Genomic DNA, 56,863 nt, shown 5'->3' on the forward strand with positions numbered 1-56,863 from the left:
ATTGGCCGGTGTCACCGGGTATCAGCGGCATGGCATTCTATGATTCGCCTCGTTTTCCTGCCTGGAAGCATTCGCTGTTTATTGGCGCACTGGCTCAGGAAGCGCTGATCCGCCTGACGCTGCAGGGGGACAAAGTGGTCTCTGAAGAAAGGCTGCTGGAGGATCGTGGAGAACGCATTCGTGAAGTGCGGGTCGGGCCTGACGGCTACCTTTATCTGTTAACCGATGCAAGCAACGGCAAGCTGCTGCGGGTGGGGCTCTAGGTGAAAATGGCGCCCCAGCGGATGCGGGGCGCAGGAAACTCAGGTTAATTCGCTCATCACGCCGCGCTGATAGGCCGGGCGTTCGCTTAGTTGCTTATACCAGCGCTCCATGTTTGGACGCGGCTGGCGCTTGATCGGCATGGAGAACCAGGCGTAGGCGAAACTGCCCAGTGGGATATCGCCGATGCCGAAGTCTTCACCGGAAAGGTAAGGCTGACGACCCAGGGTGTCTTCCACAATGTCGAAATGCTTTTCCAATGTGGCGATTGCCGCTTCGATCTTCGCCATATCGCGCAGTTCCGGTTTGGTGCGTACCATCCCCCAGAACACCACGCTAAAGTGACTGACAATGGTGGCGGTGGTCCAGTCCATCCATTTTTCGGCACTGGCGCGTGCCTGCAGATCCTGCGGATAGAAAGGTTCAGCGCCAAACTTCGCGGCCAGATAGCGCACTATGGTGTTGGACTCCCACAGCACAAAGTCATCGTCTTGCAGCAGCGGCACCAGGCCATTCGGGTTCAATGAACGGTAGAGCTCATCGTTCACCTTGCCGAATGCGCCTCCGGCGTTGATATGGCTGTAACTCAGCTCCAATTCTGCGGCGCACCACAGCACTTTCCTGACGTTGTTCGAATTTTCACGACCCCAAATGGTCAGCATAGAACGCCTCTTTTACGTGGGTTAATCAACCTAACTAATTATTCCTACTCCACAATTCAGCGCTTGTCACACTGGAAGGCATTTTTTGCCGACGTGGGCGACACATTCAGCGCTCCCAGCGGCAGATCTCCCAACCGTGCTCCAGCGCCAGCGCGTTGAGCTCGCTGTCGGGGTTGATCACCGTGGCGCTATCGACATATTCCAGCATCGCTTTGTCGTTGAGGGAGTCGCTGTAGCCGTGGCTGTGCTCGAAGCTCAGTTCCGGATGTTCAGCCAACCATTTTTTCAGGCGGACAACCTTGCCCTGTTGGTAGGTCATGGTGCCGTAGGTGTTGCCGGTGAAGCGGCCGTCTTGCACTTCGACGCCGATGGCCAGCGCGCCGTCGGCGCCAAGCTGGGCGGCAATCGGCGCCACCAGGTGCTCGCCCGTGGCGGAAATGACCAGAATGCAGTCGCCGCGCTCGCGGTGCCACAGCAGCCGTTCACGGGCGGCAGGGTAGACTCGCGGCAGAATATCGCGGCGAATATAACGCTGCACCCAGCCGGCCACCGTCTCGGTACTCAGGCCGGCCAGCGGTGCCAACGTGGCCTGCATATAGTCCTCCATGGACAGCTTGCCCTGATAATAGTGCTGCATCAGTTGTTGTTCCTGCTGTTCCAGTTCCGCCGGTGCAAACCCTTCAGTAACCAACCAACGCATCCATAGGCTGGCGCTGTCTTCATCAATCAGGGTTTCGTCCAGGTCGAACAAGGCTAAATCCATCAGTATTTCTCCGGCAGGCAGGGAGGGGGAATGGGCTGTTTATAGAATAGCGGATAGCGTTAGTCGCCAGCCAGTGGCGACGACGAAATTGCGCAGAGCATAAGTAACATTGATGACAGTTTTGCGACACTTTGTTGAAGGTTTGCATAACTTAGAACGCAACAATATTGGCTCGGGTCTTTATCCGGGTGGTAACTATAGGGGCAATACGCTGGCCATCCAGGAGTTGAAGATGCTGATAATTCGCCTTTATACCGGCCCGATTTTTGTTGGGGATGAAGAGGAACAGGATGATGACACCACCACTGACGCTGAAGAGGCTGCCGCTGCTGGATCTTTCGCAGCTTGATGGCGACGCCGGGCAGCGGCAGGCGTTTCTTGACGGTTTGCGTATTGCGGCGCGTGACGTCGGCTTTTTTTATTTGCGCGGCCACGGCGTTGATAGTGACCTGAATGCGCAGCTGCAACGGCTGGCGAGGCAGTTTTTCGCCCTGCCGGAAGCCGACAAACTGGCTGTGCAGATGGTGCATTCGCCGCATTTTCGCGGCTATAACCGTGCGGCGGCAGAACTGACCCGCGGCCAGCCGGACTGGCGCGAACAGTTTGATATCGGTGCAGAGCGGGCGGCGCTGCAGCTGGCTGAAGACACTCCACGCTGGGCGCGTTTGCAAGGGCCGAATCAATGGCCGGAGGCATTGCCCGAGTTGAAACCGCTGCTATTGCAATGGCAACAGGCGATGACCGCTATGTCGCTGCGGCTGTTGCGCGCTTTTGCCCTGTCGCTTTCACTGCCGGAACAAGCGTTTGATTCGCTCTACGGCGACAAACCCAATGAACATATCAAACTGATCCGCTATCCAGGGCGTGAAGCGACCGCCAGCGGGCAAGGGGTGGGCGCCCATAAAGACTCCGGTTTTCTCAGCTTTCTGCTGCAGGATCGGCAAAAAGGACTGCAGGTTGAAGTCGACGAGGGGCGCTGGGTTGACGCCGAACCGCTTGAGGATACCTTTGTGGTCAACATTGGCGAATTGCTGGAGTTGGCGACCAATGGCTATTTGCGCGCCACCGTGCACCGTGTGGAGACGCCACCGGCAGGGAGCGACAGGTTGTCGATTGCTTTCTTTCTGGGCGCGCGACTGGACGCGGTGGTACCCTTGTATCAGCTTCCGGAGCCTCTGGCGGCAGAGGCGCAAGGGCCGGCCAGCGATCCGCACAATCCGCTGTTACGCGATGTGGGCTTTAACTACCTGAAAGGACGCATCCGTTCCCATCCGGACGTGGCGCAGCGTTATTACCAGGATGTCGTTGCTTAAGGGCAGCGGCGTCGCATATGGCGCCCAACGGGGTGAATCGGGTCGAACATGTTCGACCCGATTGTTTTGAATTACTCTGCCAGTGCCTGCTGCAGATCGGCGATCAAATCTTCCGCATCCTCAATCCCTACCGACAGGCGCAGCAATTGCGGTGTGATGCCGGTTTTCAGCCGCTGTTCCAGCGGGATAGAAGCATGAGTCATGCTGAACGGCTGGCTGATCAGGCTTTCCACGCCACCCAGACTTTCGGCCAGGGTAAACAGCTGTGAACGTTTGATTACCCGGCGCGCATAGGCGTCGTCGCCTTTCAACCGAACTGAAATCATGCCGCCGAAGCTGCTCATCTGCTTTGTCGCCAGCGCGTGCTGCGGATGGCTCGGCAGGCCAGGGTAGTAGACCTCTTCTACCTGAGGTTGGCCTTCCAGCCACTGGGCAATACGCAAGGCGCTATTGCTGTGACGTTCCATGCGCAGCGCTAACGTGCGGATGCCGCGCAGTGTCAGGAAGCTGCTGAACGGATCGAGAATGCCACCCACCGCGTTTTGCAGGAACCCAAGCTGTTCGGCCAGCTCTGGGTTATTTCCCACCGCAGCAACCCCGGCGACAACGTCGGAGTGGCCGTTGAGGTATTTGGTGGCAGAATGCACTACCACATCAAAGCCGAGATCCAGTGGACGCTGGATATAAGGCGAGGCAAAGGTGTTGTCCGCGACGCTGATTAAACCGTGTTTTTTAGCGATGGTAGCGATGGCGCTCAGATCCGCCAACTTCAGCAGCGGGTTGGTCGGCGTTTCCACCCAGATCATTTTGGTGTCGGGTTCAATCGCCTGTTCCAGTGCGGCCAGGTCCGCCGGTGAAACATAGGTGACGCGCAGGCCGGCAGTGCGGCTGCGTACCTTCTCCAGCAGGCGATAGGTGCCGCCGTACAGATCGTCGACCGCCACCAGATGGCTGCCCTGATCAAGCAACTCCAGCACGGTTGAACAGGCCGCCAGGCCAGAGGCAAAGGCGTAGCCGCGGCTGCCGCCTTCCAGTTCGGCGATGGCGCTCTCCAATGCGGTGCGCGTTGGGTTGGCGCTGCGTGAATATTCATACCCGGTATGCTCTCCCGGCGCCGGTTGGGCGTAGGTGGAGGTGGCATAAATGGCCGGCATTACCGCACCGGTGGCATCCGGCGTGTAACCGGCATGAACGGTCAACGTATCAAACTTGGCCATACAATCATTCCTTATTAACGTAATTTTTGGCGCCAGGCGTTAAGCACGTCTGTGCGGGTAATCAAACCGAGGAAACGCTCACCGTCGAGGACCACCGCTACGTGGCCGTGATTGAAGGTGGCAAGTAAATCCTGATAGCTGGCTTCTTTTTGCAGCGTATTGACCGAATGGGTCATGGCGCGGGCGGCCGGCAGACTGAAGTGGCTGGCGTCCGCCTGCACGGCGTTGAGCAGATCCCACTCGTCGATCAGGCCGACGACCCGATCGCCTTCCAGCACCGGCAGCTGCGAGATGTCATACAGCCGCATACGGGCATGAACGATAGCCAGCGTGTCTTCCGGCGTGACCGAAACGGCGGCCCCCTCGTCATGACGGTAGGCGATCAAATCGCGTAAATCCTGATGCTGCGGCTTGCTCAGCAGGCCTTGTTCCAGCATCCAGTGGTCGTTATACATTTTAGACAGGTATTTGTTGCCGCTGTCGCAGACGAAGGTGACCACGCGTTTCGGCTCTGTCTGCGCCTGGCAATAGCGCAGCGCTGCCGCCAACAGGGTGCCGGTAGACGAACCTGCCAACACGCCTTCTTTGCGCAGCAGATCGCGCGCGGTGGTGAAGGCTTCGGCATCGCCGATACGGTAGGCATTGCGTACCTGGTTAAAGTCGCTCAGCGGCGGAATGAAATCTTCGCCGATCCCTTCCACCAGCCAACTGCCGGCCTCGCCGATCTGGCCGTTATCAAGATAGTCAGCCAGGATCGAACCGGCCGGATCCGCCAACACGAACTCGGTTTGCGGCGAGACTTCGGCAAAATAGTGGCTCAGGCCGCCGAGCGTGCCACCGGAACCGATGCCGACCACGATGGCATCGATCTGATGCTCCATCTGCTGCCACAGTTCTGGCGCGGTGGTGCGGGTATGGGCCGCCGGGTTGGCCGGGTTGTTAAACTGATCGATATAAAACGCCCCGGTGATTTCGTCGGCCAGACGTTTGGCGTAATCCTGATAGTAAGCCGGGTGCCCCTTGCCCACGTCGGAGCGGGTCAGCACCACTTCTACCCCCAGGGCGCGCAGATGGAAAATCTTCTCGCGGCTCATCTTGTCCGGTACCACCAGCAACAGCTTATAACCCTTCAAAGCCGCCACCAGCGCCAGGCCCAGGCCGGTGTTGCCGGCGGTGGCTTCAATGATGGTGCCGCCGGGCTGCAGGCTGCCGTCGCGTTCCGCCTGCTCGATCATCGACAGCGCCACGCGGTCTTTGATGGAGCCGCCGGGGTTTTGATTCTCAAGCTTGACGAACAGGCGGCAGGGGCCGGTATCGAACTGAGTCAGTTCCAGCATCGGGGTGTTGCCGATCATATCGATGACGGAATGCGGTATTGCCATGAGGATCTCCAGAATAATTCGGTTTAAAGGCCGTTATCTGGATGATAGCGCTGTCAATAAGCCCATTAAAAAGAACAAATAACCACTCAATATGCCTTTTTGGAATATATTAATTCAATTTGGACGTATGGAGGTGTGGATGTTCAGCGGTGCAGATGTTCAGCCGTGTAGCCGTGAGCCGTTTAAAAAAGCGACGCACCGTCGGCTTTTCATCCAATTTGCGCGTAACAGCGTACAGTTATGTAAAAATGCTGAAAATTCACGCTAAACCCTGCAAAAATAAGATGAATCTAATAAACTCACAGCAAGGGCATTTTCGGTGCGCCGCTCAACCCGTCATGGGGCCGCAGGGAGTTTGCGGTTGGCAGGCGCGTACCGGGCCACTCTCGCTGGTTGGCTGAAAACGTGAATATGTTTGAAAGTTAACGCTATTTCAATAATTTGAATGGACACTCTGGCGACGTCATGATGAAAAAAAACTTTTCCACTACCCTGAAAAAATTAACCTTTAGCGTCAGCATCCTGTTGTTGGCTGCGCCTGTCGTACAGGCGGCGGAAGCCCCGGCTGCTCCGCAGGTTGATGCCAAGGCTTTTGTGCTGATGGATTACAACAGCGGCAAAATTCTGACGGAGGGCAATGCCGATACCCGGCTCGATCCCGCCAGCCTGACCAAAATCATGTCCAGCTACGTGATTGGCCAGGCGATCAAGGCCGGCAAGATCAAGCCGGAAGACATGGTCACCGTAGGTAAAGACGCCTGGGCCACCGGTAACCCGGCGCTGCGCGGGTCCTCTCTGATGTTTATCAAACCGGGCGACCAGGTGCCGGTGATGGAACTGAACAAAGGCATCGTCATTCAGTCGGGTAACGACGCCAGCATCGCGCTGGCCGATTACGTCGCGGGCAGCCAGGATTCGTTTGTCGGCCTGATGAACAACTACGCCAAATCGCTGGGTTTGCAGAACACCCATTTCCTGACGGTGCACGGGCTGGATGCGGAAGGGCAGTACAGCACCGCGCGTGATATGGCGCTGCTGAGTCAGGCGCTGATCCGCGATGTGCCGGATGAATATGCGCTGCATAAAGAAAAAGAGTTCACCTTCAACAAGATCCGTCAGGTTAACCGCAACCGTCTGTTGTGGAGCTCCAACCTGAACGTTGACGGCATTAAAACCGGTTACACCGGCGGCGCCGGTCATAACCTGGTGGCCTCTGCCACCGACGGCCCGATGCGTTTGATCTCGGTGGTGCTTGGTGCTCCGAGCGATCGCATCCGCTTTAGCGAAAGTGAAAAGCTGCTGACCTGGGGCTTCCGCTTCTACGAAACCGCCACCCCTATCAAAACCGACAAGCCGTTTGTTACCCAGAAAGTGTGGTTTGGCGACGTTGGCGAGGTGCCGTTGGGCGTAGCGAAAGACGCGGCGGTCACTATCCCGAAAGGGCAGATGAAAAATCTGAAGGCCAGTTACAAGCTGAACCAGCCGACGCTGGAAGCGCCATTGGCAAAAAATCAGGTGGTTGGCACCATAGATTTCCAGCTTGACGGCAAAACCATCGAGCAATATCCGCTGGTGGCGATGCAAGAGGTGAAAGAAGGGAACTTCTTCAGCCGCATCTGGGACATGGTGATGATGAAACTGACCCAGTGGTTCGGCAGCGTGTTCGGTTAACTCCGCTGGCAGTAAGCGTAATGAAGAGGGCGCAAAGATTGCGCCCTCATTTTTTTATCAGTTACAGGCGACGACCTTGATCGCCAGACCGCCCTGCGACGTCTCGCGGTATTTGGCGTTCATGTCCTTGCCCGTCTCATACATGGTTTCAATCACCTTATCCAGGCACACCCGCGGCTCGCTGGTGCGGCGCAGCGCCATACGTGCGGCATTGACCGCTTTCACCGCGGAAATCGCGTTACGTTCGATACAGGGCACCTGAACCTGGCCCGCCAAGGGATCGCAGGTCAGCCCGAGGTGGTGCTCCATGGCGATCTCCGCCGCGATGCAAACCTGAGCCGGGCTGCCGCCCATCAATTCTGCCAGGCCGGCCGCCGCCATGGAGCAGGCGACGCCCACTTCTCCCTGACAGCCCACTTCGGCACCCGAAATAGAGGCGTTCATCTTATACAGTGCGCCAATGACGCCGGAGGTCAGGAAGTAACGGCTATAGGAGTTAGGGTTCACCGGGCGAATAAACTGGTCGTAATAGGCCAGCACCGCCGGGATGATGCCGCAGGCACCGTTGGTCGGGGCGGTCACCACGCGGCCACCGGCGGCGTTTTCTTCATTCACGGCGAAGGCGAACATATTGATCCAATCAACCACGTTCATCGGATCGATGTTGTTCTTGTCGCCGGTCACCAGAATACGGCGCAGAGCTGCGGCGCGGCGCTGAACCTTCATTGGGCCTGGCAGCAGGCCTTCGGTGTTCATGCCACGTTCAATACCGGCGCGCATCACTTGCCAGACCTCGGCGAAGTGCGCGTCGATCTCGGCCTTGCTGTGCAACGCCAGCTCGTTTTGCATCACCAGACCGGACAGCGAAAGACCGGCGTCCTTGCAGTGCTGCTGCAAATCACGCGCCGAGCTGAACGGGAAGGGCACCTGAACCGGATTCGCCTCCGACAGGCCGAAGTGTTCTTCGTCGACGATAAAACCGCCGCCGGTAGAGTAATAGGTTTTGCTGTGCAGCAGACGTTCGTCGGCGAAGGCGCTGATACGCATGCCGTTTTCATGCAGCGGCAGATTATTGCTGTGGAAGTTCATGCTGGTTTGCAGCGGAAAATCCACTTCGTGATGACCCTTGGCCATCAGCAGGCGACCGCGTTGCTCAACGTCGCGGATAAAACCGGCGATACTGTCGATATCCACGTCGTGTGGCAGGTTACCCGCCAGGCCCATGATGATAGCGATATCCGTGTGGTGCCCTTTGCCGGTCAGAGACAGTGAACCGTAGACGTCCACCACGACGCGGGTGGTATCCATCAACTGCTGGCTGGCGATCAACTCATCGGTGAACAGCTTGCCGGCTTTCATCGGACCGACGGTGTGGGAGCTGGATGGACCAATACCAATTTTAAAAATATCGAAAACGCTGACCATGGTCTCGCCTCCTTCTTCAGGTGTTAGGCGTTAATGCAGGAAAGGGGGCCGTGCAGAGAAGCCGGCGCACAGGGCGCCGGCCGGGCTGGATTAGAAGCTGTACAGGATTGCGGAGATGGCGATCAGGCCCATCACTACCACGAACACGTTGCTGATGTGGCCGCTGTACTTGCGCATGGCAGGCACTTTACGGATAGCGTACATCGGCATCAGGAACAGCAGCATGGCGATGATTGGACCACCCAGGTTCTCGATCATGCCGAGGATGCTTGGGTTCAGGGTCGCAACAATCCAGGTGGTCACCAGCATGAAGATGGCGGTGATGCGGTTCAGCTTGTTGGTGCTGATGGTTTTACCGCGGCTCTTCATCGATTTGGCGATCAGACCGTTAAAGCCTTCACGTGCGCCCAGGTAGTGGCCCAGGAACGATTTGGTGATGGCGATAAAGGCGATAACCGGTGCGATGTAGGCGATCATCGGGTTGTTAAAGTGGTTGGCCAGGTAGGACAGAATGGAGATGTTCTGCGCCTTGGCTTCCGCCAGGTTTTCCGGTGACAGGCTCAGCACGCAGCTGAACACGAAGAACATAACGGTCAACACCATCATGATGTGAGCAAAGCCCAGAATGCGAGAACATTTCTTCTCGGCTTCTTCCTGGCCGTACTCTTCACGTTTGGCTACCGCAAAGGCGGAGATGATCGGCGAATGGTTGAAGGAGAACACCATGACCGGGATCGCCAGCCACAGGGTGATGATCAGGCCGTGGCCCATACCGGTGCCGGCGCCAGACAGGGAAACGTTGTCGAAGATGGCAGTGGTCCAGTTAGGGATCAGGTACAGGGCCAGCAGCATCAGCACGCCTACAAACGGGAACACCAGGATGCTCATGGTCTTCACGATAGCTTGCTCACCGAAACGTACGATGGTCATCAGGCCCACTATCAGGATCAGCGACAGAATGGCGCGCGGTGGCGACGTCATGCCCAATTGGTGAGTAATGAAGCTGTCGACGGTGTTGGTGATCGCCACGCTGTAAACCAGCAGGATTGGGTAGATGGCGAAGAAGTAGAGCAGGGTGATCAGCTTACCGGCGCCGATACCAAAGTGCTCTTCAACCACTTCGGTGATGTCTTCACCGGCGTTTTTACCGGAGAGCACGAAACGGCACAGGCCACGGTGGGCGAAGAAGGTCATCGGGAAAGCAATGATGGCCATGATGATCAGGGGAATCAAACCACCGATACCGGCGTTGATTGGCAGGAACAAAACGCCTGCGCCGATCGCGGTGCCGTACAGGCCCAACATCCACATGGTGTCGGTTTTACGCCAGGTACTGGTAGAGCCAGAAGCCGCAGAGGCAATGGTGCCGGTCTGTGTAGTGTCCATAAATATCTCCGAAGTGAACACGTTAATTTAAAATTAAAGGCAAAACTTAAGGTTAAAACCGAATGTCGCAACAGCAGATGGCGGCATCGGTAAGAATCAGGTGTTGCTTGCGGGGATAATTGGCGTCCCCCTGGTTGTTTATTATGCTAATTACCGTTGGCCTGCGTGGCGGGTAATTAATCAAGTGATGTTCAACCCCCGAAGGGACTCACATCGATACTGCTGCCGGAAGGTCATGGCCTGCCGATTTTCGTTGGCGGCAAGATAACGATTTACAGTAGAAACAACCGTGATCATGCTCTCAAATGCGTAATGTGTGCGGCTAATTGCTTTTTTATTGGTTTTTCATGCATATGTTGCGCGCTTGTGTAAGATTTCATGCTGAGAACGCTCTCATGGATGTTTCAGGATTTATCCGGTGTGAATAATCTGTAACCAGATAAAACGCTGCCGTTGTCAGCAAGCCGAGCAATATATTTTAAGCGTGGGTTTGGATCTAGCTAAAAACCCGGAATAAGCGGTTTTAGTGACGTAGATCACATTGTTATTTTAAGTGAATTTCTTATTATCCAATTGTTTTATTTGAATTTATTTAAAATATCCCGCTAATAACGAAGGTAAACTATTTAACTGGATAGCGGATAAAAATGCTTAACCATTCATCATATAAATGAACCGAATTGGTTATATTTAAACCGCACTGGTTACGTAATTGTTGATATTTATCTTGTGGATGTTACTGCGATTTATCATATAAAACCCCGCAGAGACTGGGAGTGAAAGTAATATTGTGTAGGATTTATCCGTGCTAAAGGAATAAGCCGGAAGAACTGTTGCAATTTATTAACCTGAGATTGGCTGTGGATAAAGAGATTTGCGCATCAATCGAAGGTTATTTGTTCAATTTTTGCAGAGGAAAGGGAGCCAGGGGAAGGGCACCGTCGGCTGGAACCGACGGTAAAACTCAGCTTAAAAACGAATGGCGATCGCGTTTTCACTGAAAAAGTCCGCAAACTGCGGCTCGGGCTGACGATCGGTAATCACCCGGTCAAACTGCGTCAGCGGGCCAATACAGGCGGGTTTGGTTTTACCGAACTTGCTGTGATCGGCCACCAGGATTTTTTGTTGTGACATGGCCATTGCCCGGTGCTTCATTTCCAGCTCATCAAAATTAAAGCAGGTGGCGCCGTGCTGCAGGCTCAGACCGGCGGCGGAGATAAAGGCGATATTCGGGCAGATATGATCCAGCTCGTTGTGCTGGCCGACGGCGGTGAAAATATAGTTGTTCGGCTTGAACTCGCCGCCGCACAGGATCACTTTGCAGTTCGGTTTGTCCTGGAGCGCCAGAAAGGTATTTAGCGAGTGGCATACCGCAGTGAACACCAGATCGTCGGCAATGGCATCGATGATCGCCGGGGTTGTGGTGCCGCAGTCGAAAAATACGGTGTCGTTTTCGTTGATCAACGCAGCGGCCAGCAGGCCGATACGACGCTTTTCCGTGACCTGTTTGGCTTTTTGATCGGAAACAAAATAGTTGGTGACGCCATTGCTGCGGGGATCGGCGACCACATAGCCGCCCAACAGCACCACGGCGGCCGGCTCCGCGCTGAGATCGCGGCGGATCGTCATTTCCGAAACGCCCAACAGCACGGCGGCTTCTTTTAAATGGATCTTGTCAGAGCGTTTTAACGCCTGGACTAACCGGTTGATTCGTTCTTCGCGCCGAGTTTCCATCTGTCTTCCCACAGGGTTAAGAGCCATTCTCCAGGGCCGAACACACAAATGCGGGGTAATAGTTGACCAGCCTAAGGCTGGACATATTACCCCGCATCAGATTATCACGGCGCGCGCCCGGTACTGAGGCGCCTCAGGTTATCAGTAGCTGCCGGCGGCAGCCTGATCACCGGAAACGATTGCTACGCCAGAGCTGGTGCCGATACGAGTAGCGCCTGCTTTGATCATCTTCTCGGCGGTTGCGCGATCGCGCACGGCGCCGGATGCTTTAACCCCCATCTCACTGCCTACCGTTGCACGCATCAGTTTGACGTGCTCTTCACGAGCACCACCGGTGCTGAAGCCAGTAGAGGTTTTAACGAAGGCCACATCGAGTTCGCGACACATTTCACAAACCTGAACGATCTGCGCATCGCTGAGCAGGCAGGTTTCCAATATTACCTTCAACGGGATCGCCGCGCAAACCTCGCGCACGGCGGCGATGTCGGCTTTGACTTGATCCTGCAGGCCGCTTTTCAGCCAACCCACGTTGATCACCATGTCAATTTCCTGCGCGCCGGCCGCAATCGCCGCTTTGGCTTCGAAAGCTTTGGCTACGGTCAGGCCAGCCCCCAGAGGGAAGCCGATCACCGAACAGATTTTCACTTCGCTTTCCTGCAGCAGATGCGCAGCCAGCGGCACGTAGCCGGAATTGACGCAAACGGCGTAGAAGTTGTGTTGTTGCGCTTCTTCACAGAGTTTGGCGATTTGCTCTTCGGTGGCATCCATCGCCAGCAGGGTGTGGTCGACATAGCGGGCGTAATCAATGTTTTCAGTCGTCATTTCGATTCCTTGTTGAGGTTTGATCAAAGCATAATGTGAATAATGTTAGAATAATAACATTCATCTGACGGTTAGGATAGCGTGATTTTTAAAATGAAGCACAGATCATCGTTTTTAGGCTGTGTGGTGTATAACATTGGAAGTGATGATATGTTATTTAAGTAACATTTTGGTGCTGAATGCAGGTTTGGCCTGCGAGAACACCCAGGGGAAAAACTATGGATATGCTAATAAATCTGGTGCCGCAGCGGTTTGGGGCACAACCGGATGAAGTTTTCCGCAATGCGGATTTTGTGGTTACCGCAGTTCATTGTGCTCAGGCAGGACCGATGCTGACGCTGGAAAATCGCCGTGGCTCGCTGCGGGTATTGCCCTTCCATGGCCTGACGATTTGGGATGCCGATTTTGATGGCTACTCGCTGAAGTCGGGCCGTCGTAGCGTCAAAGCGGCCCGTTGCCATCCTCAGAGCGGCATGGCTTTTCATTCACCTTGGCCGCATCAGGACGACTCGCTATTAGACATACAGCATGTAGGCCTGCAGATTGAGGGCAATACCCTGACGCTGCACGGCAGTGGGGAACTGGCCGATCGGCAGTGCAGGCTGCGCCCGGCGGTGAGCTTGACGGCGGACAGCGCACAATTCTCTATTGGTATGCAAATCACTAATCTCGCCGAGGCGCCTCTGCCGCTTAACTATGTCTGCCAACTGAACTATGGCTGCATCCCTGCGGCGGTTTTCCGGCAGAATTTGCCGGCACCGGCCCTGACGCCAGACGGGGGTATCGCCGATCAGGGCGTGTTGTGTTCGGACGATTTATCGCTGTATGTCGATCAGGCCGAGTTTTTTATGCTGGCGTCAGAGGGAAGGCGATATGTCACGCGTTTTTCGACCGAACAATTCAGCTACGGTCTGCGTCCTATCACACAGCAGGGAAATCAGCGTTTGTTTCGGTTTATACAACCGGCCACCGCGGGCTTGCAGACGGGTAATAAAAGGCAGGCAATGGTCATAGAGGCAGGAAAAACGCGAGAGTTTTGCGTAACGACCGGGGGGGTGTGAAACAGGGGCGGAGCCGCCCCTGTCTGAAGAGAGATTACTCTTTAACCCACCCTTTACGGATCGGGAAGGCGAACAGGAAACGGTACAGGCGCGTCAGTTTAGCGGCAATGATGTCGCCGAACAGGTTCCACACCAGTTGGGCAAACAGGCAGCCCACCAGGCCGAGCAGGAAGCCGCCCACCATATCCAGCGGCCAATGTACGCCCAGATAAACCCGTGACCAGGCGATGCCCGCCGCGACGACCAACAGTAAAATACCTGACCAGACGCGGTGCCAGAACAGGAAAGCCAGTGCGAAGGTGAAGATGGCGGTACCGTGGTCACTGGGGAACGAACTGTCTGGCGCATGCGCCAGGAAGGTGTAACCCACGCCGGCGACGAACGGCCGTTCGTGCGGCAGCAGCATACCGATAGTGGCAGCAGAAAGCAGGGCAAACAGCAGAGCAATTGTCGTCTTGGCCACCACTTCACGTTGCGACACCAATTGATTCTGCGGCCCCCACAACCATAGCCCGATAATCAGCATCGGCACGATGGCGATCAGATCGCGCGCCAAAAAGGTGGCGACATCGATTAATCCTTCGGGGGACGCCGGGGTCGCGTTGATCCAGGCGAAAAGAAGATAATTCAACTGCTCTATCATAGTTACCTCGTCTTGCGGCGGCTAAAACCGCTCACTATCGAATAAACAGCCAGTTGGCTGAACCAAACCCACCAACCTGCCCACAGGTTATGGGTAAGAAAATGTGCGCCGCGCATCACCTGACCAAAGCCCATCAGCATGCCGAGCACAATGCCGCCGAACCAGCACCAGTAAGCCAGGCGCGGGCGTTGCGGATAAAACAGGAAAAACAGCGCCATCACGGCAAAGCCGCTGGAGGCATGGCCGCCAGGGAAGCACCGCCCGGGGCCGGGTTCTGCCGGTATTGCCCCAAACAGGGGGTAGGACATCGCCTTGCCGCCGTATTCGATCAAATCCCATGGGCAAGAATGCGCGCTGGTGGCTTTCAGCACGCCGACCACCAGGGGACCGATGCCGATCAGCAGCATGGTGACGATCATGCGTGGGTTACGGCGATAAATACCCCAAAACAGCGCCAGCACCGCACCGGTAATCACGCCGATTTTCAGCAAGCGGTGGTTTATCAAGTCCAGCCAGGGGTCGTTCTGCCACGGAAAATGCCCGCTGGCGGCATCGAACCAGAAATTGCTGATGGCCCAGTCCAGCTGTTCATTGCGCGACAGCCAGAGGAACAGCAATCCACTGACTGTCAATCCAAAAACCTGCCAACGGTAAAAGGAAGCTGGCAGGGAGTAAAGGGCGTTAGTCTGAATTTGGGGTGCTGTTGAGGATTGATTTAGTGAAGGTTTTGGATTCACGCGGGGCTCAGATTCAATGACAGTAATAGAGAGCCCCACTGTAATAATTCTGTCTTAAGAAAACCTTAATGCCAGGGCAAGCCTGCGGCGAGAAAGGGATAGGCTGGCTATCGGCTTTCAGTTAAGGTAATCGTTTGCTTTTTATTGGGAAGATGTGGCGATGACTAAAAAATTGAATCTTGTGCTGGTGGCGGTGTGTGGCGCGGTTTTTTCTCCTCTGACGATGGCGCAGCAGGGCGTTGTCCCCGGGCCGATTGTGGTTCAGGGCGCGATGCCGGTGGAGGCGGAACGTTTCGCCCAACGCCTGGACAACCCGCGTGAAGAACAAATTGGCGGCTGGCGCTTCTGGCGCGGCACCGTGGACGGTTATCCTGTGGTGGTGTCGGAAACGCTGAAAGGCATGTCTAACGCGGCGGCGGCTACGGCGATTGCCGCGACCCAGTTCCGCCCGGTGGCGATCATCAATCAGGGGACGGCCGGCGGCCACGATCCTGCGCTGAAAGTGTATGACATCGTGCTGGGGAAATATTCGGTCAGCCTGGGCGCGTTTAAAACGCCGAAAAAAGCACCGGGCGAAGGCAGTGATTCACGGCAGTGGCAACCTATGGATTTGCTGGCTTCAAAAGGCAGCGCCGGTGAGGATAAAAATCCCCACACGATCCGCCAATTCCCGGCAGACGCTGAACTGTTGGCGGTAGCGGAGAGCGTTAAGGGCAGCTACGCTCAGGGCAAGGTGGTTGAAGGGGTGATTGGCTCCGCCGACGTCTGGAACAGCGAACTGGATCGCATTCGTCACTTCCGCGAAAACTATCATACCTCGGTAGAGGAGATGGAAACGGCTTCCGCCGCTCAGATAGCCGCGGCTTTCAACATTCCTTTTGTCGGCATTCGCGTACTGTCCAACAATATTACCAACCAGGGTAAATACGATCCGCAGACCGGGCTGGCGTGCCAGGATTATGTCTATCAGGTGGTGAAGGCTTATATTGCCAAAAACGCATCTCGTTGATTGCTTATCCTGATTTATGGTCGGCATTCTGGTTGTTGTTGCTGACCATTGTCCATTGTAAAGAAGATTAAACTACTGGCGGGCTTGTCGGTAGTGTATTAGCTTATGGGCGAAGCATTTAATCATTGTAGGGATAAAACATGAACAAGGCATCCGTCGTATTTTCCGGCCTGCTGATGGCCGTTTCCGCCAGCGCCATTGCTGCCACATCCGCTGAAGACACCGATATCAGCAAACAGCCGCTGGAAAAGGTTGCGCCTTACCCTAAAGCGGAAAAGGGCATGAATCGTCAGGTGATTTACCTGCCGAAACAGGAACACGAAGAGAACTTCAAGGTTGAACTGCTGATCGGCAAAACGCTGGAAGTGGACTGTAACCGCCATATGATCGGTGGCACGCTGGAAAGCAAAACCCTTTCCGGCTGGGGCTACGATTACCTGGTGCTGGAAAAACTGTCCGAACCGGCTTCTACCATGATGGGCTGTCCAGATAATACCAAACAGCAGAAGTTTATTGCTGCCAATCTGGGCGACGCGTCCATGCAGCGTTACAACAGCCGCTTGCCAATTGTGGTTTACGTGCCAAAAGACGTGGAGGTGAAATACCGCGTGTGGAAAGCCGAAGATACCGTGAGCAAGGCCGAGCAGAAATAATATCGATGCGTGCTAATCATTAGCACAGCTAAGCGATTGGTGAATATGAGCCCGTTTTGGGGAGTGCATTGCGCCGTTGGCCATTGCCCCCCGGCGGGCTTTTTTTGTTTATTGCAGCCTGGCCATTGCGCCCAAACTTCTCGCCAATGCCGTGGCCGGGATGGTGGCGTGGGGCGGGAATATATCCCTTCAAGACATGTCAAAATGGGTAAGCTGCTCGCAAACGCTTTGAGTTAACCCGTATTCTTCGGATGAATGAGGAAGTGGTTTGTATTCCGCCTGTCATAGTTTAGGCACCAAAGGAGTCAATGGTTTTGCCGGGCCTGGCCACCGATTCATTTTATTTCAGGCAACAAAAAACCCGATAGTCTTGAACCTAAAAAGGCGGGACTAACGGGCTCCACAAAATGGGGACATCAAAGAAAAGCAGTGGCACTAATTCAGACTACCCCCGGCAAGGAAAGTTCTCACCGGGGATAAAAATTTCAAAATATTTTTGTCACTGATTCATCTTCGTTGCTTATCGTTTAACCGAGGATCCCCGGCCACAACACCACAATCAGAGAACCTGCCAGGGTTAACAATACGTTAGCGATAGCGTAGGTACCGGCATAGCCCAAGGCCGGAATGTTGCTGCGTGCGGTGTCGCTGATAATCTCCATCGCTGGCGCACAGGTACGGGCCCCCATAATGGCGCCAAACAGCAAGGCTCGGTTCATGCGCAGCACGTAGGCGCCGAACAGGAAGCAGATCACCACCGGCACCAGGCTGACGATTAGCCCGGCGATCAGCATCTGGCCGCCAACAGCACCCAGGCTGTGGCCAATACCGGCACCGGCGCTCAGGCCGACGCCGGCCATAAACACCATCAGACCGAACTCTTTCACCATATTCAGTGCGCCCTGTGGAATGTAGCCAAAGGTCGGGTGGTTGGCACGCAGGAAGCCGAGCATGATGCCGGACATCAACAGGCCGGCAGCGTTGCCGATGCCAAACGAGAAATTGCTGAACTGGATGGTGATCTGGCCAATCAACAGCCCGATGATAAAGAAGGCGCAGAATGCCAACAGGTCGGTGACCTGACTGTGGATCGAGATAAAGCCGATCTTCTCCGCCACGCTTTTCACCCGACGGGCATCCCCGCTGACCTGCAGCACATCGCCTTTGTTGAGCACGATGCTGTCGTCGATAGGCATTTCAATCTGGCTGCGGATCACCCGGTTGAGGAAGCAGCCGTGATCGGTCAGCTTCAACTGGCTCAGGCGCTTGTTCACCGCATTGCTGTTCTTGACCACAATTTCTTCGGTGACGATGCGCATGTCCAGCAGATCGCGGTCGAAAACCTCTTTGCCGTTGCGGAAGCTGGGATCCAGTCGTGCATGGGCATCAGGGTAGCCAACCAGTGAAATCTCATCGCCCACCTGCAGCACCGCATCGCCGTCCGGGTTCGCCAAAATGCCGTTACGGCGGATGCGTTCGATATAGCAGCCGGTCTGGCGATAGATGCCCAGCTCGCGCAGGTTTTTGCCATCGGCCCAGGCCACCAGCTCCGGCCCCACGCGGTAGGCGCGGATAACCGGCAGATAAACCTTGCGCTGGCTGTCCGTGTCCAGGCCGCGTTCGCGGGCAATTTGCTGAGCGGAGGTGGAGAGATCCTGGTGTTGCAGCTTGGGCAGGTAACGCGCGCCGAAAATCAGACTCACCAGGCCAATCAGGTAGGTCAGAGCATAGCCGAGGCTCAGGTGATCCTGTGCCGCCAGCAGCGCCGGGCCGTTGGTGATGGTATTGCGCAGCGTATCGCCGGCACCCACCAGGACCGGGGTCGAGGTCATGGATCCGGCGAGCATGCCGGCGGTCAGGCCAATATCCCAATGGAAAAGTTTGCCGAGGCCGATGGCGATCACCATCGCGGAACCGACCATCACCAGCGCCAGCATCAGGTAGTTTTTGCCGTCGCGGAAAAATATCGAGAAAAAGTTGGGTCCGGCTTCCACGCCAACGCAGAAAATAAACAGCATAAAGCCGAGATTCAACGCTTCGGTGTTAATGGCGAAATGTTGCTGGCCGAGCAGCAGCGAAACCACCAAAACGCCAATGGAATTACCGAGTTGAACGGAGCCCAGACGGACTTTACCGAGGCACAGCCCCAGTGCGAGTACCACGAACAGTAACAGGATGTAGTTACCGTTTAACAAACTAGCGACGTTTATGTTCACGGAGGATAACTTATTGTTTACCAGTAAGTGCTTGATATAGATAACTATAAGATATAAATTCAGTCAAAAAGCGACGTCATAAATAACTAACCAGCGGAAGGCGATTCGAACCATCGATCGGCGGCGTTTATTCTAGTCGCTATGGCGCGTGACAGCCAGCATAAAGCTGAGTTCCTGCGCCGCCGAACGCATTTATACCCGTTGTATTTCATGCCGCAACGCCATTTTTTGCTTTCAGTAAGGTGTTCTGCCCTAAGGGCACCGCCTTCGGGGGCAAGGGCACACGGCTTGAAATGACCGGGGTAGCTCTCTTTTAGTAGCCAAGGAAAAAGTTCAGTTCAGCGTTGCCGTTTTACGGCAAGGCGTCACCGGCTTTGTGACACGGCTGATTTCTACGGTGTGGTAACAGGTTAAAGGGGAGAGATCGTATGGCGAACGAACGGTATTGGTGGGGTATTTTAAGCTGTTTCCTGCTGTTCAGCCTGGTGTATCTCGGGCAACAGAGCGGGGTCTTTGGCAGTACTGATCATGAGCATCGGGGGGAAACCGGCCTGCTGTTGTTTGTGATACCCGGCGTGGTCGCCAGCTATCTGTCGAGCAAAAAACGTATTATCTGCCCGTTACTGGGCGCGCTCTATGCTCTGCCGCTGTGCCTGATTATCCGCCATTTTTGGTTAACACCGTCTTACTCGTTCTGGCAGGAATTGGCTTATGCCACCAGCGCGGTATTCTGGTGCATGTTTGGCGCGCTGCTGGCGCTGTTTATCGGCGGCTTGTTGCAGGCGTATCTGCAATGTCACCGCCGTGAGCGGCAATAAAAAAAGGCGCTTTGAGCGCCTTTTTGTCGTTCTCGCCTGAAGTTTACTGGAACAGGTTCAGGTTTTCTTTGGCATAAGCTTCGAAATCGGTGCAGCCGCCGATATGTTTCTCATCGAGGAAGATCTGCGGTACGGTTTCTACCGGCTTGCCAACGGTTTTTTCCAGATCGGCTTTGGTGATGCCTTCAGCGTGGATATCAACATAACGGAAGTTGAAATCGTCACGTTCTTCAGTCAGTTTTTCCGCCAACTCTTTCGCACGGACACAATAAGGACAGCCTGGGCGCCCGAAGATAACTGCAAACATGCAACACTCCTTAGATTGATATTCAATAATATAATCGCAACTGCAATGACATTCTGTCAGTCAAAAAGACTTAAGCTTGAGCATTACCCGCATTGATGGCGCCTACTATGCCCGTTGGGTCAGCGAAAAAAAAGCAGGAATTACCTGTTAATCTGATTCATCTAACCGATTAAGTTGCCGGGGCTGTCGCCATCGGGGGGAATTCACTACACTGGAAGCAGAGCTTCTGGAGAAGAAAAATATGCGTTCATTCGGTGACTTACCCCGTACGGTGTTGGTTTTGGAAGGCTTGGGCATGCTGTCGTTAGTGCTGGCTTATCTGAGCATTCACGGTCACGTTCAATTGCCGGGCTGGTTGGCTTCCCAGCAGGCAGCGGTGGGCATGATTTTCCTCGGCGTGGCGCTGATGGTCCCGGCGGCGGCGTTTTTGGTTTGGCGCGTGGTGCAAGGATTCGGTCCGCTAATGCGTGGCGGTCAACCGCCGCAGAACGATCGGCATAAGCCTCATTCGCCGATCGATAAAAACGACAGTGAGCCGCGCGGCTAAGTGATGGCCGCCGGTGCATGCCTGCCTGACAGGTGATTGCCTTTTTGGGGTGACGAGTGAAAATTGCCATTCTTTCGCGCGATGGAACGCTGTACTCATGCAAGCGTTTGGTGGAGGCGGCAGAGCAGCGCGGCCACAGCGTGGATATTATCGATCCGCTTTCTTGCTACATGAACATAAACCCGGCCGCGCCGACCATTCACTATCGCGGTCGTCAGTTGGAGCGCTACGATGCGGTGATCCCGCGCATCGGCTCCGCTATCACCTTCTATGGTACCGCCGTCCTGCGTCAGTTTGAGCTGCTGGGCAGTTACCCGCTGAATGAGTCGGTGGCGATCACTCGCGCACGCGACAAACTGCGTTCGCTGCAGTTACTGGCACGGCAGGGGATTGACCTGCCGATCACCGGTTTTGCCCATTCGCCGGACGACACCGGTGATTTGATCGAACTGGTCGGCGGCGCGCCATTGGTGGTCAAATTGGTGGAGGGCACGCAGGGCATTGGGGTGGTGCTGGCGGAAACCCGTCAGGCGGCAGAAAGCGTGATTGATGCTTTTCGTGGTCTCAACGCCCATATCCTGGTGCAGGAATATATTCGCGAGGCCCAGGGCAGCGACGTTCGCTGCCTGGTGGTCGGTGGGCGGGTCGTCGCCGCGATTGAGCGACAGGCTAAACCGGGAGAGTTCCGTTCCAATCTGCACCGTGGCGGTACAGCCCGTAAAGTGAGCATCACTGCCAAAGAGCGAGCTGTGGCGGTTAAGGCTGCCACCACGCTGGGGCTGGACGTTGCCGGGGTAGATATTTTGCGAGCGGCTCGCGGCCCGTTGGTGATGGAAGTGAACGCCTCACCGGGGTTGGAAGGGGTGGAAACCACCACGGGATTGGATATTGCCGGCATGATGATCGAGTATATCGAGCCGCGCGCCAGAGCGGGATTTCGTCTCAAGTCGGGCGGCTGATGTCGCCGACCAAAATCGGCTTTGCCATCGCCAGTTTTGCGGTTTTTTCCCGGCGATATTTGCCCAAATAGCGAATTAAGCCGCATTGATCGTGGCATCGCGGGGGAATATTCCGTAAGCTATGCGCCTTTTCGCGTTTTGAATATTGTGAGGCTGGTATTATGGATTCACTCATTGTCCCTGATTTGGCGTTGTTACGACGCTGGCTGGATCAATCGGGCATTTCATTCTTTGAGTGCGATTCCTGTCAGGCGCTGCACCTGCCGCACATGCAAAACTTCGATGGCGTGTTCGACGCCAAACTCGATCTGGTGGACAATGTTATTCTGTTCTCCGCGCTGGCCGAGGTGAAACCGACCGCGCTGATCCCTCTGGTGGCCGATCTCAGCCAGATCAACGCCAGCTCGCTGACCATCAAAGCCTTTGTCGATATCCAGGACGATAACCTGCCGAAGCTGATCGTCTGTCAGGCGCTGAGCATCGCCGTGGGCGTCACACTGGAACAGTTCACGCACTTTATGCAGCAGGGCGAAGAGCAGATCTCCATGGTGATCCTCGAGGCGCGGGCGAACGATCTGCTGTTTATGGGTGACGAAGAAGAGAACCCGGCTAGCGCCGAACGCCTGCCAATGTTGCACTGATCCCCGCTGTAGATTATGCATGTCGCCCCTCTGGCGGCATGCTGCCGTTATTTCCTTCCACGATAATATATTCTGCGTTTTACCCTCTTTTGCCCGATATTTCTCGCCGTTTATGCCATTAATGGCGTATCACATAGAGAGAAACTGCATAAAAAATCGATAAAAGCCGTTTTTGACCCCGGAGGCTGGTGCGTTTTGGCAACAGCGGTTATGCTGCTGATTCTGCTAAGGGCTTGCGATTCCCCAGGTGACCATGCGGGCTGGGCAGTTGAAAAAGGTGTCTGCAATCAACTGCATAGCTATTCAATCCGCGGTTGCAACGATTGCGCTCGATCAGGAAAGGTTTTGTATCAGTTTGCGATACAAGTTCAATTCTATGATTCACCCCTGTTTTGGAGGAAGTTACGGATGGTCACCCAACGTAAAAAGTGGTTATCGGGTGTTGTTGCCGGCCTGCTGATGGCCGCGTCCGTCACGGCGTCAGCCGAGGAAAAAACGCTGCACGTCTATAACTGGTCCGACTATATTGCGCCGGACACCTTAGCCAAATTCCAGAAAGAAACCGGCATTAAAGTGGTGTACGACGTCTTTGATTCCAACGAAGTGTTGGAAGGCAAACTGATGGCGGGCAGCACCGGTTATGATCTGGTAGTGCCTTCATCCAACTTCCTTGAGCGCCAGTCCAAGGCCGGTATTTTCGAGCCGCTCGACAAGAGCAAGATGCCGAACTACAAAAACCTTGATCCCGAAATGCTGCAGCTGGTGGCGCACAATGACAAGGACAACAAGTACGGCATCCCTTACCTGATGGTGACCACCGGCATCGGTTATAACGTCGACAAAGTGAAGGCGGTGCTGGGTAAAGACGCGCCGGTCGACAGCTGGGATCTGATCCTCAAGCCGGAAAACCTCGAGAAGCTGAAAAGCTGCGGCGTTTCCTTCCTGGATGCACCTAGTGAGGTTTACGCCACCGTGCTGCACTACCTGGGCAAGGATCCCAACAGCACCAACGCAGCGGATTACACCGGTGCGGCCAACGATCTGCTGCTTAAGCTGCGGCCGAACATCCGTTACTTCCACTCTTCTCAATACATCAATGACCTGGCGAACGGTGATATCTGCGTAGCGATAGGCTGGTCTGGTGACGTAATGCAGGCGGCCAACCGCGCCAAAGAGGCGAAGAACGGCGTGAACGTGGCTTATGCTATCCCGAAAGAAGGGGCGCTGACCTATTTTGACATGTTTGCCATGCCGGCAGATGCCAAAAACAAGGACGCCGCCTACCAGTTCCTGAACTTCCTGATGAAGCCTGATGTGATGGCCGGTATCAGCAACTACGTTTATTACGCCAACGCGGTGAAGGACTCCACCCCGCTGGTGAAAGCGGAAGTGCGTGATAATCCGAACGTCTACCCACCGGCCGATCTGCGTGCCAAGCTGTTCACGCTGAACGTGCAGTCGCCGAAGTTGGATCGTGTGATTACCCGCGCCTGGACTAAAGTTAAAAGCGGACGCTAGTACTCAGGGCCCAAAATGCCGGGCCCGGCTTTCAGTGTTGTCTTGACCAGCAGGCGGGGCTACCCGCCTGCATTGCCATTTTGGGCCATGGCAATCGCCGTGGTTTTTTGTACTGTTTGCACCGGAGAGCACCCCGATTGAACGACGCTATCCCTCGTCCTCAAGCCAAGTCGCAGAAGGTCTTCACCCCTCTGCTGGAAATCCGTAACCTCACCAAAACCTTTGACGGCCAAAACGCGGTCGAAGACGTTAGCCTGACCATCTATAAAGGCGAAATATTTGCCCTGCTGGGCCCCTCCGGCTGCGGCAAGTCAACGCTGTTGCGCATGTTGGCCGGTTTTGAACAGCCGACGGAAGGGCAAATCGTGCTCGACGGGCAAGACATGTCGCACGTGCCGCCCTACCAGCGGCCGATTAACATGATGTTCCAGTCCTACGCGCTATTCCCGCACATGACGGTGGAGCAAAACATCGCCTTCGGCCTGAAACAGGACAAGATGCCGCGTGGGGAAATCGCCGAGCGAGTGGCGGAAATGCTGTCGCTGGTGCATATGCAGGAGTTCGCCAAACGCAAGCCGCACCAACTTTCCGGCGGTCAACGCCAGCGTGTGGCGCTGGCGCGCAGCCTTGCCAAGCGGCCAAAGCTGCTGCTGCTGGATGAGCCGATGGGCGCGCTGGATAAAAAACTGCGTGACCGCATGCAGCTGGAAGTGACGGACATTCTTGAGCGCGTCGGCGTGACCTGCGTGATGGTCACCCACGATCAGGAAGAGGCGATGACCATGGCAGGCCGTATCGCCATCATGAATCGCGGCAAGTTTGTGCAGATCGGCGAGCCGGAAGAGATCTACGAACACCCGAACAGCCGTTTCAGCGCCGAGTTTATCGGTTCGGTCAACGTATTTGACTGCGTGCTGCAAGAGCGTCAGGAGGATGCTCTGATCCTGCAAAGCCCCGGTTTGCGTCATGCAATCAAAGTAGACTCCGACGCCTCGGTGGTGGACGGGGTGCCGATCCAGGTTGCGCTGCGACCGGAAAAAATCATGCTGTGCGAAGAGATCCCGGAAGATGGCTGCAACTTTGCCGTGGGGGAGGTGGTGCACATTGCCTACCTCGGCGATTTGTCGATCTACCACGTGAAGCTGCTCAGCGGCCAGATGCTCAGCGCCCAATTGCAAAACGGTCACCGTTTCCGCAAAGGGATGCCGACCTGGGGCGACGAAGTGCGGCTGTGTTGGGAAGCCGACAGCTGTGTCGTGTTAACGGTGTGAATGGCGAAGGTGAGGAATAATCATTATGACAATGCTTGCTGAACGCACGCCGCCGGAACCGCCGGCCAACGGGCCCGGCCCGCTGAAAGCCTTTTTCCAGCGCCTGCAAATGGCCCACGGCCGCAAACTGGTGATTGCGGTGCCGCTGCTGTGGCTGACGTTGCTGTTCCTGCTGCCGTTCCTGATTGTGTTCAAGATCAGCCTGGCGGAGCTGGCGCTGGCGGTGCCGCCTTACACTGACCTGATGAGCTGGGCTGACGGGAAGCTGGATATTGCGCTCAACTTTGCCAATTACCTGCAACTGACCGACGACCCGTTATATCTGGACGCCTATCTGCAGTCGCTGCAGGTGGCGGCGGTATCGACGGTATGCTGCCTGATCATTGGCTATCCGTTGGCCTGGGCAGTGGCGCACAGCAAAGCGTCAACCCGCAATATTTTGCTGCTGTTGGTGATCCTGCCGTCGTGGACCTCATTTTTGATCCGCGTATATGCCTGGATGGGCATATTGAAAAACAACGGTATCCTTAACAATTTCCTGCTGTGGCTCGGGGTTATCGATCAGCCGCTGGTGATCCTGCATACCAATCTGGCGGTCTATATCGGCGTGGTGTATTCCTATCTGCCGTTTATGGTGCTGCCGATTTATACCGCCCTGACGCGGCTGGATTATTCGCTGGTAGAGGCTTCGCTGGATCTGGGCGCCAAACCGCTGAAAACCTTTTTCAGCGTGATTGTGCCGCTGACCCGTGGCGGCATCATTGCCGGCTCGATGCTGGTGTTTATCCCGGCGGTCGGCGAATTCGTGATCCCGGAACTGCTGGGCGGGCCGGACAGTATTATGATTGGCCGGGTACTGTGGCAGGAGTTCTTTAACAACCGCGATTGGCCGGTGGCTTCGGCGGTGGCTACCGTGATGTTGCTGCTGTTGATTTTGCCGATTCTCTGGTTCCACAAGCACCAGAACAAGGAAATGGGGGGGCAGGGATGAACAACTTGCCGGTAGTGCGTTCACCGTGGCGTATCGCTATTTTGGTGCTCGGTTTCACCTTCCTGTATGCGCCGATGCTGATGCTGGTGATTTACTCGTTCAACAGTTCGAAACTGGTGACGGTGTGGGCGGGCTGGTCGACGCGTTGGTATACCGCGTTATTCCATGATTCGGCGATGATCAGCGCCGTCGGGCTCAGCCTGACCATTGCTGCCGCCTCAGCCACCGCCGCCGTTGTGCTTGGCGCGATTGCTGCTGTGGTGATGGTACGTTTTGGCCGTTTTCGCGGTTCAACCGGCTTTGCCTTTATGCTGACCGCACCGCTGGTTATGCCGGATGTGATTACCGGTCTGTCGCTGCTGCTGCTGTTTGTGGCGATGGGGCATACGCTGGGTTGGCCGTCGGAACGCGGCATGTTCACCATCTGGCTGGCGCACGTCACCTTCTGTACTGCCTATGTTTCGGTGGTGATCAGTTCGCGCCTGCGTGAATTGGATCGCTCGATCGAAGAGGCCGCGATGGATTTGGGCGCGACCCCGTTGAAGGTGTTTTTCGTGATCACGCTGCCAATGATTGCACCGGCGCTGGTTGCTGGCTGGATGTTGGCATTCACGCTGTCGCTGGATGACCTGGTGATTGCCAGCTTCGTCGCCGGGCCGGGCGCGACCACCTTGCCGATGCTGGTGTTCTCCAGCGTGCGTATGGGGGTTAATCCGGAAATCAACGCCCTGGCCAGTTTGATATTGCTGGTGGTCGGCGTTATCGGCCTGATTGCATGGTGGTTTATGGCGCGCTCGGAAAAACAGCGATCGCGCGAATTACAAAAGGCTGCCCGTAGCTGAGTCTGATTAAACCTGCTATTTTTGCAATTATTGGTATTGCAATTGATTACCTGACTTTATATATCTCGTTTGAGTATACCCTATAGCTTTAGAGTTACAGCCAGGCGGCCAGCTCGCTCATCCCCAGGCATTGTAGGGGCGCCGTATGCTGCGCCCGCATTAATCGGGGCGAATTTATTCGCCCCCTACGGTCACTGGGGTGAGCGACAAATCTGTCTGGAACAGATTTGAAAGTTGTAACTTGAAAGACGACGGGTATAGGCGGCGTTTCATTGCGGAACATGGACATGTCAGACATGCTGAACAGCAGGCAGGGAATGAGAACGACTTCAGATGCGCCAGTACCGGTGATGGTGGCCGGTACGGCGATGGTGGCTATCAAATGCATCAGCGTGCTGTTGCTGTTGGGTGAACTGGGCGTCGATGGCGCTCAGGAGTTTGTCAGCACCAGCGCCCAGGCCTGGGATTCCACCCTGATATTTTTGGCCGGTCTGGTGCTGCTGTGCCTGCAAATCAGCTGCGGTTTTGCGGTAATGCGCGGTCGCAATTGGGGACGTTGGGTCTACGTGGCCTGTCAGTGTGCGGTGGTCGGTTATTTGCTGTTGGCGACCATTGGCAGCTTTCTACCCGAGGTCTTTACCGTGGAGGGGGAAACCAGCGGCCAAATTCTGCACGTGTTGATCCTGCAGAAAATCCCCGATGTTGTCATCCTGGCATTATTGTTTGTTCCCGCCGCCAGCCGCCGCTATTTCGCCGCGCACAATTGAGATTTTAAGGGCGTAGAGTGATAAACTCTGCGCCCTTAATTATTCACCCCGAACTCAGAGTCAACTTAATGCATTGCGCCTTGTATACGGCGGGCACCTGCCGTTCTTGTCAGTGGCTGGAAAAGCCTTACCCGCAGCAGCTGACAGACAAACAGCATCATCTGCAATCCCTGCTGGAAGAACGTGACGTTGCCCAGTGGTTGGCGCCGATCGCCGGCGAGCAGAGCGCATTTCGCAATAAGGCCAAGATGGTGGTCAGCGGTAGCGTAGAGCGCCCGTTGCTCGGCATGCTGCACCGCGATGGCACGCCGGTTGATTTGAGTGCCTGTCCGCTGTATCCCGCCAGTTTTGCGCCCATGTTCGCGGTGTTGAAAAGTTTTATCGCCCGCGCCGGTTTGACGCCCTACAACGTGGCGCGTAAGCGCGGGGAACTGAAGTACCTGCTGCTGACCGAAAGCACCCACAGTGGTGGCGTGATGCTGCGCTTTGTACTGCGTTCAGAGAGTAAATTGGCACAGCTGCGGGCGGCGTTGCCGTGGTTACAGCAGCAATTGCCACAACTCAGGGTGATCTCCGCCAATATTCAGCCAGTGCATATGGCGATTATGGAAGGAGAGCGTGAGATCCCGCTGAGCGAACAGCAGGCGCTAGAAGAGCAATTTAATCAGGTGCCGTTGTATATCCGCCCGCAAAGCTTTTTCCAGACTAACCCCAAGGTGGCGGCTGAACTGTACGCTACCGCTCGTGACTGGGTTCGTGCATTGGGGATCGAAAGCATGTGGGATCTGTTCTGCGGTGTGGGGGGATTTGGCCTGCACTGTGCGCAGAAGGAAACCCGCTTGACCGGGATTGAGATCAGCGCCGAGGCGATTGCCTGTGCGCGTCAGTCAGCGGAAACGCTGGGCCTGCAGCAGGTTGATTTCCAGGCGTTGGATTCCACGCGGTTCGCCACCACCGAAGGCAGCGTGCCTCAACTGGTACTGGTCAATCCGCCACGGCGCGGCATCGGTAAAGCCTTATGCGAATACCTGAATCAGATGGCACCCGGCTATATTCTGTATTCGAGCTGTAACGCCGAGACGATGGCGAAAGACATTGAGATGTTGCCGGATTACCGCATTGAGCGCGTGCAACTGTTTGATATGTTCCCCCATACCGCCCACTATGAAGTGCTGACGCTGCTGGTACGCCAGTAAAGGCGTTTTTGAGACAAGGTGGCGGCAGTAGAGGGTAAGTTTGAGCCAGGGCGTGGAACACCACGCCCTGGCGAGATCTTACTGCGGGAACCACTTGTCGTTGATGGCTTTGTAGGTGCCGTCCGCCTTGATGGCGTCCAGTGCGGTATTCAGCTTGGCCAGCAGCGCCTGGTTGTCCGGGCGAACGGCAATGCCCAGGCCGGTGCCGAAGTATTGTGCATCGGTAACATGCTCACCGACCGGCGCCAATTGCGGGCTGTTCTTCAACCACTCGTTGACCACCGCGGTATCACCGAATACGCCGTCAATACGGCCATTTTTCAGTTCGAGAATGGCGTTCTGGTAGCTGTCATAAGAGACGGTATTAATCTCCGGGTGTTTGTCCTGCATGTATTTTTGGTGGGTAGTGCCGTTCTCCATGCCGATCTTTTTGCCTTTCAGATCCGCCAGCGAGCTGAATTTGCCTTTCTGCGCGATCACGATCGCTGAGTTGGCATAATAAGGTTGGGTAAAGGAAACCTGCTTGCTGCGCTCTGGCGTGATGTCCATACCGGAAATCACCGCGTCGTATTTTTTGAATTTCAGGGCGGCGATCAGGCTGTCGAACGCCTGATTGGTAAAGGTGCATTCGGCTTTCATTTGCTTGCACAGCGCGGTAGCCAGATCGATATCAAACCCGACAATCTTGTTGCTGGCATCCAGCGATTCGAAGGGAGGATAGGTGGCGGAAGAGGCGAAGCGAATGGTCTCGGCTGCACTGGCGTTGAAGGCGATGCCCGCCAATACCGTAGCGGCAAGTAATAGTTTTTTCATGCGTAAAGCTCCTGTCTGCAAGTCTGCGTGTTTTTATCTCTTCACCGCTTGATTTTACTGACAATAACCCAAAGGTTTAGGCGGCTGTTTATCGACGTTTACCCTGACATTTAATGCATTAATATGCAATATAAATGATTAAAAAATTACAGCGGAAATAAAAAAGCCCCGCGCGATGGCAGGGCTCCGAGACCTGAGGAGGCGGGCTCAGTTGCGGCGCTCGAAGGCCAGCGCCCGACGCTCGACCACGCGCATCAACAACGTCAGCAGGCCGTTGACGCACAGATACACCAACCCGGCGGCACCAAACACCATCACGTCGTAGGTACGGCCATACATCAGCTGGCTGTATCCCATCACTTCCATCAGGGTAATGGTATAGGCCAGCGAGGTGCTCTTGAACACCAACACCACTTCGTTGGAGTAAGACGACAGCGCACGCTTGAAGGCAAAGGGCAGCAGGATACGCAACGACTGGGCACGCGACATGCCAAGCGCTTCGCAAGATTGCCACTGACCGGCAGGGATCGCCCTCACGGCACCGTAAAACAGTTGGGTAGTGTAGGCCGCGCTGTTCAGCGCCAATGCGATCATCGCACACAGCCACGGCTGTGACAGCAGATCCCACAACCACGGATATTCGCGGATCGCCGGGAACTGGCCGGGGCCGTAGTAGATCAGGAAGATCTGCACCAGCAGCGGCGTACCGGTGAACAGGGTGATATAGATTTTCACCAGCGGCGTCAGGATCGGCGTTTTCAGCGTCAGGATCACCGTCAGCACCAATGACAGCAGCAGTGCCACGATCAGGGCGGTAACGGTCAGCGTCAGGCTGGTGTGCAGCCCTTTGATAATTTCCGGCAAGAACTCAAACATCAGGCTGGCCCCCGCTCAAAGCGCGTGGTGCGCAGTTCAATACGTTTGATGATGTATTGGCTGAACAGGGTAACCACCAGATAGATTGCCGCCGCGATCACATACCAGGTAAAGGGCTCCTGAGTGCGAGTGGCGATACTCTTGGTCTGCAGCATCAGGTCGTTAACGCTGATCAGCGACACCAGCGCGGTGTCCTTCAGCAGAACCAACCACTGGTTGCCCAGCCCCGGCAGGGCGTGGCGCCACATCTGCGGCATGATCAGGCGAAAGAAAATCGCTGGGGTGCTCATCCCCAGAGCCTGACCGGATTCCCATTGCCCTTGCGGTACCGCTTTCAGCGCCCCGCGCAATGTTTGCGACGCATAGGCGGAATAGAGCAGGGCGAGGGCAATCACGCCGCACAGGAACGGGCTGACTTCGAAATTATCAATCGCCAGTTGGACGGGCAGTTGGAACAGGCCAAAGTTCAGGGTGAAGCCGTCGGACAGCATCAACAGCAGCTGCGATGAGCCGAAATAGATGAACAGCACCACCAGAATTTCCGGCAGGCCGCGTAACAGCGTGACCCAGGCGGTGCCGAGCCAACTGACCACTTTCCAGCGAGATGACTCCCAGACGGCAAACAGCATCGCCAGGATCAACCCGAGGATAAGGGCGCAAACGGCAAGGCCGACGGTCATCCCGGCGGCGCTTGCTAGAGGTTGAATTTCATTCATGGGGATAGATTACTGCTGGAACCATTTTTTGTAGATGGTTTCGTAAGTCCCATCCTGTTTGATCTTGTCGAGGGCGGCGTTGAACTTGCCCTGCAGATCGGTATTTTTCTGACGAACGGCAATGCCCAGCCCGGTACCGAAGTAGTCTTTGTCGGTCACCTTATCGCCTACCGCGGCCAGAGCGGCATTCTGTTTCAGCCATTCGTTGACCACTGCGGTGTCACCAAATACTGCATCAACGCGACCATTCTTCAGATCCAAAATGGCGTTCTGATAGCTGTCGTAAGGCACGGTGGTGATTTCAGGGTGCTTATCGGTCAGGTATTTCTGGTGCGTCGTGCCGTTCTGCACGCCCACTTTTTTGCCTTTCAGCGCCGCTACGTCGGCAACTTTGCCCTTCTGGGCGACAAACAGCGCGGAGTTGTCGTAATACGGCTTGGTAAACAGCACCTGTTTTTCACGTTCAGGCGTGATGTCCATACCGGCCATCACTGCGTCAAAACGCTTGAACTTCAGGCTTGGGATCAGACTGTCGAAAGCCTGATTGGTGAAGCTGCATTCGGCCTGCATCTCTTTGCACAGCGCATTGGCCAGATCGACGTCAAACCCCTGGATCTTGTTGCCGGCGTCAATAAATTCAAACGGAGGATAAGAAGCTTCGGTAGCGAAACGGATCGTTTCGGCTGCAGAGGCGGAAACGCTGATGCCAGCCAGAACGGCGGCGATTATTAGTTTTTTCATCGCAAACTCCCCAAATTACAGCAAGTAAAATTGTTAGTGTGATAAGTAATTGGCAAACTCGGTGGTCTGTGGCTGCGTGAAGTGGCTGGCATCACCTTGCTCCACCACGTGGCCGTTTTCCATGTACACCACGCGGCTGGCGGTTTTGCGCGCCACTTCCACTTCGTGGGTGACGATCACCTGGGTGATGCCGGTGCCGGCCAGCTCGCGAATGATGCTGACGATTTGGGCGGTGATTTCGGGATCCAGCGCGGCGGTCGGCTCGTCGAACAGCAGCACCTGCGGTTCCATCATCAGCGCACGGGCAATGGCCACACGTTGCTGCTGGCCACCGGAAAGGTGCAGCGGGAAGCGGTCGGCAAAGTCGGTCAGGCGCAAGCGCTTCAGCAACTTGTCGGCGCGCTCCATCGCCTGAGCCTTGGTCAGGCCCAGTACGCGGCACGGCGCTTCGATCAGGTTTTGCACGACGGTAAGATGAGGCCAGAGGTTGTATTGCTGGAATACCATGCCGACGTTCTGACGCAGCTCGCGAATGGCTTTTTCGCCGGGAGCCTGCTTGAAGTCGAATTGATTGCCGGCGATCTGCAACTGACCCGAACGCGGCATTTCCAGCAGGTTCAACACCCGCAGCAATGAACTCTTCCCCGCGCCGCTTGGACCCAGCAGCACTAAAGTTTCCCCTGCTGGGCAATCCAGCGTGATGTCAAACAGCGCCTGATGTGCGCCGTAGTAGCAGTTGATACCGTTAAGTTGAATGCTCATGCGCCAGAATTGAATAGATATTGATGCCGCGAATGTTAACTTCCACAGAATACTTATGCAATCTTTGTGCGTTAAAATTTATTACTGCGCGGCAGGATAGTAAAAGAATAGCACAAGATACCGCGAGTCAGGTTCGAAGGGGGGATTTGTCGTGCACGCTGTGAGGTATGTAGCGAAAATTCTCAAAGTGAACGAATGTTGAGCGGAATCAAGGCATTTTTTTACCCACCGGCATCAGGGCGATGACGGTGGGGCGTGTAAGCTTACTGGTTTTCCAATACCTGACGCAGCGTCCCGCTGGCGGCATGCGGCGGCACGTTCAGATAGCGGATATCATCCACCACCCAACAGGTGCCTTCACGCACCATCAGCACCTCATCCTGCCAGTTGACCGCGCTGCCGCCGTCCTTCTGGTAGCTGAGCTGCACGCGCAGCGGAATATTTTTGGCGTCGGTATTCGGGATGGTAGAAGCGCTGGCGACGCTGGCGCTGGTCGGACCCTGCGCGTTACCGGTAAACAGATCGCCGGTGACCTGATGTTTGCCCGGGTTCTGGTTGGCCGCCACCAGGTCCTGATACAGCACTTTACTCAGGTAAGGTTGCAGCTGCGCCAGACGGTTGCTGTCGGGCAGGGTGGTAGCGGCACCCTGTTGCAGGCGCAGATCGTAAAATTTCTGTGCGACCGTATCCGGGCCGCCTTCCACACAACCGCCGGTACGGGAGCCGATATCCTTGAATGCCGGTTCGACGGTGGTGCAGGCACTCAGTAACAGCGCTAAGGGCAAAACAGCCGCAATCGTTTTTGTTTTCATCTCATTACCTTATGTGAAAGTCTCTACCATGAAGACCATTAGCCTACAGTATAAATGCGATTTCAGGCCTTGCATTCGTACTGCGTGCCATTTCAATACAGAACATAATGCCAAATCAATGGTCAGATAAGTGCGATGAATCAATCAAGCAAGGAGTTTTCATGCAGCTTTCCACTACCCCGACCCTGGAAGGGTTTACTATTACCGAGTACTGCGGCGTTGTCACCGGCGAGGCCATTTTGGGCGCCAATATTTTCCGTGATTTTTTTGCCGGTGTGCGTGACATCGTGGGTGGCCGTTCGGGCGCTTATGAGAAAGAGCTGCGTAAAGCGCGCCTGATTGCCTTCCGGGAGTTGGAAGAGCAGGCGAAAGAATTGGGGGCCAACGCGGTGGTCGGCATTGATATCGATTACGAAACCGTCGGTAAAGACAGCAGCATGTTAATGGTGACCGTCAGCGGTACCGCGGTGAAAGTCAGCCGCTAATCCTTTCTTTGCCCCCGGCCATGACCGGGGGCATTCGTTTATCCTACTTTGTGTTCTTCCACTTTTAGCGGGCGATGTTCCTGCGGTTTGGCCGCTGGGGCAGGGTGATGCTGTGCCTGTTGAATCTGCGGCTGATGGAACGGTGTCGGTGCGTTATGCGACATCATGGCATTTGGCCGTGGTTGAACCGGCTGTGGGTGAAGAATGTTAGCCTTGGGCGCGACGTGTTCGACAGGTTTGATGGCCGGCAGCTGCGCCCTTTGCTGTACGCTGACAGGTGTCGGTAGATGTTGTTCAGACGTACGAGCCGGTCGGATCTCGGCCTGATGAACGGGGGCCGAGACTGTCGCTGAGTGCGGGCGCACGGCCGCCTGTGTTGAATGAGCGAAACTCGGCAGGGTCATTGGCTGCTGAACATGGGCGACCGGCGTCACTGCATGGGGGGCCGACGTTCCTGCATGGGTAAAGTTCGGCGCCGTCATCGGTTGGTGTTCATTGGCTGCGACGGGCGGCGTAAAATGTGGCTGTTGCAGGTTGGCAACCTTAGGGGCTGCATAAGGCGTTGGTGCGGCAAAATGCGGCACCTGATTGACTGGCGCGTTGTGGTAGTTATTCACCGTGGTGCTGCGATTCACATTATTGTATTGGTTGATATTGGTGACACGGTTAATCACCGTGGTGGAGTGCGAGATATAAGGCGCATTGTTATAAACCACCGGTTGACGCCGATCATTCCAGCGCACGTCCCAGCTATGCCAGCCGTCATTATGCTGGTTGATCAATGCCCCGACCGCGACGCCCACGCCAAAACTGATCGCGCCTGCCGCCAGCATATCGCCACTGCTGTAGCCTGAGGCACTCTGATAGTGATAGCTCGGGTAGGCGGGGACGGGCTCGCCATAGGCCACCCAGGGATCGTAACGCGGCACGTAAACCACATCCGGCTGGCTGGGCTCAATGACAATGGTTTGCGCCGGCGCAACCACGACGCTTTGCGGATAGGGTTGCGGTTCAACGTATCGGGTCGAGGGCGTGACGACCACCCTTTGCTGTGGCGACGTTTTCAGCGAGCCTTTGGCGGCGGCGCGTTGGCGCATGACCTGAATGGCGTTCATCACGTCGGTAGGGTCGTTGAGATAAGCGCTGCCCAGCGCGGTGGTCCAGGGAATATTTTTGGCCATCTGATCCAGCACGTCAGGAAACAGTACCAAACCGCGTACGCTGGGGTCCCAGGGTTGGGCATCAGCGGCCGCGGTGAGCGCCGCCGGTTGCAGGCCGCGGTTTTGCGCCAGCCAGCCATCCGCCGCGCTGATTTGATCGGGATAACCCGCTGCGGCCAGCACCTGCGCCAACAGTTTGTCAGGAAAAAGCGCCACCGGGCTGACCAGTTGATACAATTGATCGGCACTCAGTGGCGTATAGGTTGATGCTGCCGCGGGCGTGGCCACAGCAGGTGCGGTTCCCCCCATGGTATTGGCCACCGTTTTTTGGTCACAGCCGCTGAGCGGCAGCATGGCGATGCAGATCAGCCAGGCGACAGGGTTGAGCTTAAACATGAGCGACTCACTTTTATCAGCGCAGGTAATACTATGAAGCTATCATCTGCCATGGAGTCCGCCAGCGCAGCGCAACACTCACTTGCACATCTGGCCTCTCTGTCATCATTTATTGATCAACTTGATTATTGGATACAGATTAATCAATTTAAGTTACAAATTTGAGCCGCTAGCCGGCAGGAGGGATTCGTGAAAATCTGGCCAGGGATATTTGCTGCCGCATTGCTTGCCGGCTGCCAAAGCGCGCCGCAAAGCACCACCATTGACCGGGGCGACTATCAGTTGGAAACCCTGCATCAGGCGCAGGGAGCAGACCAGCGCATTCGTTTTCTGGTGATGCATTACACCGCAGAAGATTTTCATTCCTCGCTTAAAACCCTGACGGATGAACACGTCAGCGCGCACTATCTGCTGCCCGCGCACCCGCCATTGGTACAGGGCAAACCGGTGGCGTTTCAACTGGTGCCTGAAGCCCTGCGCGCATGGCATGCCGGGGCCAGCACCTGGCGCGGCAGAACTAACCTGAATGATACCTCGATAGGGATTGAAATCGTCAATCGCGGGTTCAACCACACCCTGTTGTTTACCCATTGGCAGCCCTATACGCCGCAGCAAATAGCCCTGTTGATCCCGCTGAGCCGCGACATCATTCAGCGCTATGGCATTCAACCGACCGACGTAGTGGGGCACAGCGATATAGCGCCCCAGCGCAAGCAGGACCCGGGTCCGTTATTCCCCTGGCGGCAACTGGCGCAGGCCGGTATTGGCGCCTGGCCGGACGAGCAACAGGTGCAGAAGCTGCTGGCCGGGCGCGACAGGCGGGCGACCGTGCCCCTGGCGCCCCTGATTGAAAAGCTGGCGCGTTACGGTTATGGCATTGACGCTCAGTGGGACGTCAGGCAGCAGAAGAACGTGCTGGCGGCGTTTCAGATGCATTTCCGGCCCAGCGATTATCGCGGTGAGCCGGATGCGGAGACAGAGGCGATCGTTGATGCATTGCTGTTGAAGTACGGCGCGGCCCGCTAATTAAAGGCCGTGCAGTTTACCGTGTTCTTTCAGCCAGCGAGCGGTGCGGGAAATGCCTTCATCGAGCGAAACGATGGGCCGGTAATCCAACTCCTGCTGGGCACGGGTGGTGTCCAGCGTCAGATCAAAATTGAGCTTGGCGACCCCATAGTGGGTCAGCACCGGCTCTTTCTCGCTTTTGCTGCCGAGTTTCTCCATGCCGCGCGCCATCATATCGAGCATGGGGTAGGGCACTGAGCGGATCCGGCACTTCATTCCCAGTTCGTCAATTAACTGCTGCACCACGCTGCGCAACTGACGTGGCTGCTGGTTGGTGATGTTATAAGCACGGCCGGACGGGGTATTTTCTTTCTGGGTGGCCAGCCACATGGCATGCACCGCATTTTCCAGATAGGTCATGTCCACCAGTGCCGCGCCGCCGCGTGGCAGCAGCAGGTTGCCGTAGCGTTTGATCATCTGCAACAGGCGCGGCAGCATCACTTTGTCATGCGGCCCGAACAACCCCTGAGGACGCAGGATGGTGAAGTGGGTTTGCGGGTTGGACATCGCCAACTGCTGGATCACCTGTTCACCGGCGGCTTTGCTGCGCGCAAACTCGTTGGCATAGCGCGCAGGGCGGAAGTCTTCGGTAATGTTGCGATGGTGATGGTAATCGAAGTAGATCGCCGGCGAAGAGATATGGATAAACTGCGAAACGCCGTAGGCCGCTGCCCACTCGCCCAAGCGACGGGTAGCGCGCACGTTGGCCAGTTCGAAGGCTTCTTCGGTGCCCCACGGCGAGGTGAAGCTGGAACAGTGCCACAGCACGTCCACGTCGGCCAGCATGGCTTTGGCCTGCGATGAGATCAGGTTGGTGAGATCGGCATGAATGAATTCAGCGCCCATTTTTTCCAGCAGACTGCCCATGGCCTGGTTGCGGCCGGTGGCACGCACTTTAATGCCCTGGCGGCGGAGATATTCAACGGCGTTACGGCCTAACCCACTGGTTGCACCGGTGACCAATACCTTCATAACGAACTCTATTCTCACCAAAAATCAGAATGCTGACGGCCTTCAGCGGCGTTCCAGCAAATAAGATGCCATTCTTCCGTTATTTCGTGCGCTATGCAATCGGAAAGGACCTAACCGCCGCAGTAAACTGTGCGGTTGATCGACAAATAAACGATGTTCAGGACATATTACGCGGGTTCTCTTCGGCCAGCCTGGCGATACGGCGTGCCATACCGCGAAAAATGAACAGGTGAGCGGGCATCATGGCGAACCAATACAGCAGCCCGCTAAAACCGGCAGGGTGCCACCAGGCACGCACATCCAGGGTGCGGTGGTCGCCATGATCTTTGATGGTGAACACCAGCCGGCCCAACCCCGGTGCTTTCATACCGAACAGCAACGCCAACTGCCGCAGCGGTTTGATGGTAATGACCTTCCAGCCATCGACCAGGTCGCCAATGGCCAACGTCTCACGCTGGGGGCGGCCATAAACCACGCGATTGCCGATCATGTCGTCCATGCGGGCACGGATTTTCCACAGGATATTGGCGTAAAAATAGCCCTCTTTCCCGCCCAGTTGCTGCACCGTATGCCACAGTGCCTGGCTGGATGCCTGGGTTTCCAGCGAACAGCCCGCCTGTTTCGGGTAGAAGCCATAGCCTGGTCGCCAGCGGGCTCGCGCTTCCGGATCGTAGCCCCAGTCGGCGGAGTCGACCACTTCTTCCTCGCGCCGCAGGGTAGCCGTCACCGCCTGATCGAAGGTTTGCAGCGTCTGCGGAATCAGCGCCTGTAGCGGTTTACCGTCGGCGGGAAGATCGTGGTTCAACCCCTGGATCAACGCATTGGCGATCGAGGTGGGTACCGAGGTGATCATGCTGATGAACCATACCGAGATAAACCGGGTGGGTAAGGGGATGGGGATCAGCCAGCGTTTTTTGCCGCTGATGGCAATGAAGCGTTCAAACATGGTTTGATAACTGATGTACTCCGGGCCGGCGACGTCAAAAATGCGGTTTTCTTCCGCCGGGTGCGCCAGCAGATCGGCCAGATACACCAGCAGATTTTCCAACGCGACCGGCGAGGATTTGGAGCGCACCCAACGCGGTGGGGTCAGCACCGGCAGGTTGTAGACCATATCGCGCATAATTTCGAAGGCCGCCGAACCGGGGCCGACAATGATGCTGGCGCGCAACTCGGTGACCGGTACGCCGCTCTGGCGCAAGATCTCCCCGGTCAGCTTGCGTGCTACCAGGTGCGGTGAGCTCTCGCCTTCCGGTTGCAGCGCACCGAGAAAAATGACCTGTTTTACGCTGGCGTTGCGTAGCGCATCGCGCAGGTTTTCCGCCGCCTGGCGTTCTTTTTCGATAAAGTCATCACCGTCGCCCATGCCGTGGATCAGATAATAAACGGCGTCGATCTCCCACAGCGCGGCGGTCAGGGTTTCCGGTTGGTAGACGTCCACGTACTGGCAGTTGACCTGCGGCCAATGCTGCTCCTGAAGCCATTCGAGGCGGCGCGCGGCGGCGGTAATGCTGTGTCCCTGTTCGATCAGGTGGGGAATCAGGTTCTGGCCAATATAGCCGCTGGCTCCAAGAACCAATACGCGTTGAGGTGTCATTAGCGCTGCCTTATGCAGTGGAAGTCGATGACAGCATGCCAAACTCAGGGTTTAAATGCACTTTTTGTGTGGTTATGCGGGCGTTGCATCCACCGTCAGGCAGCGTCACACTACGCACCGTTTGTCCGTGCTAAGCCGAAAAAACATGAAACTCAATGCCGTTTGTTATGCCCTGTTAGGTCTGGCGCTGATCGCCAGTTTATTTTTCCTGCATCCGATTTGGATGTGGTGGCTGTTGGCTAACCTGCTGACGTTATTGGTGTACGGTGTCGATAAACTGGCCGCGCGCAAGGGATGGCGTCGGGTGCCTGAAAGCACGTTATTGGTGTTCGGGCTGGTGGGGGGCTGGATTGGGGCGATTGTCGCGCAGCAATTGTTCCGTCACAAAACCCAGAAACAGCCGTTCAAAAGTTGGTTTATCTTCAGCGTAGTGTTGAACGTCGCGGCGACGCTGGCGATCTGGTACTGGGTTTACGGCCGCTGGATCCTCTAAAACACGGGGCGTGTTAGCGCCCCGTTGAGGCAATGCATCAGGCATGCTGCCTGAGGAATTGTTGCCACAAATCGACGACCCGCTGTAAATCCTGACGGCTGACGTCGAGGTGGGTCAGAATGCGCGTCAGCGGCCCGCTGCTGATCAGCACGCCGCGCTCCCGCATCCAGGGGCCCAGTTTAGCCGCCAATTCGGCGGATTGACGCAGGTATAACACGTTGGTTTGCGCGCCCGGTTCGGCGATCTCCACGCCAATATTTTGCAGCTGCTGCTCCAGCCACCTGGCGTTATCGTGATCTTCTCGCAGCCGTTCGACATTATGCTCCAGCGCATAGAGTCCCGCTGCGGCCAGGATGCCGGCCTGGCGCAGGCCGCCGCCGGTCATTTTGCGCCAGCGTATCGCTTGCTGAATAAAGGCTTCGCTGCCGCACAGCAACGAGCCTACCGGAGCGCCCAGCCCTTTTGACAGGCAAATGGTGAAGGTGTCGCAATACTGGACGATCTCTTTCAGCGGCACATTCAGCGCGATGGCGGCGTTGAAGATGCGCGCCCCGTCGATATGCAGTGCCAGCTTGTGTTCACGGCTGAATTGCCAGGCCTGTTGCAGGTACGCCAGCGGTAACACGCGGCCGCTGATGGTGTTTTCCAGGCTCAGCAGTCGGGTTCTGGCAAAGTGAATATCATCGGGTTTAATGGCCGCCGCAACCTTGTCCAGCGGCAGGGTACCGTCCGGGTTGGCTTCAATCGGCTGCGGTTGGATGCTACCCAATACCGCGGCACCGCCGGCTTCGTATTTATAGTTATGCGCCTGCTGGCCGACAATGTATTCGTCACCGCGCTGGCAATGGCTCAGTAGCGCCACCAGGTTTGCCTGGGTGCCGCTCGGCAAGAACAGCGCCGCCTCTTTACCGGACAGGCTAACCGCTTCCGCCTCCAGTGCGTTGACCGTGGGGTCATCGCCGTATACATCATCACCGACTTCGGCCTGGGCCATGGCTTCGCGCATAGCGGTGCCGGGGCGAGTGACGGTGTCGCTGCGTAGATCAATAAGCATAAAAATCCTTAGCGCCAATGAGAGGAACGGTTTCTATCATAGCGGGATTATTGCGTGGCAAAAACGGAAAGTGACAGGCGCGGCGGTAGCCGCGCCTGCAGAAGGGTTAACGCAACCAGTTGGTTTTCGCCAGTTCGACCACTTCATCGCCGCGGCCGTTGATGATCGCCCGCAGCATATACAGGCTAAAGCCCTTGGCCTGCTCGAATTTGATCTGCGGCGGCATCGCCAGCTCCTGCTTGGCGGTGACGACATCCAGCAACGCCGGGCCGGGGTGTGCCAGCATTTCCTGCAGTGCGCCGTCCAGATCCGAAGCTTTCTCCACGCGAATGCCCTTGATGCCGGCGGCGTTGGCTATCGCCGCAAAGTCAGGGTTATGCAGGTCGGTGCCGTCGGTCAGATAGCCCCCGGCCTTCATTTCCATGGCCACAAAGCCCAAAACGCTGTTGTTGAAGATCACAATCTTGACCGGCAGTTTTAGCTGGGCTAACGACAGGAAGTCGCCCATCAGCATAGTGAAACCGCCGTCGCCGCACATGGCGATCACCTGTTTGTTCGGTTCGGTTGCCTGTGCGCCAATCGCCTGTGGCATGGCGTTGGCCATCGAACCGTGGTTGAACGAACCGAGCAGGCGGCGTTTGCCGTTCATCTTCAGATAGCGTGCAGCCCAAACCGTCGGCGTGCCGACGTCGCAGGTGAAGATGGCGTCGTCGCTGGCGTACTGACTGAGCTGCTGTGCCAGATACTGCGGGTGAATAGGCTGGTCGTCGTTGGCGGTGGCCAGGCCATCCAGATCCTTGCGCGCGTTGCGGTAGTGCTCCAGGGCCTTGTCGAGAAAGGCACTGTCGCTCTTGGGTTCCAACTGCGGCAGCAGGGCGGTGAGGGTGGTGTTGATGTCGCCCACCAGCGCCATATTGACCGGGCAATGTGCCCCGATGCTGCCAGGGTTGATGTCGATCTGAATGATATTGGCATTGGTTGGATAAAACGCGCGGTACGGAAATTGAGTGCCGAGCAGCACCAGGGTATCGGCGTTCATCATCGCGTGGTAGCCGGAAGAGAAACCGATCAGGCCGGTCATGCCGACGCTATAGGGGTTGTCCCATTCGATATGCTCTTTACCGCGCAAAGCATGCACCACCGGTGCCTGCAACAGTTCTGCCAGCTTGACCACTTCATCATGAGAACTGGCGCAGCCGCTGCCGCACATCAGCGTAATGTTCTTCGCCTTGTTCAGGGTTGCAGCCAGCTTGTTCAACTCGCTCATGGGCGGCTGCACCAGCGGTAGCGCAGGGGTGTGCCATACCATGCTGGCGTCTTCCGGCGCCATGCGCAACGCCACGTCCCCCGGCAGCACAATCACCGACACGCCGCGATTGAGGATCGCTTTGCGCATGGCAATCTCCAGCACCCGCGGCAGCTGTTCCGGATTGGAAACCAGTTCGCAGTAGTGGCTGCATTCGCGGAACAGTTCTTGTGGGTGAGTTTCCTGGAAGTAGCCGCTGCCAATCTCGCTGGAGGGAATATGGGCGGCGATGGCCAGCACCGGCACGTGGTTGCGGTGGCAGTCGAACAGACCGTTGATCAGGTGCAGGTTGCCGGGCCCACAAGATCCGGCGCAGACCGCCAGTTGGCCGGTAAGCTGGGCTTCGGCACCGGCGGCAAAGGCGGCGACCTCTTCGTGGCGTGTGCCCAGCCATTCGATGGTGCCCATACGGTGCAGGCTGTCGCTGAGGCCGTTAAGCGAATCGCCGGTGACGCCCCAAATGCGTTTCACACCGGCCTGTTCCAGAGTTTTGGCGATCAGCGTGGCTACGGTTTGCTTCATAATTCCCCCAAGCGTTGTAAAGGCCCCTTCATCTTTCAAGCCACAGCGTTGTTGGCTGCACGTGTGCACCCCAGTCACTGACCTGAGTCAGCTCCTGGGGATACCCACGCTTGCCGCCTAGCTGTGACTTGAAATCTATTGGGTATGATTTATCAGTCTTTCTCAAATAAACGCAGTAATACGCATGGAACCGGGAAAGTGTAGAAGGGGAAGGGAAAACCTGCTTGCCGATAAATGCCCCATCATTGGCGATGGGGCGGCAAGCGTCAGGCGAGGGTGACGTCGCCCTGGAGCTGGCAACTGCAGGCCAGTACGTAGCCTTGGGCGATTTCAGCCGGGGTGAGCGTCATGCTGCTGCTGGTGGTGTAGTCGCCTTCGAGGATGCGCGTTTTGCATGAGCCGCATACCCCGGCGCGACAGGCCGCGTTGACCGGCAACGCGTTCGCTTCCATGGCCGCCAGCAATGTGCTGCCGACCGGAACGCGGAATTCACGCAGCGGTCGGGCGGTGCGCAGCGTTAATCCTTCGCCTTGGCCAATATCGGCTTCTGCTGGAGTATGGAACTGCTCTTTGTGGAAGTGGCTGGCCGGTACGCCAAGCTGCAGGCACAGTTGCTCCGCCTGCGCCATATAAGGTGCCGGGCCGCAGGTCATCACCCTGCGTTCGGTGATATCCGGCGCGGCCTGGCGCAGCACTTCGGCACTGATCCGCCCGCTGAGATAACCTGGCTGGATATCTCGCTCCGCCATCAGCGTCAGCCGCAGCTGCGCATGAGCGGCGCACAGTTCGCGCCATTGCTCGGCGAAAATGGTGTCGGCAGGGGTGCGGACGTTAAAGATCACCGCGATATCACAGGCCGGGCGATTGGCCACCAGCCAACGGCACATGGAGATGATTGGCGTGACGCCGCAGCCGGCGGCCAGCATCAGGTAGCTGTCGGCCGGGTGTTGTTCACAGCTGAACTCGCCCTGAGCATCGGACAGCCACAGGGTGTTGCCAGGTTTAACCTCACGCGTCAGCCAGCGGGAGCCTATGCCGTCCGGCAGACAACGTACGCTGATGCTGAGAAAACGGCTCTGGCCGGGTGAAGAAGATAACGTATAGGCGCGTAGCGTCTCTTCGCTATTGCGAATGCTGACCAGCGCAAACTGACCGGCTTGATAAGGGTAAAAAACGTCGCAGATCAGGTTTAACGTCCAGACGTCGGCGGTTTCCTGCCGGATCGAATGGACCTGCATACGGTTAGGGCAAAGTGGGCTGGGTTGGGTCATAGGGCACCTCAAAAGCAAAGGGGCCGGCATCTGCGGCCCCAAAAAAACGGGATCAACCAAGCAGGGCGTGCAGGTCCTGCTCAACGGTAGTAATCGGGCGCATGCCGAACTTGTCGTTGAGGATCGCCATCAGGTTATCGGTCAGGAAACCCGGTGCCGTCGGGCCAGTGACAATATTTTTCACCCCTAACGACAGCAGCGTCAGCAGGATGACGATCGCTTTCTGCTCAAACCACGACAGGACCAGGCTGAGCGGCAGTTCGTTGACGGTACAACCGAGCGTATCGGCGAGTTTGACCGCCAGCATGATGGCAGAATAGGCGTCGTTGCACTGGCCGACGTCCAGCAGGCGCGGCAAGCCTTCCAGGGTGCCGAAATCCAGCTTGTTGAAGCGATATTTGCCGCAGGCCAACGTCATGATCAGGCAGTCTTGCGGGACGCTGCGGGCAAAATCGGTGAAATAGCTGCGCTCATCGCGGCTGCCGTCACAGCCCCCCACCAGGAAGACGTGACGCAGTTTCTTTTGCGCCACCAAATCGATCACCGTATCGGCGGCGTTGAGCAGCGTCTGGCGGCCAAAGCCGACGGTGATCATATGTTCGATTTCGGTATACGGGAACCCCTTCATGTCTTGTGCCTGGGCGATCACCTGGGTGAAGTCATCTCCTTCCAGATGGTTGACGCCCGGCCAGCCGACGATGCTGCGCGTCCAGATGCGATCGCCGTAGTTGCCGACGTTAGGATCGATAATGCAGTTGGAGGTCATCACGATAGGACCGGGGAATTTGGCAAACTCGGTCTGCTGGTTCTGCCAGCCGCTGCCGTAGTTCCCCACCAGATGCTTGAATTTTTTCAGCTCCGGGTAGCCGTGTGCCGGCAACATTTCGCCGTGGGTGTAGACGTTCACGTCCTGCCCCTCGGTTTGCTCAAGCAGCATGCGCAGATCTTTCAGATCGTGACCGGAGATCAAAATGGCTTTACCTGTCACCGGGCGGACGTTAACCGCGCTTGGCAGCGGATCGCCATAGGTCTGTGTCTCGCCATGATCGAGAATGGCCATCACGTTGAAGTTCATTTTGCCGATGCCCATGGCGTTGTTCAGCAGGGTATCCACATCGCTCGGTTGGGTGCCGAGCCAAGCCATAAAGGCGTGGTAATCGGCGTAGATCTGGTCGTCATATTGGCCCAGCACGTGGGCGTGTTCCATATAGGCCGCCGCGCCTTTCAGGCCGTACAGGCAGAGCATGCGCAGGCCGTGCACGTCGTCGCCGACCTCGGCTTTATCGGTATTCAGAGCGAACTGAGCCGCCTGTTGCAGCAGAGTAGGCATATCGTCACCGGCCAACTGCAACGTGGCTAATGGATGATCCACGCGTACGCTGGCATCCAGCAGGCGACAGCGGGCGGCCAGTGATTCACGCAGAGCAATGGTTTCGCGTGCATAACCGATTATGCGGTCAGAATCGAAGTTGACGTTGGTCAGGGTGGAGAAGAAGGCGCGTGGGGCAAAACTGTCGATATCATGATCGACGATCCCAAGAGCCCGTGCCTGCAGCGCCCAGGCTGACAGCCCTTGTAATGCTGCTACCAGCAGATCCTGCAGGTCTGAAGTTTCCGCCGTTTTACCACACATGCCCTGGGCATAAGAGCAGCCGTTGCCTGCCGGGGTACGAATGGTTTGTTCACATTGCACACAGAACATAATCGCTTCCTTTTTTAAAGTTGCATTTTAAATGCTTGTTTAAGAGCATAGATCGGCAACCGGGGCTTAAAAAGGCTTTTGTGGCGTAACCAAGGGGAAGTTTGATTTAGCGCAATTTTGCTGTGCGGATGGGAATTATTACGCTTTCCGGGGGCGCGCCCCCCGGAAAAGAGGTCAGGAGAACAGGGCGATCAGTACCGGTGCCAGCAGGCTTAGCAGGAAGCCATGCACAATCGCCGGCGGCACCATTTCCAACCCGCCGCTGCGCTGCAACACCGGCAAGGTAAAGTCCATGGAGGTGGCACCGCACAGGCCCAGTGCAGTGGAACGGCTGCGTCGCACCAGGCTTGGGATCAGCATAATCGCCACCAGCTCGCGTGCCAGATCGTTAAAGAAGGCTGCGCTGCCCAACACCGGACCGTAGGCATCGGTGATCAGAATGCCGGAAAGCGAATACCAGCCAAAACCGGAGGCCATGGCCAGCCCGGCTTTGATCGGCAACCCCAGCAGTTGCGCTGCCAGCGCACCGCCGGCCAGTGCACTGATCGTCACCACCACGGCCACCATCATGCCGCGTCGGTTAAGTACGATTTGGCGCAGGGTCATGCCGCTGTTGCGCAATTGGATGCCGACCAGCAGCAGCAGGAAAATCAAAGCGTACTCGCTGCCTTTATTGGCAAACTGCAGCCATTGCCACTGGGTCAGGCCGAGCAGGAAACCGCCGAGCACCACGCCACAGAGTTTGAGCGATTCCAGCGCCATATGCAGGCGCGAGGGCAGCTTTTCCTGTTTATGGCTGTTACGCCACGGCATTTTATGTTCCAGCAGCGCCAGCATCAGCAGGCTGGCCGCGATAATGCACAGGAAGAACACCGAGGCATACTGGAAAATCAGCACCAGATTACTGCTCAGATCCTCCAGAAACGCCAGGCTGATACCCATGAAAAACAGGATCACGTAAACCATCCAGCTCAGCAGACGGTTAATGGTTTGCAGTAACGTTCTGCTGCGTAATGGAACCAGGTAACCGGCAATCAGCGGTAAGAGAATAATCAGCAGTCCTGAATACATGGTGAAGCTTGCGTCCTTTGTTCGGCAGATGGCGCCAGGATGACCGGCGAGGCCCCACACGCTAACCAAAACGGCGACCGGAGTAAAGCGGCAGATTTGACCTCCCCCTCTTGACCTGCAAGGGGTTTTTTGACCATGCTCAGAGAAGGTCACCCCATTAAGGACGGTGGCAGCGCGCACGGGAGGCGACAGATGTTCTTAGAGCGTATCGAGATTGCAGGTTTTCGCGGCATTAACCGGCTGTCGCTGATGCTGGACGATAACACGCTGCTGCTGGGCGAAAACGCCTGGGGTAAATCCAGCTTGTTGGACGCCTTGACCCTGCTGTTGGCGCCGGAGCAAAAGCTGTACCGTTTCGAAGGGCATGACTTTCATTTTCCCCCTGGCGAGGAAGAGGCCAAAGAACGGCATTTACAGGTGGTCTTTACCTTTTGCGAGAAAGACATCGGCCATGCTCACCTGCCTCGTTACCGCCACCTTTCGCCGCTGTGGGTCAAAGGCGAGGATAACCTCAACCGAATTTATTACCGCTGCGAAGGCGAACTGGCCGATGACGGTACGGTTTGTACCTGGCGCGGCTTCCTGGATGCCGACGGTAACGCGATGCAGTTGCATCATATTGAGCAACTGGCGCATGCCATTATCCGCATCCATCCGGTGTTGCGCCTGCGCGATGCGCGTTTCATCCGCCGCCTGCGGCCCAGCACGCTGAACGATGAAAACCCGGCTGACAATAAAGCCCTGTCCCAGCAGTTGGATCAGTTGACGCGAGAACTGGTGCGCAACCCGCAAAAGCTGACTAACGCCGAGCTGCGGCAGGGGTTGGCGGCAATGCAGCAACTGCTGGAGCACTACTTCGCCGAGCAGGGTTCGCAGGTGTCGCGGCCGCGCCGACAGCGGCTGGATCAAGATCAGGATCAGCAGGCGTGGCGCTCGCTGGACAGCATCAACCGTATGGTGGCAGAGCCTAACAGCCGTAGCATGCGGCTGATCTTGCTGGGGATGTTTTCTACTCTGCTTCAGGCCAAGGGCAGTATCAAGTTGGATCCGCACGCCCGGCCGCTGCTGTTGGTGGAGGACCCGGAAACCCGTCTGCATCCGATTATGCTGTCGGTGGCCTGGGGGCTGCTTAACCAGTTGCCGCTGCAACGGATCACCACCACCAACTCCAGCGAACTGGTGTCGCTGGTGCCGGTAGAGCACGTCTGTCGGTTGGTGCGTGAGTCTGGGCGCGTTGCCACTTACCGCCTGGGACCGCGTGGGTTGAGCCCGGAGGATGGGCGCCGCATTGCTTTTCATATTCGTTTTAACCGGCCATCCTCGCTGTTCGCCCGCTGCTGGTTGCTGGTGGAAGGCGAGACGGAAGTTTGGCTGTTGAGCGAGCTGGCGCGCCAGTGTGGGTATCACTTTGAGGCAGAAGGCGTACGCGTAATCGAGTTCGCCCAATGCGGATTGAAACCTTTGCTGAAGTTCGCCCGCCGCATGGGCATTGAATGGCATGCTTTGGTGGACGGTGATGAAGCGGGGAAAAAGTACGCCAACACCGTACGCAGCATGCTGGATAACCACGATGATAACGAGCGCGACCGACTGACCGCGTTACCGGCACCGGATATGGAGCATTTTATGTTCCGCGAAGGTTTCAGCCCGGTCTACTACCGTGTGGCATCGGTGCCGAAGAATACCCAGATGCCGGTGCGTAAGGTGATCCTCAAGGCGGTGCATCACTCCTCAAAACCCGATTTGGCGATCGAGGTGGCGATGCAAGCCGGCCAGTGGGGCACGGATTCGGTGCCGCCACTGTTGAAGAAAATGTTTTCGCGTGTGACCTGGCTGGCGCGTGGCCGCGCCGATTAGGCTGGAGTAAAACGGGGCAGGGCACGAAAGTGCTCTGCCATACCCTGTTCCAATTCGTCCAGCAACTGATAGCGGCGGCGGTATTCGGCCCGCTTCTTGCTGACCACTTCATCGATCGGTTTACGGGTGATGTGTTCCGGCAGCAGGAAATAGCCGCTTTCAAGCATCTTGCCGCCCATGGACGTCCAGAATTGATCGTAATCGGCATGCAGCTTGTCTTTCTTTTTACTGTGATAACGCCAGTTCTGGTAGATATGGGTGGCGTTGCCGACCGCCACAATTTGTTGAATACCCAGATGATGAGCCAGTGCACATATCCCTTCCAGCGCCAGGCGTTTCGGGAACAATCCGTGGCACTCCTTGGTAGCCTGCTGGATTTCGGCATGCGGAACCTGGTGATTCGCTCCCTGTAACCCACCGATAAACAGCGTCGGTTGCTGCTGATAGTGCATCAGCGAAAAGGTAATCTCCGCCAGCATAATGCCGTTGGCGTTACGCAACAGCAGGGTGGCTTCGCCTTCCTTATTCAGGTTATCGATGGCCGCCAGCTCCAGTGAAACCGAGGCGCCGCTCTTGCCGTTGGCGCAGGCTAGCACAAAGGGCTTTTTCAGATGACCGAGCAGCATTTTCATCGGCATGCGTTGCGTGCTGAGATCGTAGTGATCGCGCAGGGCGAACAAGCACTCGATTTTGCTCATGTTTGCTGCCAGATACGGGCGATGCAATTTGCACGGCAGATTGGGCTGCGCGTTCAAGATCTCATCCAGCAGGGGATTGGACGCGAGCATATTGAGTAAGCCGCTGGTGGTGCGCCAGCAAAATAACGAACGACCGATAAATTTCAAACGGAATGACGTTTTCTTCCAGGCTTTACTCGGCGTCTTTTCGCCATTGATCAGCGCCGTCATCAGTTGCCAGCCGTTTAGCGGGCGTGCAGATACGAGTGGATAGCTGAGCTGTGACATGATGAAATCCTTGACTGTATTGAATGGTGCTATTTCATCAAGGCTTCACTAAACGAGAGGTCAATGCCCAACTGTAACCAAGCGTGTCTCCACATTGTGTTGAGCTAAGGTTTAGTTATTCCGCACCGTGCGTGATAATTTAGCCCCGCTGCCGCTATTGGCAGTATGAATTGCAACAGGCAGGAACCTATTTTGACGTGGTTTAAAGGACACAAGCGACGCTGGATGATGGCGCTGATGGTAGCGGCGGTAATCGCTGTGCCGGCGGCCTGGCACTTCGGTCACCCGACGCCAACCCAATTTAAAACGGTGAAGGTCGCCAAGGGCGATCTGCAGCAAAACGTCCTGGCGACCGGTCAGCTTGATGCGGTTCGCAAGGTGGATGTGGGTGCACAGGTCAGCGGCCAGTTGGAAAGCCTGTACGTCGAGATTGGTGATCGGGTTAAAAAAGGCCAATTGCTCGGTGTGATTGACCCGCAACAGGCGCAAAACAGCATCCGCGAGGGTGAGGCGACGCTGCGCGAACTGCATGCCCAACTGCAGCAGGCCCAGGCGGAACAACAGCTGGCGGCGGTGACGCTGCAGCGTAATCAGGCGCTGGCCAAGCTGCAGGCGGTTTCACGGCAGGATCTGGATCAGGCGGCCACGCAGCTGGCGGTGAAAAAGGCGCAGGTGGGGACCATCCATGCGCAAATCGCCAAAAACCAGGCCAGCCTGGATACGGCAAAAATCAATCTGGCTTTTACCCGCATTGAAGCGCCGATGGATGGCGACGTGGTACAAATCACCACGCTGCAAGGCCAGACGGTGATTGCGGCGCAACAGGCGCCGAACATTTTGACGCTGGCAGATCTCAGCACCATGCTGGTGAAAGCCCAGGTGTCGGAAGCGGACGTCATCAGCCTTAAGCCGGGGCAGAAAGCCTGGTTCACCGTGCTGGGTGATCCAAATCGGCGCTTTGACGGCGTGCTGAAAGACATTCAACCGACGCCGGAAAAGGTCAATAACGCCATCTTCTACTACGCCCGTTTCGAAGTGCCGAACCCCGAAGGGTTACTGCGTCTGCAAATGACGGCGCAGGTGCATATTCAACTGGCGGGAGTCAGCCAGGCGCAGGTGATCCCTCTGGCGGCTTTGGGCGATCAAATCGCGGATAACCGCTATCAGGTTTCGATCCTCAAGCAGGGCAAAGAGGAAAAGCGCGAAGTGGCCATTGGGCTGCGTAATAATATTGACGTGCAAATCCTCAGCGGACTGAATATCGGCGACGAAGTGATCGTCAGCCGCGGCGGCGCGGAGCCTCTCTGATGGCCGCGTTGTTGGAACTGAGTGGTATCAGCCGTAGCTATCAGTCAGGCGATCAGACGGTGGCGGTGCTGAAGAACGTGAGCCTGAGCATCGAGGCCGGTGAAATGGTGGCCATTATGGGCGCCTCCGGCTCCGGTAAATCGACGCTGATGAATATTCTCGGCTGCCTGGATAAGCCCAGCGCCGGCGTGTATCGGGTGGCCGGGCAGGACGTGGCGACGCTCGATAGTGACGCGTTGGCTCGGCTTCGGCGTGAACATTTCGGCTTTATTTTTCAACGGTATCATTTGTTGCCGCATTTAAGCGCGGCGCATAACGTAGAAGTGCCAGCGGTATATGCCGGTCTGGGCAAGGCGGCACGACGTGAGCGTGCGGTGGCGCTTTTGCAGCGCCTGGGGCTCAGCGAGCGCGTCGGCTACCGGCCGAGTCAGCTTTCCGGCGGCCAGCAGCAGCGTGTCAGTATCGCTCGTGCGCTGATGAATGGCGGTCAGGTGATCCTGGCGGATGAACCGACAGGCGCTCTCGACAGCCATTCCGGTGAAGAGGTGATGACCATCCTCAAGCAACTGCGCGAGCAGGGGCATACGGTGATTATCGTGACCCACGATCCGGCGGTGGCCCAGCAGGCCGAGCGGATCATTGAAATCCGTGACGGCGAAATCATTGCCGATTCACGCCCGGATGGGCAGAGCAACCCGAACGCCAAACCGCTGGAGATGGTTACGCCGGCGCCGACCTGGCAGCAGACTATCGGGCGTTTCCGTGAAGCCTTGGTGATGGCCTGGCGGGCAATGGCAGCAAGTAAAATGCGCACCGCGTTGACCATGCTCGGCATTATTATCGGCATCGCCTCGGTGGTTTCGATCCTGGTGATTGGCGACGCAGCCAAACAGATGGTGCTGGCAGATATCAAATCCATCGGTACCAATACGGTAGATATCTATCCCGGCAAGGACTTTGGTGACGACGATCCGACTTTCCGTCAGGCATTGAAGTACGACGATCTTGCCGCGTTGCGCGAGCAGCCTTACGTCAGCGCATTGTCACCCAGCATCGCCAGCAGTATGCGGCTGCGGTTGGGTAACGTCGATGTTGCTGCCAACGTTAACGGGGTCAGCGAGCAGTTTTTCCGCGTGTACGGCATGACCTTTACTGAGGGCGTCGGCATTGATCAACTGCAGGTGCAATCGCAGTCGCAGACGGTGGTGATTGACGCCAACACCCAGCGACGCCTGTTTCCGAATCAGAAAGAGGTGGTAGGCCGGGTGATCCTGGTGGGCAATATGCCGGCAACGGTGGTAGGGGTAGCGAAGGAAAAGCAATCTATGTTCGGCAGCAGCAAGACGCTGAACGTCTGGGTGCCCTACAGCACCATGGCCAATCGGCTGATGGGGAACGCCTATTTTGATTCGATTACCGTGCGCATTCGTGATGGTTATAATAGCCAGGAGGCGGAGCAACAGTTGACGCGTTTGCTGACGCTGCGCCACGGCAAGAAAGACGTCTTCACCTATAACATGGACAGCCTGGTGCAGACCGCAGAAAAAACCACGCGTACGCTGCAGCTGTTTTTGACGCTGGTGGCGGTGATTTCACTGGTGGTCGGCGGTATCGGTGTGATGAACATCATGCTGGTGTCGGTGACGGAGCGCACGCGTGAGATCGGTATCCGCATGGCGGTAGGGGCACGCTCCGGCGACGTATTGCAGCAGTTTTTGATTGAAGCGGTGCTGGTGTGTCTGGTCGGTGGTGCCTTGGGGATTACGCTGTCCTTTGCCATCGGCCTGTTGGTGCAGCTGGTGTTGCCGGGTTGGCAAATCAGCTTCCCTCCGGCGGCCTTGTTGAGCGCGTTTGTGTGTTCTACCGCTATCGGCGTGGTGTTCGGTTACCTTCCGGCCCGTAGCGCGGCGAGGCTTAACCCGATCGACGCGCTGGCACGCGAATAATCAGCGAATAAAAAATGCCAGTCACACGGCGGCTGGCATTTTTTAGCGGGGTGTTTCAAACTGACTCGGTGGAAGGGCGTTAGGCCAGGGCCTCGCTTTCCAGTGGCACAATAAGACTCGCATGGTTCCCTTTTGGCCCTTGGTGCACATCAAAACTGACCTGCTGGCCAGCCTTTAGCGTCCGGTACCCATCCATCTTAATCGTAGAATAATGGGCGAAGATGTCTTCGCCGCCGCCTTCAGGACAGATAAACCCAAACCCTTTGGCGTTGTTGAACCATTTAACAGTACCCGTCTCCATGCTTTTACATCCCTCGCAACGCTATTTTTAGGTGAGATGAATAACTGAATTCGCACCCGCCAGAAGCAGGTAGCAGATGAGCCTGAAAGTGGTTAAAACACCACCAGCTCACGAATTTACACTCTAGAGCAAATGATCATCACGTCAAGGGATCGGCTTTTGTCGACAGGGAGCAGTTCATCAAAGTTTGAAGCAGGTAACGATCTTGACATTGTTTGGTAACAATTCGTCAGAGATTTTTGCGCACGTTCCAGTGCGGCGGGATGATGGCGAAGATGATAAAATAGTAATGATACCCCACTTTGAATAACCGGAACCTGTCCCCATATTAAAGGACAGAGCAGAGAAGATGAGCAGCGATGGGCAATAACAACGGTTGGCTAAATTTCGAACATTTGGCCGAGGAAAAACAAATCGATGCGGTAAAACCGCCGTCTATGTATAAAGTTATACTTAACAACGACGATTACACACCGATGGAATTTGTGATTGACGTTCTGCAAAAGTTCTTTTCTTATGATATTGAACGCGCAACGCAACTGATGCTCACGGTCCACTATCAAGGCAAGGCGATCTGCGGTGTTTTTACCGCCGAGGTGGCGGAAACCAAAGTCGTCCATGTGAACCGTTATGCGAGGGAGAACGAGCATCCGTTGCTTTGTACGCTAGAAAAAGCCTAGATTTAGGCAACTATTGGGGAGGTGCTTATGCTCAATCAAGAACTGGAACTCAGTCTCAACATGGCTTTCGCCAGAGCGCGTGAGCACAGACACGAGTTTATGACCGTGGAGCACCTGTTGCTGGCGTTACTCAGCAACCCTGCCGCGCGAGAAGCGCTAGAGGCATGTACGGTGGATCTGGCTGCGTTACGCCAGGAGCTGGAAGCCTTTATTGAACAAACTACGCCGACGCTGCCCGCCAGCGAAGAAGAGCGCGACACTCAGCCGACGCTCAGCTTCCAGCGCGTACTGCAGCGTGCGGTATTCCATGTGCAATCTTCCGGCCGCAGCGAAGTCAGCGGCGCCAACGTGCTGGTGGCGATTTTCAGCGAGCAGGAGTCGCAGGCGGCTTACCTGCTGCGCAAACACGACGTCAGCCGTCTCGACGTAGTGAACTTCATTTCACATGGCACACGTAAAGACGAGCCGGGCCAAGCGCCGAATGCGGAAAACCCGGTGAATGAAGAGCAGTCCGGAGGGGAAGACCGTATGGAAAACTTCACCACCAACCTCAACCAGTTGGCACGGGTAGGCGGCATCGATCCTTTGATTGGCCGTGACCCTGAGCTGGAGCGTGCCATTCAGGTGCTGTGCCGTCGTCGTAAAAACAATCCGCTGCTGGTGGGGGAATCCGGCGTGGGCAAAACGGCGATTGCCGAAGGCCTGGCCTGGCGCATTGTGCAGGGCGACGTTCCGGAAGTGATGGCGGACTGCACGCTGTACTCATTGGATATCGGTTCATTGCTGGCCGGTACCAAATACCGTGGCGACTTCGAAAAACGGTTTAAAGCGCTGCTGAAACAGTTGGAACAGGATAAGAACAGTATTCTGTTTATCGATGAGATCCACACCATCATCGGCGCCGGTGCGGCTTCCGGCGGGCAGGTAGACGCCGCCAACCTGATCAAACCGCTGCTCTCCAGCGGTAAGATCCGGGTTATCGGTTCGACCACCTACCAGGAATTCAGCAACATTTTTGAAAAAGACCGCGCATTGGCCCGTCGTTTCCAGAAAATCGACATCACCGAGCCGACGCCGGAAGAGACCATTCAGATCATCAACGGCCTGAAGACCAAGTACGAAGCGCACCACGACGTGCGTTATACCGCCAAAGCGGTGCGTGCGGCGGTCGAGCTGTCGGTGAAATACATCAACGACCGTCATTTGCCGGACAAGGCTATCGACGTGATTGACGAGGCGGGCGCCCGCAGCCGGTTAATGCCGGTAAGCAAGCGCAAGAAAACCGTCAACGTCGCCGACATCGAATCCGTGGTGGCGCGTATTGCGCGTATCCCGGAGAAAACCGTGTCGGCGAGCGATCGCGACGTACTGAGAAGTCTGGGCGATCGTCTGAAAATGCTGGTATTCGGGCAGGATCAGGCGATTGAAGCGCTGACTGAAGCGATCAAGATGAGCCGTGCTGGTTTGGGGCACGATCGCAAGCCGGTCGGTTCCTTCCTGTTTGCCGGGCCAACCGGCGTCGGGAAAACCGAGGTGACGGTGCAGCTGGCGAAGGCGATGGATATTCAGCTGCTGCGTTTTGATATGTCCGAGTATATGGAACGTCATACCGTCAGCCGTCTGATTGGCGCGCCTCCGGGCTACGTCGGTTACGATCAGGGCGGTCTGCTGACCGACGCGGTGCTCAAGCATCCGCACTCGGTGGTGCTGCTGGATGAAATCGAGAAGGCACATCCGGACGTGTTCAACCTGTTGTTGCAGGTTATGGACAACGGTACCCTGACCGATAACAACGGCCGCAAGGCGGACTTCCGCAACGTGATCCTGGTGATGACCACCAACGCCGGGGTACGTGAAACCGAACGTAAATCGATCGGTCTGGTGCAGCAGGACAACAGCACCGATGCGATGGAAGAGATCAAGAAAGTGTTCACGCCGGAATTCCGTAACCGTCTGGACAACATTCTTTGGTTCAACCATCTGTCGACCGAGGTGATCCAGCAGGTTGTCGATAAGTTTATCGTCGAACTGCAGGCACAGCTGGATGCGAAGGGCGTGTCGTTGGAAGTGAGCGATGAAGCGCGTGACTGGCTGTCGGTGAAAGGCTATGACCGTGCAATGGGCGCTCGTCCGATGGCGCGTGTGATGCAGGAAAACCTGAAGAAACCGCTGGCCAACGAATTGCTGTTTGGTTCACTGGTGGACGGCGGTTCGGTGAAAGTCGAGCTGGACAAGGACAATCAGAAACTGACTTACCACTTCCTCAGCGCGTCGATGCGTAAAGCGGATGAAGGTGCGGTGCACTAAGGCCGGGTCAGATAAAGAAAAAGCGATGCTTCGGCATCGCTTTTTTTATGGGTGAATTTCACCACAACAGAAATGATTGAGCCCTCTCAGTTTACCTGCGCTCTCGCAACTCGATGTTGAACGTTGCTACGGGGGTAAACGGAAAGGGCTCCGGAGGCATTACATCCTCGGTGCCGCCATCGGCTGGCGACGAGTGAGCCGATTAACGGCTACGGAAGACAATGCGGCCTTTGCTCAGGTCGTACGGGGTCAGCTCTACAGTGACTTTGTCGCCCGTCAGGATGCGGATGTAGTTCTTACGCATTTTACCGGAGATATGTGCGGTTACCACGTGCCCGTTTTCCAATTCAACGCGGAACATGGTGTTCGGCAGCGTATCAAGAACGGTGCCCTGCATTTCAATATTGTCTTCTTTGGCCATCGAATCCTCTAGGTCTAACTACCTTAGTTTTTAACCGGCAAGATAATGCCGAAAAACCCACATTATGTAAAGAAGTGTCGGCGAACATTGCACCGTTTCCGCAAAATTAGTTTGTTGGGGAGGGTGGTTCAACCTGCTGTGGGGGTAACACTTGCGGTGCCCAACACTCTGGCGCTAATGGCTTGCGCTGAAGTTGGCTGAGCTGCTGCAAAAATTGTCTTCGGGGGATCTCTTTCGCTCCCAGCGTGGCAGTGTGAGCGTTAAGCACCTGACAGTCAATCAATTCTCCGCCATAAGCGGCAAAATGACGGCAAAAAGCCATCAAAGCGCATTTGGACGCGTTGGGGGTACGGCTAAACATCGATTCGCCGCAGAACAGGGCGCCCTGGGCCACGCCGTACATGCCCCCCACCAGCTTGTCATCCTGCCACACCTCTATCGAATGGGCGAAA

Annotated in this window: 55 protein-coding genes (2 of these 55 cut by a window edge); 25 read left to right on the forward strand and 30 right to left on the reverse strand. The window is 56.2% G+C overall.

From position 1 onward, the window contains the following. Nucleotides 1-263 carry the final stretch of a PQQ-dependent sugar dehydrogenase gene (locus LQ945_RS21530; RefSeq protein WP_270101702.1) on the forward strand. It extends 835 nt beyond the left edge of the window, so only the last 263 of its 1,098 coding nucleotides appear in the window; the start codon falls outside the window, past its left edge; it ends in the stop codon at nt 261-263. A 39-nt stretch (nt 264-302) separates the two neighbouring features. On the opposite strand, the gene LQ945_RS21535 is transcribed toward LQ945_RS21530, so the two are convergent. Both LQ945_RS21535 and LQ945_RS21540 read right to left on the reverse strand, forming a co-directional pair. Beyond that, entirely contained in the window at nt 303-923 is a 621-nt protein-coding gene (locus LQ945_RS21535) for a glutathione S-transferase family protein (RefSeq protein ID WP_044549418.1), read from the reverse strand. A 106-nt stretch (nt 924-1,029) separates the two neighbouring features. After that, a complete protein-coding gene (locus LQ945_RS21540) occupies nt 1,030-1,686 on the reverse strand; it encodes an HAD family hydrolase (RefSeq protein WP_262242686.1) in 657 nt (218 codons plus the stop codon). A gap of 112 nt (nt 1,687-1,798) precedes the next feature. Here LQ945_RS21540 and LQ945_RS21545 point away from each other — a divergent pair, with 112 nt between their 5' ends. Then, nucleotides 1,799-2,035, forward strand: coding sequence for a hypothetical protein (locus tag LQ945_RS21545; RefSeq protein ID WP_270101703.1), 237 nt, complete (start codon nt 1,799-1,801; stop codon nt 2,033-2,035). Then, nucleotides 1,980-2,999: an isopenicillin N synthase family dioxygenase gene (locus tag LQ945_RS21550; RefSeq protein WP_044549422.1), complete on the forward strand. Its 1,020-nt coding sequence runs from the start codon at nt 1,980-1,982 to the stop codon at nt 2,997-2,999. The genes LQ945_RS21545 and LQ945_RS21550 overlap by 56 nt, the downstream gene beginning before the upstream one ends. Nucleotides 3,000-3,070: 71 nt before the next feature. Here LQ945_RS21550 and LQ945_RS21555 read toward each other — a convergent pair whose 3' ends face one another. Then, entirely contained in the window at nt 3,071-4,216 is a 1,146-nt protein-coding gene (locus tag LQ945_RS21555) for a trans-sulfuration enzyme family protein (RefSeq protein WP_044549424.1), read from the reverse strand. A 14-nt stretch (nt 4,217-4,230) separates the two neighbouring features. After that, the gene (locus LQ945_RS21560; RefSeq protein WP_270101704.1) at nt 4,231-5,598 is read right to left on the reverse strand and encodes a cystathionine beta-synthase; all 1,368 of its coding nucleotides are present in this window, start codon (nt 5,596-5,598) and stop codon (nt 4,231-4,233) included. A 465-nt stretch (nt 5,599-6,063) separates the two neighbouring features. Here LQ945_RS21560 and LQ945_RS21565 point away from each other — a divergent pair, with 465 nt between their 5' ends. Beyond that, a complete protein-coding gene (locus LQ945_RS21565) occupies nt 6,064-7,269 on the forward strand; it encodes a serine hydrolase (RefSeq protein WP_044549426.1) in 1,206 nt (401 codons plus the stop codon). 57 nt (nt 7,270-7,326) lie between these two features. Here LQ945_RS21565 and LQ945_RS21570 read toward each other — a convergent pair whose 3' ends face one another. The 4 genes from LQ945_RS21570 to deoC form a co-directional block, all read right to left on the reverse strand. Beyond that, nucleotides 7,327-8,694 (reverse strand): L-serine ammonia-lyase, encoded by a 1,368-nt coding sequence (locus LQ945_RS21570; protein ID WP_262240079.1) that lies wholly within the window; start codon nt 8,692-8,694, stop codon nt 7,327-7,329. A gap of 90 nt (nt 8,695-8,784) precedes the next feature. Then, nucleotides 8,785-10,080, reverse strand: coding sequence for an HAAAP family serine/threonine permease (locus LQ945_RS21575; RefSeq protein WP_262240078.1), 1,296 nt, complete (start codon nt 10,078-10,080; stop codon nt 8,785-8,787). 969 nt (nt 10,081-11,049) lie between these two features. Continuing rightward, entirely contained in the window at nt 11,050-11,814 is a 765-nt protein-coding gene (gene deoR, locus LQ945_RS21580) for a DNA-binding transcriptional repressor DeoR (protein ID WP_044549429.1), read from the reverse strand. 141 nt (nt 11,815-11,955) lie between these two features. Beyond that, nucleotides 11,956-12,636, reverse strand: coding sequence for a deoxyribose-phosphate aldolase (deoC, locus tag LQ945_RS21585; protein ID WP_044549430.1), 681 nt, complete (start codon nt 12,634-12,636; stop codon nt 11,956-11,958). A gap of 218 nt (nt 12,637-12,854) precedes the next feature. On the opposite strand from deoC, the gene LQ945_RS21590 reads away from it, so the two are divergent. Beyond that, complete coding sequence (locus tag LQ945_RS21590; protein WP_270101705.1) at nt 12,855-13,697, forward strand: hypothetical protein; 843 nt, start codon at nt 12,855-12,857, stop codon at nt 13,695-13,697. 34 nt (nt 13,698-13,731) lie between these two features. On the opposite strand, the gene ybjG is transcribed toward LQ945_RS21590, so the two are convergent. Together ybjG and LQ945_RS21600 are read right to left on the reverse strand one after the other, a co-directional pair. Beyond that, complete coding sequence (gene ybjG / locus LQ945_RS21595) at nt 13,732-14,337, reverse strand: undecaprenyl-diphosphate phosphatase (RefSeq protein ID WP_269934042.1); 606 nt, start codon at nt 14,335-14,337, stop codon at nt 13,732-13,734. 5 nt (nt 14,338-14,342) lie between these two features. Then, complete coding sequence (locus tag LQ945_RS21600) at nt 14,343-15,077, reverse strand: phosphatase PAP2 family protein (RefSeq protein ID WP_270101706.1); 735 nt, start codon at nt 15,075-15,077, stop codon at nt 14,343-14,345. A gap of 160 nt (nt 15,078-15,237) precedes the next feature. On the opposite strand from LQ945_RS21600, the gene LQ945_RS21605 reads away from it, so the two are divergent. Together LQ945_RS21605 and eco are read left to right on the forward strand one after the other, a co-directional pair. Next, complete coding sequence (locus LQ945_RS21605; protein WP_270101707.1) at nt 15,238-16,086, forward strand: 5'-methylthioadenosine/S-adenosylhomocysteine nucleosidase; 849 nt, start codon at nt 15,238-15,240, stop codon at nt 16,084-16,086. Between the two features lie 140 nt (nt 16,087-16,226). After that, nucleotides 16,227-16,739: a serine protease inhibitor ecotin gene (gene eco / locus LQ945_RS21610; RefSeq protein WP_269933969.1), complete on the forward strand. Its 513-nt coding sequence runs from the start codon at nt 16,227-16,229 to the stop codon at nt 16,737-16,739. Nucleotides 16,740-17,266: 527 nt separating this feature from the next. Here the strand turns inward: eco and LQ945_RS21615 are convergent. Continuing rightward, a complete protein-coding gene (locus LQ945_RS21615; protein ID WP_041414378.1) occupies nt 17,267-18,955 on the reverse strand; it encodes an aspartate:alanine antiporter in 1,689 nt (562 codons plus the stop codon). Nucleotides 18,956-19,383: 428 nt separating this feature from the next. Here LQ945_RS21615 and LQ945_RS21620 point away from each other — a divergent pair, with 428 nt between their 5' ends. Continuing rightward, nucleotides 19,384-19,773, forward strand: coding sequence for an inner membrane protein YbjM (locus tag LQ945_RS21620; protein WP_269933964.1), 390 nt, complete (start codon nt 19,384-19,386; stop codon nt 19,771-19,773). Nucleotides 19,774-19,816: 43 nt separating this feature from the next. Here the strand turns inward: LQ945_RS21620 and LQ945_RS21625 are convergent, their stop codons facing one another. Continuing rightward, nucleotides 19,817-20,080 (reverse strand): GrxA family glutaredoxin, encoded by a 264-nt coding sequence (locus LQ945_RS21625; RefSeq protein ID WP_012006074.1) that lies wholly within the window; start codon nt 20,078-20,080, stop codon nt 19,817-19,819. 241 nt (nt 20,081-20,321) lie between these two features. On the opposite strand from LQ945_RS21625, the gene LQ945_RS21630 reads away from it, so the two are divergent. The 9 genes from LQ945_RS21630 (at nt 20,322) to rlmC (ending at nt 28,812) form a co-directional block, all read left to right on the forward strand. Continuing rightward, nucleotides 20,322-20,627, forward strand: a complete 306-nt coding sequence (locus LQ945_RS21630; RefSeq protein WP_270101708.1) for a YbjC family protein — start codon at nt 20,322-20,324, stop codon at nt 20,625-20,627. Between the two features lie 56 nt (nt 20,628-20,683). Next, nucleotides 20,684-21,586: a 30S ribosomal protein S6--L-glutamate ligase gene (rimK, locus tag LQ945_RS21635; protein ID WP_182821566.1), complete on the forward strand. Its 903-nt coding sequence runs from the start codon at nt 20,684-20,686 to the stop codon at nt 21,584-21,586. Between the two features lie 161 nt (nt 21,587-21,747). Continuing rightward, on the forward strand, nt 21,748-22,227 hold the full coding sequence (locus LQ945_RS21640; protein ID WP_044549453.1) for a YbjN domain-containing protein: 480 nt from the start codon (nt 21,748-21,750) through the stop codon (nt 22,225-22,227). Nucleotides 22,228-22,635: 408 nt separating this feature from the next. Then, nucleotides 22,636-23,745, forward strand: coding sequence for a spermidine/putrescine ABC transporter substrate-binding protein PotF (potF, locus tag LQ945_RS21645; RefSeq protein WP_020826078.1), 1,110 nt, complete (start codon nt 22,636-22,638; stop codon nt 23,743-23,745). Nucleotides 23,746-23,882: 137 nt separating this feature from the next. Next, nucleotides 23,883-25,016 carry a putrescine ABC transporter ATP-binding subunit PotG gene (potG, locus tag LQ945_RS21650; RefSeq protein WP_270101709.1) on the forward strand — a complete coding sequence of 378 codons (1,134 nt, stop codon included), beginning with the start codon at nt 23,883-23,885 and terminating at the stop codon, nt 25,014-25,016. Between the two features lie 25 nt (nt 25,017-25,041). Continuing rightward, complete coding sequence (potH, locus tag LQ945_RS21655) at nt 25,042-26,007, forward strand: putrescine ABC transporter permease PotH (protein ID WP_420136169.1); 966 nt, start codon at nt 25,042-25,044, stop codon at nt 26,005-26,007. Further along, complete coding sequence (potI, locus tag LQ945_RS21660) at nt 26,004-26,849, forward strand: putrescine ABC transporter permease PotI (protein ID WP_182821564.1); 846 nt, start codon at nt 26,004-26,006, stop codon at nt 26,847-26,849. Before potH ends, potI begins: the two co-directional genes overlap by 4 nt. A 287-nt stretch (nt 26,850-27,136) precedes the next feature. Beyond that, nucleotides 27,137-27,616 (forward strand): YbjO family protein, encoded by a 480-nt coding sequence (locus LQ945_RS21665; protein ID WP_044549458.1) that lies wholly within the window; start codon nt 27,137-27,139, stop codon nt 27,614-27,616. Nucleotides 27,617-27,684: 68 nt separating this feature from the next. Continuing rightward, a complete protein-coding gene (gene rlmC, locus LQ945_RS21670; protein WP_270101710.1) occupies nt 27,685-28,812 on the forward strand; it encodes a 23S rRNA (uracil(747)-C(5))-methyltransferase RlmC in 1,128 nt (375 codons plus the stop codon). A gap of 78 nt (nt 28,813-28,890) precedes the next feature. Here rlmC and artJ (LQ945_RS21675) read toward each other — a convergent pair whose 3' ends face one another. From artJ (LQ945_RS21675) to LQ945_RS21700, 6 genes are all read right to left on the reverse strand, one after another. Further along, complete coding sequence (gene artJ / locus LQ945_RS21675; protein ID WP_182821560.1) at nt 28,891-29,625, reverse strand: arginine ABC transporter substrate-binding protein; 735 nt, start codon at nt 29,623-29,625, stop codon at nt 28,891-28,893. Between the two features lie 207 nt (nt 29,626-29,832). Next, nucleotides 29,833-30,501, reverse strand: coding sequence for an arginine ABC transporter permease ArtM (gene artM, locus LQ945_RS21680; protein WP_020826085.1), 669 nt, complete (start codon nt 30,499-30,501; stop codon nt 29,833-29,835). Next, nucleotides 30,501-31,217, reverse strand: a complete 717-nt coding sequence (artQ, locus tag LQ945_RS21685) for an arginine ABC transporter permease ArtQ (protein WP_262240068.1) — start codon at nt 31,215-31,217, stop codon at nt 30,501-30,503. The genes artM and artQ overlap by 1 nt, the downstream gene beginning before the upstream one ends. A 9-nt stretch (nt 31,218-31,226) precedes the next feature. Continuing rightward, entirely contained in the window at nt 31,227-31,958 is a 732-nt protein-coding gene (gene artJ, locus LQ945_RS21690; RefSeq protein WP_020826087.1) for an arginine ABC transporter substrate-binding protein, read from the reverse strand. Nucleotides 31,959-31,991: 33 nt separating this feature from the next. Then, entirely contained in the window at nt 31,992-32,720 is a 729-nt protein-coding gene (artP, locus tag LQ945_RS21695; protein ID WP_044549466.1) for an arginine ABC transporter ATP-binding protein ArtP, read from the reverse strand. 263 nt (nt 32,721-32,983) lie between these two features. After that, complete coding sequence (locus tag LQ945_RS21700; RefSeq protein ID WP_262240066.1) at nt 32,984-33,532, reverse strand: lipoprotein; 549 nt, start codon at nt 33,530-33,532, stop codon at nt 32,984-32,986. 161 nt (nt 33,533-33,693) lie between these two features. Here LQ945_RS21700 and LQ945_RS21705 point away from each other — a divergent pair, with 161 nt between their 5' ends. Then, nucleotides 33,694-34,017 (forward strand): heavy metal-binding domain-containing protein, encoded by a 324-nt coding sequence (locus LQ945_RS21705; RefSeq protein WP_020826090.1) that lies wholly within the window; start codon nt 33,694-33,696, stop codon nt 34,015-34,017. A gap of 38 nt (nt 34,018-34,055) precedes the next feature. Here the strand turns inward: LQ945_RS21705 and LQ945_RS21710 are convergent, their stop codons facing one another. Then, a complete protein-coding gene (locus tag LQ945_RS21710; protein ID WP_270101711.1) occupies nt 34,056-35,573 on the reverse strand; it encodes a DUF3300 domain-containing protein in 1,518 nt (505 codons plus the stop codon). 189 nt (nt 35,574-35,762) lie between these two features. Here LQ945_RS21710 and LQ945_RS21715 point away from each other — a divergent pair, with 189 nt between their 5' ends. After that, nucleotides 35,763-36,599 (forward strand): N-acetylmuramoyl-L-alanine amidase, encoded by an 837-nt coding sequence (locus tag LQ945_RS21715; RefSeq protein WP_270101712.1) that lies wholly within the window; start codon nt 35,763-35,765, stop codon nt 36,597-36,599. On the opposite strand, the gene LQ945_RS21720 is transcribed toward LQ945_RS21715, so the two are convergent. Beyond that, on the reverse strand, nt 36,600-37,610 hold the full coding sequence (locus tag LQ945_RS21720) for an NAD-dependent epimerase/dehydratase family protein (RefSeq protein WP_182821550.1): 1,011 nt from the start codon (nt 37,608-37,610) through the stop codon (nt 36,600-36,602). 157 nt (nt 37,611-37,767) lie between these two features. Continuing rightward, nucleotides 37,768-39,207 (reverse strand): DUF2867 domain-containing protein, encoded by a 1,440-nt coding sequence (locus tag LQ945_RS21725; protein WP_020826094.1) that lies wholly within the window; start codon nt 39,205-39,207, stop codon nt 37,768-37,770. 145 nt (nt 39,208-39,352) lie between these two features. Here LQ945_RS21725 and LQ945_RS21730 point away from each other — a divergent pair, with 145 nt between their 5' ends. Then, the gene (locus LQ945_RS21730; protein ID WP_182821546.1) at nt 39,353-39,700 is read left to right on the forward strand and encodes a DUF1294 domain-containing protein; all 348 of its coding nucleotides are present in this window, start codon (nt 39,353-39,355) and stop codon (nt 39,698-39,700) included. Nucleotides 39,701-39,737: 37 nt separating this feature from the next. Here LQ945_RS21730 and ltaE read toward each other — a convergent pair whose 3' ends face one another. The 5 genes from ltaE to LQ945_RS21755 form a co-directional block, all read right to left on the reverse strand. Then, on the reverse strand, nt 39,738-40,754 hold the full coding sequence (gene ltaE / locus LQ945_RS21735) for a low-specificity L-threonine aldolase (protein WP_270101713.1): 1,017 nt from the start codon (nt 40,752-40,754) through the stop codon (nt 39,738-39,740). A 106-nt stretch (nt 40,755-40,860) separates the two neighbouring features. Further along, nucleotides 40,861-42,582 carry a ubiquinone-dependent pyruvate dehydrogenase gene (gene poxB, locus LQ945_RS21740; protein ID WP_270101714.1) on the reverse strand — a complete coding sequence of 574 codons (1,722 nt, stop codon included), beginning with the start codon at nt 42,580-42,582 and terminating at the stop codon, nt 40,861-40,863. Nucleotides 42,583-42,848: 266 nt separating this feature from the next. Next, nucleotides 42,849-43,853, reverse strand: coding sequence for an NADH oxidoreductase (gene hcr / locus LQ945_RS21745; protein WP_270101715.1), 1,005 nt, complete (start codon nt 43,851-43,853; stop codon nt 42,849-42,851). 52 nt (nt 43,854-43,905) lie between these two features. Then, on the reverse strand, nt 43,906-45,555 hold the full coding sequence (gene hcp / locus LQ945_RS21750) for a hydroxylamine reductase (protein ID WP_270101716.1): 1,650 nt from the start codon (nt 45,553-45,555) through the stop codon (nt 43,906-43,908). 174 nt (nt 45,556-45,729) lie between these two features. Then, a complete protein-coding gene (locus tag LQ945_RS21755; RefSeq protein ID WP_044549479.1) occupies nt 45,730-46,626 on the reverse strand; it encodes a lysine exporter LysO family protein in 897 nt (298 codons plus the stop codon). Nucleotides 46,627-46,818: 192 nt separating this feature from the next. Here LQ945_RS21755 and LQ945_RS21760 point away from each other — a divergent pair, with 192 nt between their 5' ends. Then, nucleotides 46,819-48,483, forward strand: a complete 1,665-nt coding sequence (locus LQ945_RS21760; protein ID WP_020826101.1) for an ATP-dependent endonuclease — start codon at nt 46,819-46,821, stop codon at nt 48,481-48,483. On the opposite strand, the gene LQ945_RS21765 is transcribed toward LQ945_RS21760, so the two are convergent. Then, nucleotides 48,480-49,448 carry a VirK/YbjX family protein gene (locus LQ945_RS21765; RefSeq protein WP_270101717.1) on the reverse strand — a complete coding sequence of 323 codons (969 nt, stop codon included), beginning with the start codon at nt 49,446-49,448 and terminating at the stop codon, nt 48,480-48,482. The two genes, LQ945_RS21760 and LQ945_RS21765, sit on opposite strands and share 4 nt — an antisense overlap. A gap of 225 nt (nt 49,449-49,673) precedes the next feature. Between LQ945_RS21765 and macA the strand changes: the two genes are divergently transcribed. Beyond that, nucleotides 49,674-50,756: a macrolide transporter subunit MacA gene (gene macA / locus LQ945_RS21770; protein ID WP_270103016.1), complete on the forward strand. Its 1,083-nt coding sequence runs from the start codon at nt 49,674-49,676 to the stop codon at nt 50,754-50,756. Further along, the gene (gene macB, locus LQ945_RS21775) at nt 50,756-52,702 is read left to right on the forward strand and encodes a macrolide ABC transporter ATP-binding protein/permease MacB (RefSeq protein ID WP_269933954.1); all 1,947 of its coding nucleotides are present in this window, start codon (nt 50,756-50,758) and stop codon (nt 52,700-52,702) included. The genes macA and macB overlap by 1 nt, the downstream gene beginning before the upstream one ends. A 79-nt stretch (nt 52,703-52,781) precedes the next feature. Here the strand turns inward: macB and cspD are convergent, their stop codons facing one another. Beyond that, nucleotides 52,782-53,003, reverse strand: coding sequence for a cold shock-like protein CspD (gene cspD, locus LQ945_RS21780; protein WP_004942590.1), 222 nt, complete (start codon nt 53,001-53,003; stop codon nt 52,782-52,784). A 359-nt stretch (nt 53,004-53,362) separates the two neighbouring features. Here cspD and clpS point away from each other — a divergent pair, with 359 nt between their 5' ends. Together clpS and clpA are read left to right on the forward strand one after the other, a co-directional pair. After that, on the forward strand, nt 53,363-53,683 hold the full coding sequence (gene clpS / locus LQ945_RS21785; RefSeq protein WP_020826105.1) for an ATP-dependent Clp protease adapter ClpS: 321 nt from the start codon (nt 53,363-53,365) through the stop codon (nt 53,681-53,683). Nucleotides 53,684-53,710: 27 nt separating this feature from the next. Next, nucleotides 53,711-55,990: an ATP-dependent Clp protease ATP-binding subunit ClpA gene (gene clpA, locus LQ945_RS21790; RefSeq protein WP_020826106.1), complete on the forward strand. Its 2,280-nt coding sequence runs from the start codon at nt 53,711-53,713 to the stop codon at nt 55,988-55,990. A 202-nt stretch (nt 55,991-56,192) separates the two neighbouring features. Here clpA and infA read toward each other — a convergent pair whose 3' ends face one another. Together infA and aat are read right to left on the reverse strand one after the other, a co-directional pair. Beyond that, on the reverse strand, nt 56,193-56,411 hold the full coding sequence (infA, locus tag LQ945_RS21795) for a translation initiation factor IF-1 (RefSeq protein ID WP_002211347.1): 219 nt from the start codon (nt 56,409-56,411) through the stop codon (nt 56,193-56,195). Nucleotides 56,412-56,517: 106 nt separating this feature from the next. Further along, nucleotides 56,518-56,863 carry the 3' portion of a leucyl/phenylalanyl-tRNA--protein transferase gene (aat, locus tag LQ945_RS21800; protein WP_122078100.1) on the reverse strand. 380 nt of this gene lie beyond the right edge of the window, so the window shows 346 of its 726 coding nt (coding positions 381-726); its start codon lies beyond the right edge, outside the window — the gene reads right to left on this strand; it ends in the stop codon at nt 56,518-56,520.

It is taken from the genome of Serratia liquefaciens, from assembly GCF_027594825.1.
Lineage (GTDB): Bacteria > Pseudomonadota > Gammaproteobacteria > Enterobacterales > Enterobacteriaceae > Serratia > Serratia liquefaciens_A.

Coding starts and splice junctions, on each gene's coding strand:
- LQ945_RS21535 (WP_044549418.1), bottom strand. CDS start 923: ATGCTGACCATTTGGGGTCGTGAAAATTCGAACAACGTCAGGAAAGTG.
- LQ945_RS21540 (WP_262242686.1), bottom strand. CDS start 1,686: ATGGATTTAGCCTTGTTCGACCTGGACGAAACCCTGATTGATGAAGAC.
- LQ945_RS21545 (WP_270101703.1), top strand. CDS start 1,799: ATGACAGTTTTGCGACACTTTGTTGAAGGTTTGCATAACTTAGAACGC.
- LQ945_RS21550 (WP_044549422.1), top strand. CDS start 1,980: ATGACACCACCACTGACGCTGAAGAGGCTGCCGCTGCTGGATCTTTCG.
- LQ945_RS21555 (WP_044549424.1), bottom strand. CDS start 4,216: ATGGCCAAGTTTGATACGTTGACCGTTCATGCCGGTTACACGCCGGAT.
- LQ945_RS21560 (WP_270101704.1), bottom strand. CDS start 5,598: ATGGCAATACCGCATTCCGTCATCGATATGATCGGCAACACCCCGATG.
- LQ945_RS21565 (WP_044549426.1), top strand. CDS start 6,064: ATGATGAAAAAAAACTTTTCCACTACCCTGAAAAAATTAACCTTTAGC.
- LQ945_RS21570 (WP_262240079.1), bottom strand. CDS start 8,694: ATGGTCAGCGTTTTCGATATTTTTAAAATTGGTATTGGTCCATCCAGC.
- LQ945_RS21575 (WP_262240078.1), bottom strand. CDS start 10,080: ATGGACACTACACAGACCGGCACCATTGCCTCTGCGGCTTCTGGCTCT.
- deoR (WP_044549429.1), bottom strand. CDS start 11,814: ATGGAAACTCGGCGCGAAGAACGAATCAACCGGTTAGTCCAGGCGTTA.
- deoC (WP_044549430.1), bottom strand. CDS start 12,636: ATGACGACTGAAAACATTGATTACGCCCGCTATGTCGACCACACCCTG.
- LQ945_RS21590 (WP_270101705.1), top strand. CDS start 12,855: ATGGATATGCTAATAAATCTGGTGCCGCAGCGGTTTGGGGCACAACCG.
- LQ945_RS21605 (WP_270101707.1), top strand. CDS start 15,238: ATGACTAAAAAATTGAATCTTGTGCTGGTGGCGGTGTGTGGCGCGGTT.
- eco (WP_269933969.1), top strand. CDS start 16,227: ATGAACAAGGCATCCGTCGTATTTTCCGGCCTGCTGATGGCCGTTTCC.
- LQ945_RS21620 (WP_269933964.1), top strand. CDS start 19,384: ATGGCGAACGAACGGTATTGGTGGGGTATTTTAAGCTGTTTCCTGCTG.
- LQ945_RS21625 (WP_012006074.1), bottom strand. CDS start 20,080: ATGTTTGCAGTTATCTTCGGGCGCCCAGGCTGTCCTTATTGTGTCCGT.
- LQ945_RS21630 (WP_270101708.1), top strand. CDS start 20,322: ATGCGTTCATTCGGTGACTTACCCCGTACGGTGTTGGTTTTGGAAGGC.
- LQ945_RS21640 (WP_044549453.1), top strand. CDS start 21,748: ATGGATTCACTCATTGTCCCTGATTTGGCGTTGTTACGACGCTGGCTG.
- potF (WP_020826078.1), top strand. CDS start 22,636: ATGGTCACCCAACGTAAAAAGTGGTTATCGGGTGTTGTTGCCGGCCTG.
- potH (WP_420136169.1), top strand. CDS start 25,042: ATGACAATGCTTGCTGAACGCACGCCGCCGGAACCGCCGGCCAACGGG.
- potI (WP_182821564.1), top strand. CDS start 26,004: ATGAACAACTTGCCGGTAGTGCGTTCACCGTGGCGTATCGCTATTTTG.
- LQ945_RS21665 (WP_044549458.1), top strand. CDS start 27,137: ATGTCAGACATGCTGAACAGCAGGCAGGGAATGAGAACGACTTCAGAT.
- rlmC (WP_270101710.1), top strand. CDS start 27,685: ATGCATTGCGCCTTGTATACGGCGGGCACCTGCCGTTCTTGTCAGTGG.
- artJ (WP_182821560.1), bottom strand. CDS start 29,625: ATGAAAAAACTATTACTTGCCGCTACGGTATTGGCGGGCATCGCCTTC.
- artM (WP_020826085.1), bottom strand. CDS start 30,501: ATGTTTGAGTTCTTGCCGGAAATTATCAAAGGGCTGCACACCAGCCTG.
- artQ (WP_262240068.1), bottom strand. CDS start 31,217: ATGAATGAAATTCAACCTCTAGCAAGCGCCGCCGGGATGACCGTCGGC.
- artJ (WP_020826087.1), bottom strand. CDS start 31,958: ATGAAAAAACTAATAATCGCCGCCGTTCTGGCTGGCATCAGCGTTTCC.
- artP (WP_044549466.1), bottom strand. CDS start 32,720: ATGAGCATTCAACTTAACGGTATCAACTGCTACTACGGCGCACATCAG.
- LQ945_RS21700 (WP_262240066.1), bottom strand. CDS start 33,532: ATGAAAACAAAAACGATTGCGGCTGTTTTGCCCTTAGCGCTGTTACTG.
- LQ945_RS21705 (WP_020826090.1), top strand. CDS start 33,694: ATGCAGCTTTCCACTACCCCGACCCTGGAAGGGTTTACTATTACCGAG.
- LQ945_RS21710 (WP_270101711.1), bottom strand. CDS start 35,573: ATGTTTAAGCTCAACCCTGTCGCCTGGCTGATCTGCATCGCCATGCTG.
- LQ945_RS21720 (WP_182821550.1), bottom strand. CDS start 37,610: ATGAAGGTATTGGTCACCGGTGCAACCAGTGGGTTAGGCCGTAACGCC.
- LQ945_RS21725 (WP_020826094.1), bottom strand. CDS start 39,207: ATGACACCTCAACGCGTATTGGTTCTTGGAGCCAGCGGCTATATTGGC.
- LQ945_RS21730 (WP_182821546.1), top strand. CDS start 39,353: ATGAAACTCAATGCCGTTTGTTATGCCCTGTTAGGTCTGGCGCTGATC.
- ltaE (WP_270101713.1), bottom strand. CDS start 40,754: ATGCTTATTGATCTACGCAGCGACACCGTCACTCGCCCCGGCACCGCT.
- poxB (WP_270101714.1), bottom strand. CDS start 42,582: ATGAAGCAAACCGTAGCCACGCTGATCGCCAAAACTCTGGAACAGGCC.
- hcr (WP_270101715.1), bottom strand. CDS start 43,853: ATGACCCAACCCAGCCCACTTTGCCCTAACCGTATGCAGGTCCATTCG.
- hcp (WP_270101716.1), bottom strand. CDS start 45,555: ATGTTCTGTGTGCAATGTGAACAAACCATTCGTACCCCGGCAGGCAAC.
- LQ945_RS21755 (WP_044549479.1), bottom strand. CDS start 46,626: ATGTATTCAGGACTGCTGATTATTCTCTTACCGCTGATTGCCGGTTAC.
- LQ945_RS21760 (WP_020826101.1), top strand. CDS start 46,819: ATGTTCTTAGAGCGTATCGAGATTGCAGGTTTTCGCGGCATTAACCGG.
- LQ945_RS21765 (WP_270101717.1), bottom strand. CDS start 49,448: ATGTCACAGCTCAGCTATCCACTCGTATCTGCACGCCCGCTAAACGGC.
- macA (WP_270103016.1), top strand. CDS start 49,674: ATGATGGCGCTGATGGTAGCGGCGGTAATCGCTGTGCCGGCGGCCTGG.
- macB (WP_269933954.1), top strand. CDS start 50,756: ATGGCCGCGTTGTTGGAACTGAGTGGTATCAGCCGTAGCTATCAGTCA.
- cspD (WP_004942590.1), bottom strand. CDS start 53,003: ATGGAGACGGGTACTGTTAAATGGTTCAACAACGCCAAAGGGTTTGGG.
- clpS (WP_020826105.1), top strand. CDS start 53,363: ATGGGCAATAACAACGGTTGGCTAAATTTCGAACATTTGGCCGAGGAA.
- clpA (WP_020826106.1), top strand. CDS start 53,711: ATGCTCAATCAAGAACTGGAACTCAGTCTCAACATGGCTTTCGCCAGA.
- infA (WP_002211347.1), bottom strand. CDS start 56,411: ATGGCCAAAGAAGACAATATTGAAATGCAGGGCACCGTTCTTGATACG.